Raw genomic sequence first — 57,671 nt, 5'->3', positions numbered from 1 at the left:
ATCGATCCGATGGGAAATGTAAATGTCCGCATCAGTACAACTCCTACCGGCCAAGGACATGAAACTGTCGCAAGCCAAATCGTTTCAGAGATACTAGGCATTCCGCATGACAAAATTAACGTTGTAGCTGAACTCGATACGGCCACAAGTGCTTGGTCCATCGCATCTGGGAGTTACTCAAGCCGCTTTGCAGCACTCGGATCAAGTGCCGTTTACTACGCAGCGCAAAAAGTAAAGCGCAAGCTCATTAAAATTGCAGCTCACTTTTTACAGATTGACGAAGATGATTTAACGATTGAAAATGGTCAGATTATTTCAAAAACTGATCCATCCAAATCCATATCCATTAAGCGAGTGGCTGGATCAGCACATTGGAATCCGCTTTCTTTGCCGAAAGGAATGGAGCCAGGTATTTATGAAACAGCCTATTACACAGCTCAGGCAGAGCCGCCGGATGATAATGATCTTATTAACTCGTCGGTTACGTATGGTTTTGTAGCCGATTTGGTCACGGTGGAAATCGATCCAGAAACGGGTGAAATTCATATTCTTGATTATTACACTGTCCATGATGCCGGTAAATTGCTAAATCCGCTCATTGCCAACGGACAAATTTTAGGAGGTCTTGTGCACGGGCTTGGTGGTGCCATGTATGAAGAGCTCGTCTACGATGATAAGGGTCAGTTTTTAACTGGATCATTTATGGATTACTTATGCCCTACAGCAACAGAAATACCAAGAGTGACTATCAAACATATTGAAACGCCTTCGCCGATTACCCCACTTGGTGCGAAAGGGCTTGGAGAAGGAAACACAATGAGTGCGCCTGTTGTCATTGCCAACGCAGTAAACGATGCATTGAAACCTTACGGCGTGATCATTGATTCGTTACCTATAACACCTAATAAAGTATGGAATCTTATTAATCAGTCAACAAAACAGGGGGAATTATTATGAACGGAAGCGGAAAAGTGGCATTGAACGCAGGAATTGAAAAAGCATGGGATGTATTACTTGATCCACAGGCGCTAAAAAACTGCATTATGGGTTGTACGAAGCTGGAGCCTGTTGGAGAGAACAAATATCAAGCAGTATTGTCTATTGGAATCGCTGCTGTTAAAGGAAAATATGAATCAACCATTGAAATTGCTGATATTCAAAAACCAAACCATTATAAGCTCATTGTAAAAGGGGAAGGAGGTCCTGGAAGTGTGAAAGCAACTGGATCAGTGGACCTCATTCCGATTGACGAAAATACAACGGAGTTGCAATATACGTACGACGCTGAAGTTGGTGGAAAAGTGGCGATGGTCGGTCAAAGAATGTTAAACGGCGTTGCTAAATTGATCATTCAGGATTTCTTTAAAAAATTTAATAAAGAACTAGATAAAAGCGAACAATCCGTTTAAGTAGAATGTGGCAGAAAGGAGGGAGGGCATGAAACCAGCAAAATTTGATTATTATTGCCCCAAAACAGTAGATGAAGCACTTTCGCTTTTAGAAGAAATAGGATTTGATGGCAAAATAATTGCTGGCGGTCAAAGCCTCGTGCCGATTATGAACATGAGACTGGCAACACCTGAGTGCTTAATTGACATTAACCAGTTGAAAGATTTGCAATTCATTGAGTTGAATGGTAGCGAAATGAAAATCGGCGCATTAACGAGGCAGGCTGAAATTGAAATGTCAGATGCAGTTCGTAAACATCTTGGTCTTCTGAGCGAAGCTGTTCCTTATATAGGTCATGTTCAGACGAGAAATCGTGGAACATTTGGAGGAAGTCTTGTTCATGCTGATCCATCAGCTGAAATTCCTCTATCATTAATGGCGCTTGGTGGAACACTTCATATTGTTTCTAAGGATGAAGTGCGGGAAGTAAATGTTGAGGACTTTTTTGTCACTTATTTAACGACCGATATTATGCCGAATGAGTTGCTGACGGAAATTCACATTCCAGTGCCAGAAGGAAGAGTGGGATATTCATTTCATGAAATTTCACGGCGCCACGGTGACTTTGCTCTCGTTGCCGCTGCCTGTCAATTGTCCATCGATAGTCAGGATCGCATTTCAAAAGTTAGATTGGTTTTGGGGGGCGTTGATGCAGTTCCATTGTTGATTGCAGAAGCAAACGAGTTGATGGAAGGGGAGTATTTGTCTGACTCGCTTCTAAATAAAATTGCTGATATTGTTGACGGGGTCGTAAATCCTGAATCAGATCTGCACGCAACCGCTGATTACAGAAGACACCTTGCGAAAAAATTGGCAATGCGTACAGTAAAAACAGCCTACGAGCGAGCAAGGGGTGAAAACGATGAGTGTTCATGAAATTGAAGTTACAATAAACGGAAAAAAATATCAAGAACAAGTCGAATCTAGAATGTTACTAAGCGATTTTTTGCGAGAAAAGTGTGGTCTCACTGGCACACATGTAGGCTGTGAACATGGTGTGTGCGGTGCTTGTACTATCCACCTAAACGGTTCGGCTGTCAGGAGCTGTCTTATCTTTGCGGTACAGGTAGATGGACAGGAAATAACAACCGTAGAAGGATTGACAAAAGATGGCGAACTGACGCCGCTGCAAAGAAATTTCATTGAATGTCACGGTCTTCAGTGTGGTTTCTGTACACCGGGTATCTTAATGTCAACAACCGATTATCTGCAAAAAAATCCGAATCCAACCCTTCAAGAAATTAAAGAAATGCTATCTGGACATTTGTGCCGTTGCACAGGCTATGAAGGGATTATAAAAGCTATTCAAAAAACAATTGATGAAAACAATCACAATTATGAAGCCGAAAGGAGATGATGGAATGAATCTTGTCACGATGTTTGATTTCGCTGTCGAACGTTTTCCAAACCGAGTCGCTGTTGTAGAAGGCGACAGAAGGTATACGTATAGACAGTTTCATAAGGAAGTAACGAAAGTAGCAGCATCGCTTCAAAGAATCGGCATTAAGCAACATGATCGCGTAATGATTCTGTTGAAAAACCGTTTCGAAAATACGGTCATTTACTGGGCGCTTCAAAAAATTGGAGCCGTGTACACGCCGATCAATTTCCGGCTGGCCGTGAAAGAAGTCGAGTACTGTGTAAATGATGCGGAGGCGACTGCCGTTGTATACGAAAGTGTTAGCCAAGAATCCGTTTTGAAAGCGAATTTTCAGCAAAAACCAATCCTGATTGGTGTTGGAGAAGTGGAAGGGGCTGACATTTATTATAATGAGCTCGTCGACAGAAGCCCTGAAAGTTTTGAAAAACCGGTGATCAATGACGATGATGTGGCTATAATGCTTTATACATCTGGCACAACAGGAAAGCCAAAGGGCGTTCCGCGGACCCATAAAAACGAATACAGTGCAGCTCTTGCCCATATCATTCAAAACCAATATCAAGATGGGGAAAGCACGTTGGGCACGATGCCACTCTATCATACGATGGGAATGCGCTCCCTTTTATCCATCATGTTTTTAAACGGTAAATACGTTATTTTACCTGATTTCGATGCTAAAGAAGCGCTTGAATTATTGGAACGTGAAGGAATCACATCGCTTTATTTAGTGCCTACATTATACCATGACATTTTAAATCATGAGGAATTTCATAACTATGATTTGTCCAAGTTGAAGAAAATCGGCTATGCTGGTGCGCCAATGACAACCGCCTTAGCGGAGAAGTGTGTTAAGATGCTGAAGCCGGAAGTTTTTGTTAACCATTATGGAAGCACAGAAATTTACACGTTTACGATCAATCCTAATGTTGCGGAAAAACCAGGATGTGCAGGCAAACCGGGATTACATCAAAATATCCGCATCGTTAAAGCCGACCCTAATGGTAATTCAACACCAGAAGATATTGTTGAAAAAGGGGAAATCGGTGAAATCATTGTCAATATTGAATCTCCTGAAAGCTTCAGAGGTTATTGGAATAGACCAGATGCTACAAAAAAAGCGATTAGGGATGGCTGGTATTTTACAGGAGACCTCGGCATGTTAGATGAGGATGGAGATTTATATGTTGTTGGGCGAGTAGACGATATGATCATTTCCGGCGGAGAAAATATTCATCCTATTGAAGTGGAAGATGTTTTGTCAAAGCATCCAAAAGTACATGAAGTGGCGGTCATCGGTGAAGAAGATGAGCGCTGGGGGCAAATTGTAGCCGCTTATGTCGTGCCAAAAGATCCATCTCTCACATACCAGGAACTAGACCATTATTGCAAGAACAATACAACACTTTCCAATTTTAAACGTCCGAGAAAATATGTATTTATTAAAGAAATACCAAAAAGCCCTGTTGGGAAAATTCTCCGTCGCAATATAAGAAATGGAGAATTTGAACTTTATATAAATGAGAAAGTAGTTTATTAAAAAATACTAAATTTCAGAAAGGGGAAACTATGATGGAAGCAGTAAAACAATACGATCACATTCGCGTGGAAAAAAATCCGGAGAAAAAGACGGCTACTATTGTTTTCGACCGTCCAGAAAAAATGAACTATATCAGTATGCTTGCACGCTCTCAATTTTCTCAAATTTTTGATGAGTTAAACAAAGACGACGATGTTCGTGTCATCATCATTAAAGGAGAAGGCACTCAGGCATTTAGTGCAGGAGGAAATATTCCAGAATTTATGGAAGTACATCCGGAAGAACTTTCACATCTTGCTGTAAATGTTGCAGCGCCGGAGCGTTCTCCAAAGCCGGTTATTGCCCAACTACAAGGTTATACATTTGGAGTTGGTCTTGAAATTGCAATGGCTTGTGATTTCCGTATCGCTGCTGATGATACACTATTAGCGCTGCCAGAGATGAATCTTGGTATGATTCCTGGAAGTGGCGGAACACAGAGGGTAGCAAAAATTGCTGGATTAACCCGCGCGAAAGACATGATTATGAGAGCAAGAAGAATACCAGCTGATGAAGCATATCAATGGGGGCTTATCACAAAAGTGGTTCCAAAAGCAGATCTTGAAAATGAAGTCAATGCGCTTGCAGATGAACTTATGAAATTTTCACCACTTGCGCTAAAAGTATGTAAACAAGTACTGAATGCAGCCTATGAAACACCTCTCAGCGCAGGTCTTGAAATTGAAGGAAAAGCATATGGTTTGCTCCGTACAACGGAGGATTTCAGAGAAGGTGTTGCGGCGTTCGTGGAAAAAAGAAAACCGAACTTTAAAGGTAAATAAACCAAAAACTTCAGGGAGCGGAAATCATTCCGCTTCCTAAAGTTGAAATTAAAATTTACTGAAAATTGTTAATTTTATATACAAGAAAGGTGGGTCTGTATGAGTGTAAATACGGAGACAACTGTTCAGCAAGCTGCTTCATTGACAGTATCGATTAGTAGAAAGCAAATGATGATAGCCGTTATGGCGTCCCTGCTGGGATGGTCATTGGATTTGTATGATCTCTTTATTCTGCTCTATGTTGCGCCTGAATTAGGGAAGCTTTTTTTCCCGACAGATAAGCCCACGCTCTCATTGGCTGCTGTGTATGCTTCCTTTGCCGTTACACTGTTTATGCGCCCGCTCGGCTCAGCGCTTTTTGGTACCTATGCCGATCGCAACGGAAGGAAACGGGCAATGGTTGTGGCCGTGTCGGGTGTAGGGATTTCTACCGCACTGTTTGGAGCATTGCCAACGGTAGCTCAAATCGGTGCTGCTGCTGCGATTATATTTATTGTTCTTCGTTTAATCCAAGGTGTATTTGTCGGAGGAGTCGTCGCCTCCTCTCATACGATTGGTACGGAATCCGTACCGGAGAAATGGCGCGGCTTGATGTCCGGTCTTGTCGGTGGGGGCGGTGCTGCTCTTGGTGCATTGCTGGCTTCTATTGTATATTTCGTCTTATCCAACATTTTTTCCGGACCGGAATTCAGCGAGTGGGGCTGGCGTTTTATGTTCTTTACCGGCATATTGAGCTCTGTTCTCGGACTGTTCGTATTCAAAAAGCTTGAAGAGTCTCCTTTATGGATGCAGCACAAGAAGGAGCAAGAAACGAAACCGGAAAACCAGCAGTCTCCGGTGAAAATGGTATTCACTAAATACTTATCGGTTTTATTGATTAATTTAATGATTGTGATCGGCGGTGGATCAGCATATTACCTAACCTGTGGGTATTTGCCTACCTTTTTAAAAGTAATTAATAATATCCCGCAGACGGTATCCTCTATGATTCTTATGGTAAGCAGTATTTCTGCCATGATCGCTTCTGTTGCTCTTGGTCATTTGAGCACCATTATTGGTAGAAAGAAAACGTTCATTTTACTAGGTATCGTGAATCTGATTGTTCTCCCGTACTTGTATACAGAATTGGCAGCCGCTCAAGATCTGACACTGATTACACTCTATGCAATGGGACTGGCGTTTTTAGGTAATGGATCATATGCTCCCGTACTGATCTTTTTGAATGAACGTTTCCCAACGGCTATTCGTTCGACAGGTACCGGACTGTCCTGGAATATGGGTTTTGCCGTAGGTGGAATGATGCCGACTTTCGTAACAATGGCCAGCAACCAAACCTCGGATATTCCATTATCCTTGACGTATTTCTCGATTGCTCTCTTCCTCTTGTATTTGTTGGGAAGCTTCATCATTCCGGAAACAAAAGGAAATTTTAAGTAATCAGTTAAATGAATTACTCCAATAAGTTTAGACAACAGATTTACCTTTCCAAATTTGCAATAGAATGATAACGTTTTCAGGTAGCGGCACAGAACTTTGTAAGGTCAAAAAGCTCCGACACTGCCTTTGTCAAATACTTGCACCAAAATTAGATTTGTATAGCAACCAATCGTTTTTTGTCAATCGCAATGAAATTTGGCGAACCGCCTAGTGCGGACCAGCATGTCAGGCGATGCGAGAGGCTGGGGGCAGTTATCCACCTTCTTCTCTAGTAAGATCTTTAGCAGCGGAAATGTTTCTAGTTCCAGTTTCATTCAAATGAATTCCTTAGACGAATAATAGTAAATTGTAAATCGCTTGCTTCAAGTATTTTATCTGTATAATGCTTGACTGCATAGTTAGGCTTACTTGCATTCGTTTTGATTTTATCAACTTTTTCAGCATGGAAAGATGGTAGTATATTAAACTGCGGCCTTTTCTCGATATTCAACCGGGAAAAGGCCGTTGAGTTTTTCTTGGAAACGACTGTGATTGTAAAAATAAATATACTCTTCAATCGCCTGATAAGACTGTTCGATCGTTTTTAGACACACTAAATACAACTTTTCTGTTTTTGAATGGGAGAAGAAACACTCAACACATGCATGATCATGGCAATTTCTTCTTCGGGAATGGCTTCCTTAATCCTTGACCCATTGTGCAATCAGGGCATCGCTCTTGATTCCAAAATGTTCACGGAGCTGCCGAATAAGACGAGCTCTCTTCCAATTTCAAACAAACGACTTCCTGTTTTAGCTCTTAGGAGTTTGTCTTTTTTCGCTGTCTACTTTTAGGAGATAATACCAAAAAATATTAAGGAAGGGGATATAATAGGTGATTACCGTGATTTTTTGTCATAATACGTTTAGTAGGCATCCTATTTAGTTTTAGGCAAACAAATACCCTTAAAAATATAAGGGCATTTGTTATTAAACAACTTTTCATATGTTCCTGTTTATTTTACTGGTATCCAGATTTCGGAATAAAAATCAGGGCTCAAGGGATTTTCGTCTGTATATACTTCTAATGCTGGTGTGCCTGCATGCTCATAACCACTGGATAGAAGCCATTCTGAAAAAATTTGGTTCCATGCCTTCTGCATAGCATCTGGCATTGGCCCATGAACTTCAAATACAACCCATTTAGATGCGGGCACTTCAAATTTCAATAATCCGTCGGGGGTGTCACCATCATATTCTGTGGCTACCCAATAATCCATTACTTGCTTCGACTGTGTACCGCTATTAGTGACACATACCCCCAGCACACCTTTAATTTGACCATTGTTCAACTTCAATAATAAATCGACTGTTCCATCCTCATTAACTTCATCCCACAGTTTTGGAATACCTACAAGATTCTCCCCATTAACTAATGAAAATTCTCGCTTGATTCCTACTACTTGAAAACTATCTCTTTCAATAACTTTGTATTTCATTGGTTCTGCTCCTTTAAGGATGTTTTTTTTCATCAGGCTCTTTTTTCCTTTAAAAGTAAGTGAGAAAAATCTTACCACGCTCCGAATTATATTCTGTTTTTTTTATGAAATTCCATAAAAAACAAAAGATAATTCTTATTATGTTGCATTCGTCTACGTTTAGCCAATTCTCCAGCAAGTAAGTTTTCTGATCCTCTGCCATCCCAATTCCTAAACATAACAAATCATTTATAGTCATTAGTCTCTACTATACATTTATCTATAGTCATTAATCTCTACCGTACATTTTTACTAGAGAGACAAGAGTACATATTAGCGAAATTAGGTCTATCATCCAAGCCCTTTCTGATAGGGATGAATATAAATGTGGTAAATCCGATTGATAGGGTTAAATGGCTCAGACCCTAAAAAAACAGGGAGGAAGAATCATGAGTTTTGAAATTAAAACGACAATTTTCGTGTTCATCATGACGATGCTCGTCATCTTTTGGAGGCCAAGAGGCTTAAACGAAGCATGGCCGGCGTCGATTGGCGCGGGGATTATTCTACTAACAGGCATTGTATCCCGCAGTGATATTTTGGATATTATCCATAAAATCGCCGGCGCCTCGATTACCATTATCGCAACGATTGTCATGGCCGTCATCTTGGAAAGTTTCGGTTTTTTCCACTGGGCAGCCGCACGGCTTGCCAGTTTGGCCAAGGGTTCGGGCTATCGTCTATATTGGTACATTCAACTTCTATGTTTTTTGATGACCCTTTTATTCAATAACGATGGCAGCATCCTGATTACGACCCCGATTTTAATTTTACTCCTAAAAAACCTCCGGCTGAAACCGCGTGAGCAGATTCCGTATCTCTTAAGTGGAGCGTTGATCGCAACAGCTTCCAGCGCGCCGATTGGGGTAAGCAATATCGTCAATCTAATCGCATTGAATATTGTGGATATGACGCTTTATATGCACACGGCCATGATATTTGTGCCGGCAACGTTAGGGCTGTTGTTTATGTCCTGGCTGATGTACGTAGTGGTAAAGAATAAATTGCCAAAAACATTGCCAAATTTCTTCGATGATATAGAGGGAATCTTTTTTACTAAACATTTCCATCCATTGAAGAACACCATTTCCGTGGAAACGAAACGCAAACGCACCCAATTTATGTTGAAGGTCTTGCTGTTTGTCTTTGTGGTTCGCTGCCTGCTCTTTGTCGCTTCTTATTTCTCTATTCCCATTGAAATCGTTGCGGTGCTTGGATCATTCATCCTGCTGGTGTGGAGATGGTATCATTTGCGCACCAATCCCGTTGACATCTTGAAAAAGACTCCTTGGCACATTCTTATTTTTGCCTTCTCTATGTATGTCATTATTTACGGGCTCCATAACGCGGGGCTGACAGCGATGCTGGTGAAAATATGCGAACCGATTGTAAACCAGGGATTGTTCTACGCGAGCTTTATCATGGGGGGATTAGTGTCCGTTCTATCCAACTTCTTTAATAATCACCCCGCTTTAATGATCGGAACCATCACCTTGACGGAAATGGGATTGGATCCTATTACATTAAAGACGATCTATCTCGCCAACATTATTGGCAGTGACATGGGATCGTTGTTATTGCCGATTGGAACGCTTGCCTCCCTCATTTGGATGCACATCCTAAAACAAAATAAGATAAAAGTAACATGGAAAGATTATTTAAGCGTCTCGTTGATTGTCATACCATTCACAACCGTTGTCACATTGTTTTTACTATTCTATTGGGTGCAAATGGTTTTTGCCTAATGAAAACTAAATACCATATTCACGTTTACTTAAAGAAACTTACCACAACAAAACCCCTTGATATATAAGGGGTTTTTCTCGTTTTGCAGGGTGTTAGTGAATGCAAAACACCTTTAATTAGGAAAAAACTGTATTGTTGAAGTATTTGTTGCCGTAAAAATGAAATATCATAAGGTTTACATTCAGATTAATCTGTAAAAAATGTTAAAGAAGATAATCACCTTTAAATACGAAAGCTCGGAGGGATTTTGTTGATTGAAAATTTAAAGGAGATTCTAGAAATTTTACTTCGATCAAAGGATGCGCTCATTAAGTTTAAGAACATTTTAGAACCTACTATTGAACAAGCAAAAGATGCCCATGAACGTCTTTATTGGCACCATATTTACGAAGAGGAAGAGCATCGTTTGGACCGTTTGAAGGCGCTATTGCCGAAACTGCAAGCGCAAGTGCAAAACGAGTCTTCTCTTTCGAAAGAGAATGGGGATTTTTTACGTTTATTACAAGACATTAGCTTGGAGAAGTTTGGTTTACATAATTTTTTAGAGCATCTTGATTTATCCCTTTTCCACTACAAGGATACAGAATATCAGGGGATTATTGAACAGTTAAGAAATAGGACTGCGGAGGATTATCAAAAAATAAAGTATACATTTGAAGCATTGAACAAGGAGTTGGATGCTCCTATTCACCTTGAATCATCCATACCTACGGATGAAAAAGAAAACCAATTAGAACATTTGAAAATAAAAGAGTATATACAACAAAACACCATTCAACCTGCTATGGTAAAGAAACTATCTTTAACTGTAGGTAGTTTGAAAAATATGGAAGGTGGAGAAAGATCATGGATAAATCGTTAATGTATGCTGATTCTCCGTTGAATGGCGAGGAATGGAGAGAATTAGAACAAACAGTGATCGAAAATGCCCGGAGGCAGCTTGTAGGCAGGAGGTTTATTGAAATATATGGGCCACTAGGTGAAGGAGTTCAGTCTGTTGCAAATGATATATATGAAAATCCTGAAAGTGGAGGAATTAGCTTTCATGGGGCGGGACTAAATCTTTCCGAGCCAACACGCCGAGTGCATTTAACCATTCCGCTTATACATAAGGATTTTATTTTATACTGGCGTGATATTAAACAAGCGAAACAACTTGGCAGTCCCATTGATTTTTCAGCAGCTGCCAATGCTGCGCAACAGTGTGCATTACTAGAGGATGATTTGATTTTTAATGGTTCTATTCAATTTAATCTTCCTGGAATTATGAACGTAAAAGGCAGGATTGCCCATATACGCGGTGATTGGATGAAATCAGGAAATGCTTTCGCTGATGTGGTGGAAGCCCGAAATAAACTGTTGCAACTAGGACATACAGGTCCATATGCTCTGGTGCTTTCACCGGAATTATATGCCCTTATCCATCGGGTTCATGAGGGTACTCATGTACTGGAAGTTGAACATATTAGAGAGTTAATGTCTGCAGGCATTTATCAGACACCGATGATTAAAGGCAGAAGAGGGGCAGTAATTGATGCAGGAAGGCAGAATATAGACTTAACCATTGCGGTGGATTTCCAAACCGTATTTTTAGATGAGGAGAATATGAACTATCTTTTTCGTGTTTATGAGTCTGTTGTGCCAAGAATAAAACGCCCAAGCGCCATCTGTACTTTGGAAGACCCGGAAGGTAAGTAAACAGCAGTTATTGTTTTATTTTGCGATCAATATAAACAGCGCTTGCTGTTTATATTGATCGTTAAGCGATCGATTTGAATTGTTCCTTTATTTTTGAAATCTTTGAGGACAACTCTTGGTCCGCAATATCAAAGCCAATATCATCAATGATCATTTTTACTTCTTTTAAAAAGTGAATTGTATAACTGTCTTGGTGGATATCAAAAAGACGTTTTAAGTATTTGAATTTTTCTTTAATCATGAAATCTTTATAGACTTCATTCTTTAATTCTGCTATTTTTTTATGTTCCGGGGAGGAGATGACGCTCACCTCATTTACATTTACGATCATTTTTTTACCTTCATTCGTTACAAAGCCAATGGAATAATAGTTTGAACCTAAATGGTCAAGATGAACGATGCAGGCATTTGGATATTCTTCCCCTGAGCGGAGACGAAGAAAGGAAGCTTCAATTGTTCCACCCAATTTTCTTTGATTAGTTAAAATCGCATTTATATCTCTTAAACCATTAATTTGAATACCCATAAGGAAGCCCTCCTTTGTAATCTCAATCTTATTGTAAATGAAATTCGTTATCAAATATAGAGGAATTTGTTGTAAAATATAGGGGGTGTTTATATTAAAACGAATTCCGATGAGCCTAAAAAAAGACAGTCAAAACATTTATACAAATTATATAAAAGTATCACCCGTTTTAAATGAATTACTGTTAGATTGTGCAATAAAATGAAAATGACAGAGTTAAAATGCTTGAGAGAATGCCTAATGGACATGATAGATAACCGATAGACTGAAGCATTGGTGATGCATTTAGTTAATGATGGATCCAGGGGGGATTTCCATTTTGTAGATTGCAGATTTTTAGTAAAATATGTAAATTTATACAACCTTTGGCTTATAAATTGAATCATCAAAAAATCAAACTAAAGAATCTGTTTTGGGGGACATGTTTATGGTAAAATTTACAGAAAATTAAGATTTTTATTCCAATTGTTGGTGGAGTTGTACCTGTTTTTGGCCATTTAATTTTTAGGAGGGATTAGTATGGAAAATACTATTCGTTTGATCCCGTTTAAGATGGAAGAAAAGCTTGAGAATGTAAAGGAAATCCCTGAAGGCGTCAATATGGTACAAGCACCTGAGGTTTGGAAAGAAGGTATAAAAGGTAAAGACATTGTGATTGCTGTTATTGATACTGGATGTGATAGAAACCATCCTGATTTAAAAGATAGAATTATTGGAGGCAGAAACTTTACCACAGATGATAACGGTGATGTTGATAATTATTCAGATTATAACGGTCACGGAACACATGTGGCTGGAACGATCGCAGCAACAGAAAATGGTCAAGGTGTAGTCGGCGTTGCACCTGAAGCAAAACTATTAATTTTAAAAGTGTTGGCAAATGATCCAAACAATCCGGGGTCAGCAACTGGTAAATATGAATGGATTGTAAATGCGATTAACTACGCTGTAGATCAAAAAGTAGATATTATCTCCATGTCATTAGGTGGCCCTTCCGATGTGCCGGAATTACATCAAGCAGTGAAAAGGGCTGTTGAAAACAATATTTTAGTTGTATGCGCAGCAGGAAATGAAGGAGATGGAAACGAAAGAACGGAAGAACTTTCTTATCCGGCAGCCTACAATGAAGTTATTTCAGTTGGAGCCGTCAGCCTCGATGGCCAAATATCTCGATTTACCAATTCCAATAAGGAAATTGATGTTGTTGCACCAGGGGAAAAAATTCTTTCCACCATTCCAGGCGGAAAATTCGCTGTTTTTAGTGGTACATCGATGGCAACTCCTCATGTTTCGGGGGCTTTGGCTTTAATCAAGCAATTATCTGAAAAAGAATTTGGACGAAAACTTACAGAACCTGAACTCTATGCTCAATTAATTAAACGTACAATGCCGCTGGGCTTTCCGAAAGCATTGGAAGGAAACGGGCTCGTTTACTTAACGGCACCGAATCTTTTAAGCAGACATTATAAAAAACCGCAAGTCTCAAGCATGTAAAACAGACTTTCAACAACTTTGTATTTCATTGGTTCTGCTTCTTTCAACATGTTTTTCAACAAGCTCCCTTCTCTTTGACAGTAACTGAGAAAAATCTTATCACGATCCGAATTATCTTCTGTTTCTCGATGACTTTCCATAAAAAACACTTATTATCTTTTTTGGTTTGCTGTTAAACAATTTTTTAAATGAACAATGTAACAAAACAAAAACAAACGTTCGTTTCACATCGAAAAATTTTCTAAATTGTGATATAATAAGAGCGCAATAGCACCGAAAACTCAAGGGTGTTCGGCATTTTACCCCTACGGAAAGGGGGGATGTCGATGACAGTATTCGAATCATTGATGTTTGCGATAACTTTCGCAAGTCTGGTCGTTTCGATACTGTCATATAATCAAAAAAAATAATCCACCCTTGGGTTGACGGCGAATGGGTGGATTATTTTTTCCAACTGTCGATCCCCTTTGAGAGGAACGGTCTATTGCATGACCGAGGGTGTTGCCGCACCTTCGGTCTTATTTATGTTATATGTGCTTTCCATATATATTATACATGATCAATATTAGTGTATACAAAATACATATTAACATAAACTATTATTTTATGCTACTTTTCTAGCAATTATTCATTAAATGATCAAAAAAATAACAAACGTTCCCAAAGCCATTGCCATCTTTTACTTTTTGCGAGGCATTCAGCTTGCAGAGCATTCGGCGAATGATCGGAAGTGACAGCCTGCCGAATATTAACTCCACATATGTTTCAGTAAATGAGGTAGATGTGTAAAGTCACAAACAACGGCATTGCGAAAGTACAGAGGTTTGCCGGTCATAGCAATCTTGCCACAACATCGCGGTAAAAAAACGAATAAAATCTGTATGTTTATTTACAAAAATTATACTACGTATGGTTTTTTATAGATGATATGGCAACGTCTTAATGGATAAAAAATCTTCTCATAGTCAAAAAGAGGACAGAATTCATAGTAACAAAGAAGCATTTTGGGTAATTTTTTATTTTTTTCAAAAAATTAATCATATAATAATAAATAAAAGGGGGGAAAATTATGAGTGATACTACACTCGTTACACTACTTTTTGGGCTAATAATGGGGGTAGCTGGAAATGCCTTGTATGAGATGATTAAATACTTGGTCCAGCATCCCCGTACACCCATTAATGATGCTCTTGCTCTGCCACAAGCAAGAGTGCTGAAAGGGTGTATTATTATTAGCCTGATTGTTGGATGTACACATTGGTACAACTGTAATGCATTTGTTCTCTGAAACTGTTGAAACCTGTGAAATTCGGTTTGTAGCTACTCGATAACAGAGTAGCTTTTTTTTATTTATATTCTTTTTAAGAATATTAACATAAGCTACTATTTTATGCTACTCATTTTCATAAAACATTCATCATTGTGGACAAAATTTTTAGCAACTATCCACACATCTTTAATGTATGATGTGATTCAGTGAATGATGAGGGGCAAAAGCATAAAAAATTAAATAAAATTACTCCTTTTAGAAATCCAGTAGCATCAAAATTGCCGCCAACAATTTTTCCCCAGCCAGCTTGTAGCCATGACCACCCAAGAAAGAAGCATAAACATTTTTCCGTAAGAATTTAATTACCACAAAAAACTCCTTTGATAATGATTATCATTATAATAGCTTGTATGTTTTTCGAGAATGGATAAAAGGAAAGGAACTAAAATATAAATAATAACTGGGAATGATTATCTAGTTTTTGTATATAAAAAGGAAATAACCTGCCGTTTTGCTTGATTAAGCAATTTTTTTAAATGTTAAAAACCTGTATTTTTCAGAAAAATTAACGTAAAATAAATAATATTATTTATATTCTAACTATTTATTGACAAATAAAAAATTATTATGTTATTTATAAGCATAACAACAAGTAAATGGAGGGGAAAACATGGAATTTTTGTCTGTTCGAAAAAACGAGGATATTGCCTATGTAACATTACAAAATCCAAAAGAGTTTAACGCTTTATCATTAAAATTGCTCCAAGAATTGGATTCTTTTCTTCAAGAGGTTGCTGAAAAAAGAGAAGTAAAGGTTGTTGTTATTGAAGGATCTACAAAAGCATTTTGTTCTGGTCATAGTTTGCGTGAAATAGAAAATATGAATGTACACGAAGTACTAAAACTCTTCCAGACTTGCCAGCTCCTAATGAGAAGAATTAGAGAAATACCGCAAATTGTTATTTCTAAGGTTGAAGGGGTAGCTGTTGCAGCCGGATGTCAATTGGTGGCTATAAGTGATATGGCTGTCGCAAGTGAAAACGCTAGATTTGGCACGCCTGGCATTAACAGCGGTTTATTTTGCAGTACACCTGCAGTATTTCTAAGCAGGAATATAGGTAGAAAAAAAGCAGCCGAATTGTTGTTTACAGGGAATTTAATTTCTGCTAGAGAAGCTTTGGAGTACGGTTTGGTAAATAAGGTAGTCCCTTCAAGCATGTTAGACGAGGAAACAGAAAAGTTGGCCAAAGATGTTGCTAAACAAAGTTTGAATATTATCGAGTTAGGTAAAAGAATGTTCTATCAACAACTTAATATGGAAGATTTCCAGGCCTTAAATTATGCAACAGAAGTCATTGCTTTGAACAGCAAACATCCTGATGCTGTAGAAGGAATTCGAGCATTCTTTGAAAAAAGAACTCCTGTTTGGAATGACAAATTAAAAACAAAAATTTAACATTTTTCCCGAGAAGTCTCACTTCCTCTAAACAAAGTGAAGGAGGGAGATGAATCGGGAGTTTTTTGACCTTCAAAAAACGAACATATGTTCTATAATCAAACTATCAAACAAAGAAAGATGCTCATGCTTCGCGGCCAAAAAGTGTTCTTCCGTGCATCCAAAGCGGATTTGGACCGATTGTATGCCTGCAATCGCGAATTCGCCCGTGTTTGGAATGAATGCCACCGTTTAGCCAAAGAACACTTCCTCCAGCATGGACGTTGGATCACTAAAAGCGAGCTGCAAAAACAAACGAAAAGAAACTTCCATCTTCACAGCCAATCAATACAAGCCGTCAGTCACCAATACTCCTTCGCAAGACAAGCTGCACACCAAGCATCCAACAAGGACATTCTGCCTGCTATCCCTACAAGAAAAAGAAGCATTTCCCAACAAAATGGGCGAAAGGCGGCTTCAAAGTGTATGAAAACGGAAAAATCGAACTCTCCATGGGCATTCATCATGGAAAACGGGAAAAGCCAATCGTCGTGTATGTGTCGCATCTGCCAAAAGGAACGATCAAAGAAATTGAATGCTGCTTGGATCAAGGTCTTTATTTGGCCATGAAGTATGAAGATGGACAAAAGGCCAAAGCGTATAAGCCGGGCTCCTTCGTCGGAATCGATCCTGGAGAATTCCCCCCATCGGCGCGTTTTGCGAAAACGGGCAAGCCCTCCTCATCACCGGAAGAAAAATACGCTCCCTTCACCGGCTGCGGAATAAAAAACTAGCGGAGATCCAGCGTCGTCAATCGAAATGTCGAAAAGGATCCCGCCGATGGAAAAAGTATGAGCGGGCGAAACAATACGTGTTATCCAAATCCGAAAGACAGCTGCGGGATGCGCTCCATCGAACGGTTAAACAGTTTGTCGGCTGGTGCTTGAAGCCATCCGCCTCCGATGTGTATATTGGAAACGTTGAAGGAGTGTAGCGAAACACAAGAAAGAAAAAGCGGGCAAGCCGCAAACAAGCGCAAAAGCTCTCGAATTGGCCATTCGGGAAAGTGAAGTGGCATCTCGCTTATAAGCTGGCTCCACATGGCATTCGCTTGCAAGTCGTATACGAGCTAGTCTTCTCCTGTCTGCCAAAAGAGAAAAAAACATCTTCCCGCCTGTTTGTGTGCCGGTGTGGGTATGAGGAACATCGTGACGTTCACGGCGCGAAAAATATCTTAAGCAAAGCGCTGCACGGCGCCTTCAAACGCTGGAACGTACAAACAAAGCTGACGTATCTACGGATTGCGTAAGCAAGAAGTAGTAGAAGGGTTGGACCGCCCCATCGGTGTGATGCCGATGTTGCTTACTGGACCCATCAAGAAGACTTCCGATGCATTCATCGAGTAGAAGGAGACCGCCTTCTTCTGCGCAGAAGCTTCTTTGGTGGAGATGGTAAGAAACTCTACCTCTTCATGGAATGAAGGTGGGAGAGGTTCATTCTCCACGGGTATTTTGATGTTATCATAGACACAACGAATGGAGAAGTGTGGAGGAAGAAGGTTTTCAGGGAATCAGCCGCTGTGTCGGCGATGATATTTCACTTGTCATTGGAAGCTTGATTCTAAGTTTGTTTTTTTTAGTTATTTCCAATGATAGCTTGAAAGCAAAATATTGATTTTTCGAAGGAGGTAAATTATCATAAAATTAAAAATAATCATAAAATAATGAATAGAAAGATATTTCGGGACGGATATTAATAGATAAGTGTAGAACGTGCCTTCGAAGTTATGATTGATGCTTTTTCCTTAAATCGATGAATATGCAGTGTCAAAATTCGGAGATTGATGACAGGGGTGATAGACATGGCGGCAATGAATCTCGGATATATGTTAAGCCGTTCAGCAGCAGCCTATGCTGATCATTTGGCCGTTATTCATGGTGACTTGGCGTTGACGTACCGGGAGTTTAACGAGCGTGCCAACCGGGTTGCGAGCTCGCTTCGCCAGTTTGGTTTGGAGCAAGGAGACAGAGTGGCCATCTTTTCACCCAACCGTGCAGAAATCCTGGAGGTGCTTTTTGCGACGTGGAAGGCTGGATTGGTAGCTGTACCGATGAACTTTCGCCTTCACCATGACGAGGTGCGCTATATTTTGAACCATAGCGAAGCCAAGGTTCTTGTATACGCAGGCGTTTTTCAGGATGCAATCGATCGCATTGCTGGGGACCTATCCGCCACCCGCATTGCGGTATGTCTAGATGGTCTGAAAGAGAAGGGACAGCAATCTTTCCAAACCGTTCTCGACTATCGCGATCTTTTGGAACATGGAGACGATGCCGAATGGGTGGATCCGGTTGATGGAGACGATTTGGCGTGGCTCTTTTACACTTCGGGGACCACGGGGCGCCCCAAAGGAGCCATGTTGACGCACCGTATTCTTTTGATGATGACTTTGAACGCCTGTGCGGATATTTATCCCTTTGGGCACGATGACATCGGATTGCATGCAGCACCGCTCACTCATGGTTCCGGTCTGTATGCTCTCCCTCTAATCGCCAAGGGGGGCACGAATGTGATTCTATCCGCACCCCGCTTTGATCCGGAAGCAGTGTTCGCTTCGATTGAGAAACATCAGGTCACCGTGCTTCCGTTCATGGCACCAACCATGGTGAAGCGCCTGATCGAATCGGAAGCGCGCACCAAGTATGACTTGCGAAGTCTGCGGTGCATCATTTACGGCGGTGCTCCTATGTATGTAGAGGATCTAATCGCGGGGCTTAAGGCCTTCGGACCGGTGTTTGCGCAGATTTACGGACAGGGGGAATGCCCTATGACGATTACCGGTCTCAGCCGGGAAGGACACGATCTAAATCGCCCTGAACGCCTCGCTTCTGCCGGCACTGCTCGTTTGGGGGTTCAGGTGCGCATTCAGGATGCGGATGGCAATGAGTTACCTCGTGGGGCTGTCGGCGAGATTGCCGTTCAAAGCGATCTTGTAATGAAAGGGTATTGGCGCAATCCGGAGGCAACCAACGATACGATCGTGAACGGGTGGATGCGTACAGGAGATGTCGGATACATGGATGAAGAGGGGTATCTCTATATCTTGGACCGAACAAAGGACATGATCATCAGCGGTGGAAACAACATCTACCCTCGCGAGGTGGAGGAGGTATTGTTACGTCATCCGGCTGTGCAAGAGGCTTGCGTTTTCGGTGTTCCGGATCGGGAATGGGGAGAGGCGGTAAAGGCTGTTGTGGTGTTGAGGCAGGGGCATGCAGCTGCCGAAGAGGAGTTGATTGCCTTTTGCCGGAATCATCTAGCCAGTTATAAGAAGCCGCGATCGGTCGATTTCGTCGAAGAACTGCCAAAGAATGCTTACGGAAAAGTGCTCAAGCGTGAACTCCGCGCCAAGTACTGGGAAGGGTATACGCGCACGGTATAGAAATAATTTTGGTTTTATATTGCCAGTAGATATGGAAAGGAGGAAATTCTATGAAAAAGAGCCGCATTCTCTTTGCCAGCCTTGCTGGTTCAGTTATCGAATGGTATGATTTCTATTTATATGGCACGGCCACCGGCTTGGTTTTTTCAACTCTCTTTTTTCCAGCCCACGATCCTGCCGTTTCGCTTCTTCTCGCATTTGTCACCTTTGGTGCTGGTTATGCTGCCCGGCCGATCGGCAGTATCTTGTTCGGCCACATAGGTGATCGACTAGGACGGAAGGCGACGCTCATCTATACTCTTATTGGTATGGGAGGCAGTTCAATGCTTATCGGTCTTCTCCCTACTTATGAACAAGTCGGCCTTCTAGCTCCGATTCTATTGGTAATACTTCGGCTCATTCAAGGAATTTCCTTGGGTGGTGAGTGGGGCGGAGCCATTCTGTTGGCAACAGAATATGCCCCAAAAGGAGTTCGTGGGCTTTACGGTTCGATTCCTCAATTAGGGGTTCCTCTCGGCTTGGTTGCCGGTACCTTCAGTTTTACGCTCATCAGCTACTTAACTACTAATGACCAGTTTATGAGCTGGGGATGGCGGATTCCTTTCCTCTTAAGTGCAGTGCTTATCGGTTTGGCGATCTGGGTCCGGAGCGGTATAGAGGAAACCCCAGTCTTCCAAAAGCAGAAGGAAAGTGGAAATCTTGCGAGGGTGCCCATCGTCGAAACGCTTCGCAACGATGGGAGAAACGTGTTGCGCGCAATCGGGCTGAAAATTGGAGACGGGTTCTTCAACGTCTTTGCCATGTCTTATGTGCTTGCCTTTGCCACTGTTTATTTGGGCTACTCCCGCGATACAGCCTTAACTGCCTTGACGATTGGCTGTGCTACGATGCTCGTTACCATACCGATTGTTGGTTACCTTTCCGATTTTATCGGTCGGAAAACTATCTATATCGGAGGCTTGGCTCTTCTGTTCCTTCTTGCCGTTCCTTATTTTGCACTGATCGGAAAAGGGACAGGCTGGCTGTATTTCATGCAGGCGGTCATGCTAGGAATCATCTGGGCGGCTGTTTTTTCCACACAAGGGACATTATTTTCTGAGCTGTTTCCAACCAAAGTCCGTTATACTGGGTTATCGGTTGGTTATCAGTTTGCCGCGGCCATTGTTGGTTTTGGACCTACGATTTGGACTTCAATGGCGAAAAAATTCGGTCCATCGCCGTGGATATTTGGCGGGTTCATGATGGCTGGGCTTGCTCTCTCCTTGGTACTAAGCGTGTTTGTACCTGATGCAACAAAAACAGTCAACTCGCGTTACGATGAGAGCGTGAATATCGTTGAAAGCTGACGAGCCGCGAAAATCGAACAGATCATTTTGTTCGTTATCTGCATAGGGGGAGGTTGAGGATACAAAATTAATGGCTTAGGAGATAACTTCTTTCACGCAAAAACGCCGTGCTCTCTTAACAAGGAGAAGCGGCGTTTTTGCTTTTTTACATTGTGGATTCGGATGGACATTTGGTATGGATGTCTAAACCTAGACTGAAGGCACGTTATTACAAAGGTGGAGAAAAACAAGGCAGAAGTATTTTCTTTTCTACTGTTTTTCATACGCTATTTGGTAGTATTTTCTTTCAAAATTAGCTAAAATAATTATATAAATATTCAAAAAAATAAAAATTATTTTTGTCAAAGCATAAATATGAATTGGCTAGTGTTCAGAAAAAAAGTACGAGGAAGGAGTCCGGTTTCTATTTCTATTGGATATAGTTGGAAGCATAGCGCTTGCAAGCGCTTTGACCCATACATAAGTCAATAGTTAACAAGAAAATTTTATAATTAAAAACTAGGAAATAAAGGGGAGTTTCAAATGACCAACCAACCATCTAACGTGCGTGTAGCTGTTGTGCAAGCCGCTTCCGTGATTATGGATCGAGAAGCAAGTACAGAAAAAGCGATTTCGCTAACGCAACAAGCTGCAGAAAAAGGCGCAAATATCATCGTATTTCCAGAAGCTTTTATTCCAGCTTATCCAAGAGGGCTTACTTTTGGAACGACTGTCGGAAGTCGTTCACCAGAAGGACGAAAAGACTGGCTTCGTTACTGGGAAAACTCGGTAGCCGTACCAAGCGAAACAACAGAACTATTAGGAGAAGCAGCCCGTAAGGCGGGAGCCTATCTCGTTATCGGTGTAGTGGAAAGAGACAATGAGTTTAGTAGAGGCACTCTTTACTGCAGTGTTTTATTTTTTGGACCAGACGGCACTTTGCTTGGAAAACATCGAAAGCTAAAACCTACAGCCTCTGAACGAATCATTTGGGGGGAGGGGGATGGAAGCACGTTGCCTGTTTTCGATACCCCATACGGAAGGATAGGGGCGTTGATTTGTTGGGAGAACTATATGCCATTAGCGAGAGTAGCGATGTACGCCAAAGGGGTTCAAATTTATATTGCTCCAACGGCAGATGCTAGAGAGCTCTGGCAGTCTACGATTCGTCATATTGCAGCGGAAGGAAGATGTTTTGTACTGTCCTGCAATCAGTATGTCACAAAGGATATGTACCCGACTGATTTAGCCTGCTATGAAGAATTGGCCTCATCTCCTCACGAGATGTGCGTTGGAGGAAGCGCCATTGTAGGTCCATTAGGAAACTATATTAAGGAGCCTGTCTATGGCAAAGAAGACATTCTTATAGCCGATTTGGATTTGCGTGACATCGCCTACAGTCAATTTGATTTTGATGTAGTAGGGCATTACTCCAGGCCAGATGTATTTCAGCTTTTAGTGAATGAAGAGAAGAAAGATAGTGTAAAATGGGTATAATCTTACTTTCGCAACTGTAATTTTTGGTGAAGTGGTAGTCTATTCGTGAGGAATGAACCTCCTTGTGGAATGGCATGGTGACACATCTATTCTAACCAAGGAATTAGGTTCGTGTCTCTTTTTTATTTGTCTGTAGAGAATCTGCTTTAGTACAGTTTCTTATTAATTGCTGGTTCTACTCACGCGCGTTCTCTAGCGTGGATTCAATGAAGCAATTAACAGTTCGGAAGAAATCTAAATATGGAATTTTTCATCTTTGTGACATGATTCAACAATATTTAAATAGAAAATGTTGATAGAATAATACATGAAGAAAGGATTGAAATCTATGGAAGCCGTATTAGTTTCATCATTAGAAGAGGTATTAGAAAATGTAAAACAGTTTAATAAAGATTTGCAAAATGAAACAGATATTGTTCAACAACTAACACAATTCAAACATTGGTATTACATTTCTGATTTGCAAGCTTTCGGTCCAAGCAAATATATAGGATATAAAGATATGAATACCGTCAAATATGCAAGAGGAAAAGGAAAAACAGGAATAGATACGGAAAAAGTGTTGAAGCAATGGTTTGTGAAGCTTCCAAAAGAATCTATTCGCAGCCAAGAATTGATGAGCGAGCTGGAAAAATTGCTTGAGCGATATGGAAAGAAAGTCCGCAGTAATGCGGTTATCCATGTATTAAAAAGAGAAGGGGGGATGAAGTAAAAATGAAAATCGCACTAATTAGTTGTACGAAAAAAAAGAGAAGTTATCCTTGTGCGGCAAAGGAAATGTATGAACCATCTTCTTTATTTACCAAAGCGGTAGCATTTGTCGAGAAAAAAGGATATGACGATTGGTTTATTCTTTCCGCTAAATATGGATTGCTTCCAAAAGACATGGTCATTGATCCGTATAATGTGACGCTCAATCAAATGAAAGCGCCAGAAATAATAGCGTGGTCAGAGAAAGTATTTCAACAACTAAAAGCGATCCATCCAACAGAAGTCGATTTTTTCGCCGGCAAAAAATATCGGCATTATCTCATTCCAATGCTTGAAAGTCAAGGAATAAGATGCCGGATACCGTTGCAAGGCATGAAAATCGGCGAACAACTCGAGTTTTATAATAAAGCGCTAAATGAAATTCATTCGTAGATAAGCGGATCGTTTCTTTTGTGTTCGTTTTTCCTTTCCTAAAGAGGCTCATTGTCGAAATACAACGATTATGGGGTAAAACTAATTGGATATATTTCAGTTAAAGATACCAACAACCATAAAAAATTGCCATACTACGATGAGAAGAAATAAAATAGCAAACAGCTTGTTCAGCAATAATGACATACGAGATAAAATTTGTTGAATATAATAACAAAAACCAAGCATAAATAATCCACAATACTTATAAAAATAATCTAATACACTTTTTGGTTTAGCTTTGACAGCTGCATCATAATAAAAAAAGACAAGACGTTGGAAAGGGACAGATATTAATGCGAACATTATATTAGATGCTAGCCAAAATTGTACATAAGTACTAGGGTAAGGAATGTTGGCTGGGAGAAAAATTAAAGAAACTAGGGTAAAAATGATAAATGCAATAGCCATCCCCACCCATTCATTTCTTTCCCGTTTTTTTGTTATAGCCTGAATGATGCGATGTATGCTCAGTGTTGGTAGGTTAGGGACAAAGCAAGAGGGAAGAAACAGTAAAATAAAGAAAAGTTCAAAACCAGAGAAAAACGTGGAAAAGGTTACAAATGCATTATTTGTCCACTGATTTTTGTTGATTAGAAATAGAAATATAATGAATAAGAGAAAAAGGTGACTTTGCAAAAAGAAGCGAATGCCTCTTTTCAACGAAAATATTTCCGTTTCTTTATTTACTGGTGAGTTTGATTGTTGTTTGGCTTGAGAATGTGGAAGTCCATTTCTCATGGTATATATCTCCTTTTTGTTATCAATTATCATCTATTTGACAGTTATGACTAGCTTTCTGTCCTTAATTGAAAAAGTCTACAATAAATTTTTTTGCATTTGAAAATGAATTAGATATTGCTTTGTTTGCACTATCCCAAAACTCTTCAATATCTTCAACACGCTCTTCAACCCATCGACCAGCTGTTTCTCCCCAGTCTTTTACAGTATCTTCAACAAACAACGAGCCAACAAAGCCGACCGTTGCGCCGATAGCACCGCTGATAAAAGTTCCTACACCAGGAGCGACCATTGATCCTATCAGTGCCCCAGTAGACGTTAATGCTGCGACACCTGCGTCAAGCCCTAATCCTGCTATAAACCTTCCAGTCTTTTCGAACATAGACTTGTTTTGATTCGTGTCACTAAAAAATTCGCCACTGTTTGTAATAACTGAGAAAAAGACAGCTATATACGGAATTTTAAATTGTGTGGCTGTTTTGCTAACGTCTATTTGAACTTTATATTGCTTTATTAAATTTTTATCAAAGGCCAGTATTTTATGATGTTGTTCTACAATTTTCCCAAAACTGATTTTATTTGTTTTTGAATGCAAACCGATAAGCTCACGTAAAACACCGCTTGGAGTATTGTGATATTTTGCTAAAGCTCTTTTAATGATATTGTTAGAGTTTTTATCTCCTTTTTCTAATAATTGGTAGATTCTTTCTGCAAGCTTTGATTCGTATTTTTTATTTGCTCCTTTTACCCAAGTTGGTGATGCTTTAATAATAAAATTTCCTTTTCCATCTTTTGATAAAGTTAATAAACCGGTACGGAGAACGTGAACTGCAAGTAATCCTTTTGCAACACTAAGCCCGCCGTTGAATTTGCCAAGGGAATCCAGTCAGTCAGCGACGGCGCCCACAAAAGTGGAATCTCCCTCTTGTACAGACAGTTCAATCGCCTCATCAATCATTTTTTTGAACGTATCTGTTTCGGAAATGTAATTTTCGATTTCTTTTATTTGTTCTTTACTTAAGAAAACGCCGCCTTTTGTCCATTCGTGCAGTTTCTGGGTGAATTGACGAATTTGAGCGAGCTGCTCTTGCATCGATGTTAGACTGTGAGAGATGTTTTCATCAAGTTGTGCTAGCTCATGGACGGTTATATGAGTATGGTTTTTTGCTGATATGATTGAGTTCTGAAAAGACAAAATTTGAACGGGAATGCCATGAACCAAATCTGCCACGTCTAAAAAATATTGATTGATGCTATTGACTGTTTCTTCAGTGAAGTTTTCTAACTGATTAAGGCTTGTTTTTACTTCTGTTTCGATAAATTCTTCGCTTATAAAACCACTATTTGTTTCAAAATGTTCGATGATAACTAAAATATTTTTTAGTATTTCTAAATACTGATAAAGAAATTGATGCAGCAGGAGAATGGCAGGGATATGCAAAGTAGCAAAGTGTTCTTTAATCGCTTCACCGCCTTCCCCCTTTAAAGCATCGTCTAAATGGATGATTTTGTTCACAGCATCGCGAACAGCAAGAATTTGTTCTTTTTCTTGCTGTTTTTGACGGATCAATTGATTGGTTTCATGTAAAACTTCCGATACTTTTAATACCTTCATCATCTTGACTCCCCGTTATATGGTCATCTTTTTGGCAATATTTCGGTCTGTCTCCGCAAGGTTCTCAATATGTCTCCGAACATCGCTCTCAATGTGTAAAAGCGTATTTTTATAATCGGTGACGATTTGATAGTAGAGGTCTTCAATTGCTTTTATTTTTGTGATGAAATCAAGAGAGGAAACCGGAAATGACGGATGTGAATGGTTGGTGTTTAATTCGCCGATTTTACGTTTTAACTCGTCTAATGACGCTTCTACTTCCTTTAAATGGACTTTAATTTCTGTCATTGTGATCCCACCTGCTTACTGAGTCTTTAAATGAAGAGTCTTTAAATGAATGAGCTGGCTTCGTTTTGAAGAAATAGAGTTGGAAATGCTTGTATTCATCGCTTCTAGTTCCGATATCTTTTTGGAAATATCATTTAGAAGGTCTTCGGTTTGCTGAATAATGCCTGTGTACGCGTAATTGATGCCATTTCTTATATCTAAAAACATTTCGGCATATTTGCCCTGCCATGTATAGGGAGTGAGTTCGGGGTCAAATACAAGTGTTTTGTGATCAACCAATTCATTAAGTTCATTGGATATGCCGCTTTCGGCTTTTTTTAACCGTGCAATTTTTTCGTGATTATGTCGCAATTGGTTTTCAAGATTAGAAATATCATTATACAATTGGTGAATGATGTATTCTTTTTCCTCCATATTCATTCATCTTCCTTCAAAATAAATACTGTTTATAGAAAATATGGAATCCCATTATATATTTTACACAGCGTTTGTTTTCCAAGAAATACGAAACAGGGAAATTAAGGATTTGGAATCATTTTCTTCATAAAAATATGATAAAAAATACCCATTTGATTTTTGAAAAAGTTATTCAATCATCCTGTGTTTGAAAAAGAAACGCTTCTAAATGAGTTCGTGTGCCCGGTATAAGTGCAGTCTGTAGGAGGATGGTCCTGAGTTGTAAAGAAGGAAGCAGCTGTTAATATGGTGCAAGAGTGTCCGTGGCAACGCGGAATCGGGAGGAAGCGGGCGCAAACTTCCGGTTTGAGAGACACCATAGAACGGTACGTACGGTGGTGTGAGACGGCCAGGAGCAGCCTAAGGACGTTGTATCATAAAAGGTTTTTAAGCTGTCTTATATGATTACAAGATTTTATCTAACAAATGACCAAAGTTGAGTTATAATTTAGATAAAAAATAAAAGCAAGGAGCACGAATATGAACAAACGTCTTCTATCCGTATCTGCACTTGTTTTTTTCCTGTTTCTTGCCATATGGGCCGCGGTGGCGTCGGGAGCGACCAATGCGATGGATGAGCGGCTGCTGCAAATGTTTGATTCATGGGACTGGTTGGATGGCTTTACGATATTAGGCTATGGCTATTTCATCGGCATTGCGAGCATCCTGCTAGTGTTGTTTTTATGGTTTTGCAAGCGCGATTATTACGGCATGGTGCTTGTGTTGGTCGCTGTCGGCGGCGGTTACGGGATGAACACGTTCATTAAGGACCTTGTCGGGCGGGCGCGGCCGCCATTTGCGCAAGGGGTGCACGGGTTTAGCTTTCCGAGCGGCCACGCCGTGGTCGGCAGCATTTATTTGTTGTTAATCGCGTATTTTCTAAGCAAAGAAGTAAAGAAAGCATCCCAGCGGTGGATGATTTTTTTCATTTTTGGTCTTCTTGCGTTATTGATAGGGCTTAGCCGCTTAAGCCTTCAAGTTCACTACCCGTCTGACGTTTTGGCAGGGTTTTTGTTGGGAATTGCTTATCTCTCCGCTTGTATTTCCGTTTATCAATTTTTTTATAGTAGAATGGCCTCTTGGGAACAAAGCGAGAAGACTTCAAAACCAGCGAATAAATAATGGAACGAGGGCGAATCAATAGACTCGCCCTCGTCTGTTTCAAAGCGGAAAAGCAATGATTTATCGGAATGTTTCTAATAGTTTTCTTTTCTCATTAATGACAATAACAGGATTCTTTTTTGAATCAAGTGTTTGGATGATTTTTAGCAAATTTTTTTCGGACATGGCGACACATCCAAGTGTATATCCAGAAGGACGCGACCAAATATGTAAGAAGATGGCGCTTCCTTTTCCTTTAACAATAGGGTTGTCATTATATCGTATGACAACGGCATATTTATAAAGTGGATGATTTAATCGTTCAAACGATTTCCAACGTGTTTTTGGATTTCCTAGGTAATGAATCCATTTATTATAATCTTTTGATGATGGATCATCAATCCAATAATCGTACTTTGTTGTTTGCCGGTATGGGATTTTGATGCCAGATGGTTTTTTTGCACTGCCAAACGCGGTGCCAAGAGGATAGATGCCAACTGGAGTTTTGCCGTCTCCTTCTTTCTTGTTCTCTGTAATGCCGTTTTTTCCGACAATCACATCGATATTGGAAAATACTTTTTTCCATTTTCCATTTTCTTTTTGATAGAAAACAAGCTTTCCGTTTCGTGCTTTTGCGTAATCTGTTGTGACGATGATTACTTGTTCATTCTTTTTTAGTTTGTTGAGCTTTTCTAGCAATTTTTTTTCATCAAATGGTGAAGCTGCAAATGATTCAAATGGGAAAATGCCGATGAACATTAAACATAGCAATAAAAGGGAAATTTTCCTCATTTTTGTCCTCCTTTAAAAACATGTCTTCCCTTATGGAGGGACGGTCTTTTTTATGTCTTATAGTATGTTACTCTATGTATCATTGATTTTCAATAAGCTGTTTATAGCAATGGGGACGATCCAACTGTATTTCGCCCCTCCAATATCAGGTTCATCTCCGCTAAGCAGGAAAAGCCGATTCCTGTAGGCGGCAGTCAAGTGACGGTGCAAGCGGCGGCCTTTATAAACAAAGGCAATGGTCAAAATTATGGCGGTTTGTCATCGGCATCAGCGATAGTGAACGGAACGTATCATAGACAGGGATACGCTGTTCTTAAAACCAAAAAATAGGATAATCAATATGTTTTGGACTGCGTGTCTAATCTATTTCGCATAAACATCCATTCCTGATTTTGATAGGGAAAGGATGTTTATGTTTTGCTAGAAAGAACAATTAGTTATCACCAACATACCGCCGCAAAACACGGTCAACCGCACTGCCATACGTTTCTCCGAATAAGTTCAAATGCACAAGCAAATAGAAAAGCTGATATAATTGTTTTCGTTCGTGATAATCGGAAGAAAGCGGCATGAGTTCGTTATATGCCTCATAAAAGCGGCTAGGGAATCCGCCGAATAGTTCGGTAAAGGCGATTTCAAATTCATAGTGTCCGTAAAATACAGCGGGATCAATCAAATACGGAACGCCGTTTGCGCCAACGATCCAGTTTCCGCCCCAAAGATCGCCGTGCAGTAAAGATGGGGAGCACGTTTCAGGAAGCCATCGTTCAAGAGAAGCAAGGAGCTTCTCCAGCTTGTTTCTTCTGCGCGCTGGCATTCGCCCCTTTTGTTCGGCAAGTTCGATTTGCGGAAGCAGGCGGCATTCCCGGTAATAGTCGACCCAGTTTTCATACCATCCGTTTTTTTGGGGCAATAGCCCAATATAGTTGTCTTCCACAAACCCAAACGAAGGACCGTAACATTGATGAAGACGTGCGACGGCATAGCCGAGTTGTTCCGCGGTCTTGCTTGTTTCTTCTCCTTCAACCCATTCAAGAATAAGAAAGCCATAGTCATTTGTTTCTTTGACGCCATAAACAGAAGGAACGTTGATGGCATTCGCCTTGCGAAGCGTCTCAAGCCCCGTCGCTTCGCATTGGAAAAAGCGAGGCGGAAGGGAATGGCGGATTTTCACAAAGTACGGCTGCCGCTCGCTTTGGACGAAAAACGCCTCGTTAATATCGCCGCCGTATACCCGTTTGTATTGCAAGATGGCCGATGAATCGCCGATGTGTTGAAGCGCTTCTGCGATGATCGTTTCCGTTTTCATGAATCATTCCCCACTTTCCACTCACGGTCAATGTCGCGAAGGACGTCGCCGATTTTCCGCTCATGAATGACGATATCCGCAATATCATCGAATTCCGTCGGCTCCCAGTTTACAATAACGACTTTCGCACCGTTTCGTTTGGCAACAAGCGGCAGCTGATTAGCGGGCGATACTTGAAGCGAAGAACCGAGGACGATCAATAAATCGGCTTTTTGCGCTGCCTGCCATGCTTGTTCAATGGCGTCTTCCGGAAGCATTTCTCCAAATAGGACAACGGAAGGACGCAAAAAACCGCCGCAGTCGCACTCGAATTGGTTATGCAAATATACTTCGCTGTCTAATGTGTTTCCACATCGCTGACAGTGGACCGTCCGAAGCGAGCCGTGCAGTTCAATGACGCGCTGGCTTCCTGCTTGCTGGTGAAAGCCATCTACATTTTGCGTAATGATTTGTTTAATCAGCCCACTCCGTTCCCAGTCGGCTAAAATGGCGTGCCCTTCGTGCGGTTTGCACGATCGGAGGGTGCGGATGCGGTATTGGTAAAATTCGATAAATGCTTCGCGATGATGTTCAAGAGCGTAGGTGCTTGCTAATTGTTGCGGATTAAAGCGATTCCATAAACCCGTCTTAGCCGAACGGAAGTCAGGGAGTCCGCTTTCCGTAGACATGCCCGCTCCTGTCAAGACTACGGCGTAACGGGATGACGATAACCATGAAGCAATCATGTTATTCCTCTCCTTTACAGAAAACTCGTTATTTCTATTTTACATGATGAGGCCGATTTTCCCTATTATCCTATTTGACAAGCATTTTTCTTTTGATTTTTTCCATCTTACGGTATGATAAAAGTGTAAGTAAAAAATAGATAAGGAGGCATGATCATGAGCAAAAAAGTATTGATTGTAACCGGAGATGCGGTAGAAGCGCTAGAAGTATATTACCCATATTATCGTTTATTAGAAGAAGGATATGATGTAACGATTGCCGCGCCGAAGAAAAAGAAATTACAGACGGTTGTGCATGACTTTACTGGCTGGGATACATATGAAGAAAAACAAGCATACCTTATTGAGGCGCACGCGGCATTTGCCGATATCGACCCAACGCAATATGACGGAATCGTTATTCCAGGTGGACGCGCGCCAGAATATATTCGTCTTGACGCCGATCTTCAACGCATTGTTAGACATTTCTTTGAAGCGAATAAACCGATCGCTGCGATTTGCCATGCGTCCCTTATTTTCGAAACGATGCCAGATTTGTTGAAAGGACGCAGCTTAACTGCATACATCGCTTGCAAACCAGGTGTGGAAGCACTTGGGGCAACGTATGTATCTGACAGCACAACACATGTCGACCAAAACCTCGTTTCTGCACATGCTTGGCCGGACTTGCCTGTCTTCATGCGTGAATTTATTCGTTTGCTTCAAAAATAATGATCAAATCCCCTCAAGGCAGCTTGAGGGGATTAATGTTTATATGGCCGCGTCTTTCGCCTGGGCTGCTTCTGCTTTTCGGACGTTTGTTGCCAAGTATACCCCAATCAACACAAATGCACCGCCAATCAGTTGTGACGCGGAAATTTTTCCCCCTAATAAAAATGTGAACAACGCTGTAAATACGGCGATTAAGTTCAAATAAATGCCTGCGTAGCTTGGTCCAACCTTTTTGACAGCCATGTTCCAAAATAAGAACGAAAAAACGGATGGAAACAAACAAATATAGCTGATGCCAATCCATCCTTTCCCGCTTAACTCAGCGAGCGGAATCGGCTGCAAGAAAAGAAACGGAAACAACAAAATAATGCTGAAAAATACGGAACAAGTAGTCGCAGTAATCGGGGGAACGGCTAATTTTTTTCCGATAATCGAATAAAGCGCCCACACTACACCAGCGATGAGCATCATCAAATCGCCTCGGTTATAGCTCGTTTGGAAAATCCACTGCAGATGTCCGTTTGTTAAAATAAACAATACGCCGACTAGCGAAATGACAAAACCGATCACATTGATAAATGTCATACGTTCTTTTAAAAGAAAATACGACATAATCACGATAATGGCCGGGTTCAATGCGTTGACAATCGCCGCATTCATCGGTGAGGTATATTCCAATGCTCCGTAAAGAAGCAGGTTATAGCCAATAATGCCAAGAATACCGGCGATGCTTAATGGCAGCCAAAATTGCTTCATGATTTCTCCATAGCGCGGTCGTTCCAAAAAATAGGAGATGGGAAGAAGAAATAAAAACGCAACGCTCCAGCGGATGAATGTAAGCCATAGAGGGCTAATTTCTGCGATGACATATTTTCCAAATAGATAATTACCTGCCCAAAATAAGTTGGCTAACACTAAAAAGATTTTCTCTCTCATTCATTTCTCTCCTGTCTCGTCTTTTGATATTCCTTATTTTACTACATTTACTTCATGACGTGTTTGATATCCTGCATGTTGCTTCTTTTTTGAATGTTGTTTTATCTTTTCTGCATTTAGTGAATGGGAGTTTTCTCGGTATGATGTGTGTAATATGAGATTTTTTATGCAATGTGATAATATGATAAATACCATTAGCACCTTAGTATTAGTAAAGGAAGTGATAACGGTGACATTAACGATAAAAGTATATTCAGATTATGTATGTCCATTCTGTTTTTTAGCGGAAAAACCGCTACAAGAAGCAGCTGCGGGAAAAGACGTGCAAATTGAGTGGATGCCGTTCGAATTGCGTCCATACCCAAATGAAACGCTTCGTCCGGAAGGAGACTATCTACAAAAAACATGGAAACAGTATGTATATCCTATGGCGAAACAGATGGGAATTCCGATCGTACTTCCGAGAGTATCTCCACAGCCGTACACTCACCTTGCTTTCGAAGGATATCAGCATGCAAAAGAAAAGGGAAAAGCAAATGAATACAATCACCGTATGTTTACCGCCTTTTTCCAAGAAGAGCAGGACATTGGCGATATCGATGTGTTAACAAAGCTGGCAGGAGAAGTAGGACTCGATGAAAAAGAGTTTCGCCAAGCTCTTGAGACGCGCAAATACAAAGAAGCGCACCAACGCGCACTCAAGCATGCGTATGAAGAAGCGAACATCACCGCTGTTCCGACGTTTGTCATTGGGGATACGGTTCTTACCGGTGTCTGTTCGAAAGAAACGTTAGAAAAAATTATTGAAGAAGAAATGAAAAAACAATCATTTCGTGATTTTGGAGAAGGAATGGCTTGTGGAATAGACGGATGTTAATGTCAATGATGGATGTGTATCGTTTTTTTTTTTCGATAAGATAAGGGTTGTCTTTTTCCCTATATTGATATAACATGTGAACCGTGGGAATTTTTTTATATGGATAAAAATGTAAAAGAAAGGTAGAGTGTAATGGCATTACCAAGTGGCGCAACGATGAACATCACGATTCGTCTTCAATATGAAAAAGATCATGTCTCATTCAGCGATATCGCCGCTGCGATCGGAAAAGCAGGGGGAGATATCGTCGGGATTGATGTTATTTCATCTAGCAAAGTACATACCGTGCGTGATATCACCGTCAGTGCGTTAGATACAAAACAATGCGATTTAATTATTGCAGCGCTGAAAAAAATTCAGGGCGTTAAAATTATTCACGTATCAGATCGTACGTTTTGGATGCATATCGGTGGAAAAATCGAAACGAACTCGAAAATTCCGATAAAGACGCGTGATGACTTATCACGGGTTTATACGCCAGGGGTAGCGCGAGTATGTAAAGCCATTGCGGAAGACCCAAAAAAAGCATATTCCTTAACGATTAAGCGCAATACGGTGGCGGTCATTTCCGATGGTACAGCGGTGCTTGGGCTTGGCGATATCGGACCTTACGCGGCGATGCCAGTGATGGAAGGAAAAGCGATGTTGTTTAAGCAATTTGCGGGCGTCGATGCCTTCCCAATCTGCTTAGATACAAAAGATACAGAAGAAATTATTCAAATTGTGAAAGCGATTGCGCCAGCGTTTGGCGGCATTAACTTGGAAGATATTTCGGCGCCGCATTGCTTTGAAATAGAAAGACGGTTAAAAGAAGAGCTGGACATCCCTGTATTTCATGATGACCAACACGGAACAGCAGTGGTGCTGCTTGCGGGGCTATTAAATGCATTAAAAATTGTCGGCAAAAAACTAGAGGACATTAAAGTTGTCGTAACGGGAATCGGCGCCGCTGGAATTGCTTGTACGAAAATTTTGCTGGCAGCCGGTGTGCGCAATATTATCGGTGTAGACCGTCATGGTGCCATTCATCGCGACGAGAAGTACGATAACCCGTATTGGCAAGAATATGCGCAAATCACCAATCCAGATAACGAAAAAGGCAGTTTATCCGAGGTTATCGCGGGTGCGGACGTATTTATCGGCGTTTCCGCTCCAGGCATTTTAAAAGTCGATGATGTGAAAAAAATGGCGAAAGATCCAATCGTCTTTGCGATGGCCAACCCAGTGCCAGAAATCGATCCAGAACTGGCGGAGCCATACGTTCGCGTGATGGCGACAGGCCGTTCCGATTATCCGAACCAAATTAACAACGTTCTTTGCTTCCCAGGCATGTTCCGCGGTGCGCTCGATTGCCGCGCAAAAGAAATTAACGAAGAAATGAAACTCGCCGCGGCGAAAGCGATCGCTTCCGTCGTAACCGACGACGAGTTAAGCGAAACATATATTATTCCGAGCGTGTTTAATAACAAAGTGGTAGAACGAGTGAGACAAGCCGTTATTGAAGCGGCATATCGCACTGGCGTGGCGCGGAAAGATAACATTCCTTTAGGGGGATATACGGGAGAACAGAAATAAGGCTGTCGTTTGGACGGCTTTATTTCAGGATGTTGACGAAATGAAATGGGTTTCAGACATTTGTCTGAAACCCATTTTTTATAAAACCAGTGTATTTTGAAACGTAAATACATGCTTTCTCTCATTTTTTCACAAACTGACCGCAAGAAACTGATGGTTGTTCGCTTCAACCATGTGAGAAAAATATTTTCAAGGGGGAACCGTCTTCTTTGTGTTGCTTCTCATCCATTAGCTAGTAATGACTGAGTGGTTACTTATTTCGAAGGAACTTGACACGTTTATCATGGAAGAATGATAGATAAGAAAAAAGTCCCTATCGTCATCTGAAAAAACAGGAATATATCATGATTTATCCTTATTTTCCTTGTGCTACCATTTAAATAACGTATAAATGGAGGGAGAGGAAATCAAGTGTCGTCTTTATTGGAATCGATCGAAAAAGAAGTGAAACGAAGCGCCTATGAGGCGATGATCGATTGCCTGAAATCCTATCAGGTGCAGGGCAAGAAAGCGATCGAGGAATTTCAACATGACACTCGTGCATTTTATCGTGCAAATGACAAGTTGGTGTTATGTCAAGAAAATGGACACGTTAAACAGAGAGAAATAGCTGAGCTAAGCAGCTGCTTTTCTCTGATTATCGTAATATGCTGCTTCAAATTCACATGGTGATCGGGGGGTATTTACATTTGTTTGAAAAAAGAAACCCGCTAAACGGATGCCGTTTAGCGGGTTTGCATTTTTTGATCGTTGTCAATACTGTTTCGGTGAACAACGCGTTTTGAGGATGTAGGTGTTCACATCAACCTGCTTTTTTCGCCACTTTATCTTTTTGTTTGGTTGTAAGATTCCAATAAATAGGAATTCCGGATAATGTGATTAACACAGAAAGAAAAGCATCAAGCGGTTGATGGATGACGGTGCTTCCAATAATGTAAATCGCTCCTATAATCGCAACAATAGGCGTTACAGGATATAAAGGCACTTTATATAACGAATGATCGGACTTTTGATTTTTCCGCAACAAAAATACGGCGTAAAACGCTAAGCTGTAAAATGTGAAAACACTAAAAATGGCGATATCGGTCAAGCGATCAGGGCTGGTCATTAACATCATCGCCACAGCGATCGCTACTTGCAAAACGGTTGCTTGAACAGGAGTGTGAAACGTTGGGTGAACGCGTGATAAGAAACGAGCGCCAGGAAACAGTCCGTTTTCTGCCATCGCAAACGGCATGCGTGGGAATGTCAAAATTTTTCCATTTAAACAACCGAAAATGGAAATTAAAATGCCGATCGCAATTATTTTTCCGCCTACATCGCCAAATAGTAACGTTGCGGCTTCTTTTGCGGCGTTCGGGCCAAGCTCGACAATTTTACTAGCAGGAAGTACGTGAAGGATCGCGATATTAACGCCTAAGTAGCAGAGCATGACAATGACAATTCCAGTAATAATGGCTTTTGGCAATGTTTTCGCTGGATTTTTCATTTCGCCCGCCACAAACCCGACGTTCATCCAGCCGTCGTACGCCCAAAGCGTCGCTAATACGGCAGCGCCCATGCTGATTGCTTGGCTGCTTTCGCTTTCCATTCCGAACACAGGCACATCTCCTTGAATCATTCCAAACACGATAATAAGGAAGATCGGAAGCAGTTTTGCTAATGTTAACAAGCTTTGAACAGCTCCGCCATATTGTGTTCCTAGTATGTTAATAAGCGCAAGAAAAAGAACCGCTAAAATTCCGATCCATGTTTCCGTCTGTTTCGAAAAACCAAACACCCCTGCAAATAACGAACCGAAGTATAATCCGAGCGCTCCGATCACCGCTGGGCCATAGATGATCGTTTGCACCCATCCGCATAAAAAGCCCCAAAACTTTCCGTACACCTCTTCTACATAAGTATATAGCCCTCCGGTTTTCGGAATTTTTACGCTCACTTCTGCGATCGTTAACCCGCTCGCTAATGTAATGATGCCACCGATGACCCATGCCCATAGGGCCATTGTCGAATCACCAGCGGCGGCGATGACAACGCCTGGTTTCATAAAAATGCCGGAACCGATGACCGTGCCGATGACTAAAGATGTTGCAACGATAAAGCCAATGCTTTTTCTTAATTCAGCCTGCTCCATTTTGTTCACCTCAAAAAGACAAATGTTTTTTCTATAAGTACAGGAACATTATAGCATAAGAGTAAGTAAATTATTATTTTTTGAAAATTTAAATATTATAGAGAATTAATTTCATTTCTTGACATCTTGACATGAACGAGTTTTTTGTACACGATGAAACATGTCATAATTTTCATGGTATAAGTATAGGAAAAATTTACAACGAATGATGTAGGGAGTCGCAGGGAAATGAATTGGATACGGTCACGTATTTTTTGGAAAATTTATATCATTAATTTAGTCGTTATTTTTGCTTTGCTAGCTTTAATGTTTATGATTGCTCGGATGTCTTTGCCTCAAATCACAAAAGAGCAATATCGCCACATGACGGATAAAACCGTTTTGCGAATGAAAGAACAAATTGTTCAAATTGCTGAGGATTTAAATAAGTTTGAGCAATACGTGCAAGACGATCCGCATTTTCGGGTTAATGATGCCAAGCAATGGTCAAAAGGGCTTGAACATATTATTAAAATTTCTCCTTACATTGATAGTGCTACAATATTAGATTCGAACGGATATGTGAAAGGGTTTTATCCTAAGGACTTGAGGCATCTATTAAACTATAACTTAAGTAAGCGTGAATACTTCCAACAAGCGCTGCGAACGAAAAAAGCTTACTTCAGCGATGTCGTCTCCGCTGATACAGGACGTTATTTACTCGTCATTTCTGTTCCTGTTTTAAATGAACAGAATGAAGTGGAGAGAGTCGTCAACTTATCGATGCGAATTGAACAAAATAATCTATTTCGATCCATTGTTCGAAGTTTTCAAATTGGTGAACATGGCTATACGTTCATCGTCGATCGCAATGGGAACATTATTTCTCATCCATCGAAAAAGAGAATCGGCGATAATGTTGCTGAAAATGCCGTTGTACAAAAATTGCTTCGAGGACAATCAGGCTATGAAGAAGTCGTCAATACAGAGGGAGTGGCGATGCTTGCTTCCTATGCGTATATTCCGATTTTACAATGGGGTGTTGTTGCGCAAGTGCCTGTTTCGGAGATTTATAAACCTTATGCGTTGTTTGAAAAGGCACTTTGGTTTGCTTCTATTGCTGCATTTTTCATTTTATCGCTTTTAACAGCGCTCTATGCCCATCAAATTGTTCATCCGATTCGCCGGTTGTGTGATGTGGCAGAAGCAGTCGCAAAAGGAAAAAAACATGTTCGCGCAGACGAAACTGATCGAACGGAAATTGGTATACTCGCAAAGCGCTTCAATTACATGATTGATTCTATTCAACAGTCGGAAGAACTGTTGCGAAAATCGGAAAAACTAGCGGTTGTCGGTGAATTGGCGGCGGGGGTTGCCCATGAAATCCGCAATCCATTAACATCACTGAAAGGGTTTATTCAGCTTTTAAAAGAGGGAGAACGCAATCAGACGTATTTCGATATAATTGAAGCGGAATTAGAGCGATTAAACGAAATTGTCGATGAGTTTTTATTGCTTGGCAAGCCGCATCCAACAAAAAAAGTATACAGCCGCGTATCGGAAATGTTACAACATGTGATGAAGCTTCTCGAAGGACAAGCGCTATTGCATCATGTGACGGTTCAATATTTCGTTGATGAACAACTTCCGCTGCTTTATTGTGACGAAAATCAATTGAAACAAGTGTTCATCAACATCATCAAAAACGCCATTGAAGCGATGCCAAATGGCGGAATATTACGGATCGAAGCGAAACAACGACTAGATTCGATTCTCATTTGCATCACAGACGAAGGCTGCGGCATTCCGAAAGAGCGAATGGCCAAGCTTGGTGAACCGTTCTACAGTACCAAAGAAAAAGGGACAGGATTAGGGTTAATGGTGAGTTTTAAAATCGTGGAAGCGCATGGTGGCAAAATGAAGATCCATAGCGAAGAAGGAAAAGGAACGACCGTGTGTTTGATTTTTCCGATTTCCTCAAAGCAGGAGGACTGAGTGAAAGGATCAGTCCTTTTTCTCTTTTTAAATTATCATTTTAAATTATCATTCACGCAACAAAAATTTGATGTGGGCATAAGGCGAACAGTACCTGGCACTGTTCAACAATTTTAATATAGAGGGATTCTGCTCCAAGGGTCGAATAAATAATAGTAGAAAAAATCTTTGGTGGATACTTTGCATGGATATTCAAATTGTGACAATGTCATCTTTAAAAATAATTGGAATGGGTTGGACAGGACCATATTCGCAAGGATATGAGATTCCAAAACTATTTGATCAATTTGCGGCACGAGAGAAAGAAATAGTTAATCAAAAAGATATTGATTATTCCTTATACGACGTTTGCGCTGCCGCTGTCGATCTGGCTGTTAGTGATCTTTTTCCGCAAAATCCCGTTTGATTTGGAAGAGGCGGCGAAGATAGACGACAGGGCGACGCAAATGCAAACGTATTTTAAAGTCATTTTGCCGCTCGCTGTGCCGGGGTGTTTACAACGTCCATTCTCGTCTTCATTGCGGGGTGGAATGAATTTTTATTTGTCTTGACGATCAATACGGCGGAAAACTATAAAACCGTCCCGGTCAGCATTGCCATGTTCCGAGGACAGTATACGATTCCTTGGGGTGAAATTTCAGAGGCGACGGTTGCCGTTACGATTCCGCTTGTCATCATGGTGCTCCTGTTCCAGCGCCGCATTGTGTCCGGGCTGACGTCTGGTTCGGTGAAAGAATAATGGAAAAGCAAAAAGGATGCCGTTGTGCGTGCATCCTTTTTTGATTAGGCGTGGGGGCATTGATTCGAAACACAAAACGGCGAACGTACTGTTCTATCGGCGGCTCATTGTTCATATGCTAATGACAGGCGTCGGAAAAGAGAGTGTTTTCAAGGAAAAGGTTTATCCTAAATATACAGAAAATTGTTAAAATTAATTTCACTGCGTACTTCAAAGGGGGTGGGAGTGGATTGATTTTATTGACGCCAAGTGAGGAGGTGACCCAAGTTGCGTTTTGACCGTCCTTTTGAAGAGTATGCCGTAGGTGAGCGCCATCGTTCGCGCGGGCGGACGATCACCGAGACGGACATTGTGCAGTTTGCCGGCGTTTCGGGTGATTTTTATCCGTTGCATATGGACCGGGAATACGCGCAGCGGACGCAGTTTGGCGAACGCATCGCCCACGGGATGCTGACGCTGTCGGCGGCGACCGGGCTGTGGGTGATGGAGCCAGGCATGATTCTCGCTTTTTACGGCATTGACTCGCTCCGTTTTGTCCGCCCGGTGAAAATCGGCGATACGATTTACGTCGAATCAGAAGTGAAGCAGCTGACGGAACGGGGCGAAACGGCAGGGCTGGTCACGGTGCATCAACGCATTGTCAATCAACATGGGGAAACGGTCGTCAACGCGATTGTGCACGTGCTTGTCGCCCGTGAAGGCAATGGATGAACGGATTCCGCCATAATGGGAATTGTCGTCAAGGATGTGATCCATAGCGGACGGCAGTTTTTTCAGGAGGAAGCCGCACTTTTTTTGAGAGCGTTTTCATTAGAAGCGGGCAGCAGAGCCGCTCCCGATGAAAAACAAAGCATTATCATTCATTTTTCCGCTTAGTGATGATGGTCAAAAAGAGAAGGAGGAGTGCTCATGGCGATATCGATGCTCGATCCGGCCGAATTAAAGCGCCAAAAAAGGCGGGCTGCGATATCCAGTGTGGTCGGCACGACGATTGAATGGTATGATTTCTTTCTTTATGGGACGATGGCCGCTCTCATTTTTCCGCAATTATTTTTCCCGCAAAGCGATCCGTATGTGGCGCTCATGCAGTCGTTTACGACGTTTGCGTTAGGGTTTATCGCTAGACCGGTCGGCGCGGCCATTTTCGGCCATTTCGGCGACCGGATCGGCCGCAAGGCGACATTGGTCGCCACGCTGCTTTTAATGGGATTGGCGACGGCGTTCATCGGCTTTATGCCGACATACGAGCAAATCGGCCTATGGGCGCCGGCGCTGGTGACGGTGCTCCGCCTCATTCAAGGCATTGGGGTCGGAGGAGAGTGGGGCGGCGCCATTTTAATTTCGATGGAGTGGGAAGAAGGGAAACGGCGCGGTTTTATGGCTTCGCTGCCGCAAATGGGCGTGCCGTTCGGGCTGTTGTCTTCTTCGCTCGTGACGACGCTCATGCTGGCGGTTGGTGGCGACAGCTTTCATGCGTGGGGATGGCGCGTTCCGTTTCTGATTAGTTTTCTTCTGGTCGCTGTCGGATTGTATATCCGGCTGAAAGTATTTGAGTCGCCACTGTTCCAAGAAGCATTGGCGAAAGAAGGAACAAGCAAGATGCCGGTCGGCGAAGTGCTCGCCAAACATCCGCGCGAAATTGTATGGTCAGCGCTCGCGCGGGTGATCGAAAACGGATCATTCTATATTTTTGTCACGTTTATTGTCAGCTACGGCACGACATTTTTGCAGATGGAAAAAAGCATTTTCGTTAACACGACAATTATTGCGGCGATCATCAATGCGCTTTCCATTGTATATTTCGGCCATTTGTCCGACCGGTGGGGGCGCCGCCGCATTTACATGACAGGCATCATTTTGCTCATGCTGTGGGCGTTCCCGTATTACTGGCTCGTGAATACGAAAAGCGTTGCGCTCATTTTCTTGGCGACGATCGTTGCCATGCTGTTCCACGGCATGCTGTACGGCCCGCAGGCGGCGATGATCGCGGAAAACTTCCCGACGCGCCTCCGCTACAGCGGTGCCTCGCTCGGCTATCAGCTGGCGTCCATTATCGCCGGCGGGCCGGCGCCGCTCATCAGCACGTGGCTCTTGCATACGTACGGCAGCGCGACCTCGATTTCGTTCTATATCGTCGTCATGGGGTTGATTTCGCTGGCCGGCGTGAAAATGCTTCAAGACCGCGCCCACCAGGCGATCGATTGAGCGGGCACGCTTCCGAATTGGCAAGGCGCCCCTGCGTTCGTGCAGGGGCGTTTACCCATTGCCGCGCACAAACCGTTTCGCATTGCATCAACAGCGAAGGATGTCCCAAAAGTGTTCGCATAGCGTTCGCCTTTGGAACACTTTTTTGAGCAAAAAAGAAGAAAACCGTTCCTCTTTGGGTATCATAGAGTCACCACAACCCTACCAAGAAAGAACGGTTTTCTTATGTACGTTTATTACATAACCGAGATCAACTCATTTTGCCAATGAATCTTGAAATTTTTATTCCCAAACCTCATCTTTGCCGGATCGTGGATCTGGCCGTGGAAAAAAATCGATCCGGCTCTGTTTGCTTCCCTTTATCCCGGCGGCGGGCCTCCTGCCTATCACCCGAAAATGATGTTGAAAGTCATCCTGTATGCCTATGCCAATCGGATCTACTCCTCTCGCCAAATCGCCAAGCAGTTGAAAAAGTTTTTCGAAAACGGATAGGGATGCGACCTTTATGCAGATAAAGGATGACCACATGAAAAACGACCAGCTAAAACTAGGATACAATGTACAAATGGGAACGGAAAATCAATTTATCGTTGGATTTAGCGGGCATCAACGGGCGGGGGATGCCAGATGTTTCATTCCGCATTTGGAGCAATTGTCCGCCTATGGACGCCCAATGCCCAAACGAGCCATTGCGGATTCCTCCTATGGGAGTGAGGAGAACTACACGTACTGCGAGAAAAAGAAGATGGTCGCACTGATCAAGTACAACACGTTGGACCGGGAACAAACGAAAGCGTGGGCGAAGGAGATCGGCCGAATCGAGAACATGACGTATGATGAGGAACTGGATGAGTGGATTTGCGCCAAAGGGGAACGGTTGGTGTTTGTGTATGAACGGAAGGAAACGACCGACAACGGGTACGTTACCGTCAAAACGGACGTATCGTTGTACGGCTTGTGCCTAATGCCTGTTTCAAGCGGCATGCGCCAAAGGCAAAGACACGAAAACCATCCACGTTTCCTTGAAAAATCAACAACAACGGCAAGAGATCCGTAAACGGCTGTCCACGGAGGAAGGGGCAGCGACGTACCGAAAACGAGCCGGTGTTTGGGCAAATCAAGCACAACCAGCAATTCCAGCGCTTTTTGTTAAGAGGGCTCCCAAAAATTACCGTAGAATGGAGGCTTATTTGTGCTGCCCACAATTTGAGAAAGTGGGCGGCAACCACCGATCCAACAAAGAAAAAAAGCATAAAATTCAGAAATAAGGAGAAATTCTCGTTTCAAAAAAGGAATAAATAACCAAATAGTAAAGAAAAGAAACAGAGGCTGTCCCCAAAAGGTCGGTTTAACGACCTTTTGAGACAGCCTCTTTTATTGTTCATCAGTCCATGTTTTGCACAAATCTGCTCACAACATTTGGGCTTATCTTTTGTCGAAAATTCAATATAATGAACAGTAAGAGGAGTCTAGATTCCATCTTAATGAGTATGATTGTTTGCACAATGGAAGTGAAGGAGCGCTCCAACATGATACTCAATGCCCGTTGTGTCCAAATTTTGAATATGTTGCTTAGTTCTTCCACACATGTCACTGCAGACAAGCTGGCTCAGTCCTTGCAAGTTTCAAAGCGAACGGTTTACTACGATATCCAAAAAATAAATGACTGGCTGCGAAGCCAAGGTTTTTCGCCGCTAAAAAATGTGCGCGATCTCGGTTTTTATTTGGACGATCAGATCAAAAAGCAAATGACGAAAAAATTGCAAACGCTACAACCGATTCGACATTACGAGTATTCCTCAGAAGAAAGAAAAGCATGGATTGGATTATTGATTTTTAGTCGTAATCACTCGATCTTTTTGCGTGACTTTTTAGAAAAGCTTCAAGTGAGCCGAAGTACCTTATTAAACGATATCAAGGAACTTAAATCAGAATGGCAACCGTTTCAATTGCAATTAGCATTTCATCGCAAACAGGGATACTTCATCAAAGGCGAAGAAACGCAAAAACGGAAAGCCATCGTCTATCATGTCGCACAGCTTTTGGCAACGGTTGGCTATGAACGACTATATTCTGAACTGTTTAGAGGGCACACGTCATCGATCAGCGACATTATTCGCCAATCGGAAGCTTTTTCTTCCATTCGTTATACGAATGACGTTATTCACACATTAACCATCTATCTTTCTATTTTTATAAAACGATGGATTCGTGCTAAATACATTCAAATGGATGAGCAGGAAAAAGAAGTGCTGCGGTCGACTCGGGAATACAAAACGACTAATTATATAATTGTTCAAATTGAAAACGCTTTCCAACTCAATATTCCTAAAGATGAAATTTGTTATCTCACAACCTACCTTTTAGGTTTAAGAGTCACAGACGATAAGCAAATCGATCAAAGCAATGAAATCGCCATTTTAAAACAAATGGTCAAAAAACATGGTCGATGATTTTCAAACGTACGCTTGTGTGCAATTCAAACATCGTGAAGAGTTGGAAAAAAATTTATTGATTCATATGAAACCAGCTTATTACCGCTTAAAATATGGTCTTCATTTGCAAAATGAATTAACCTAATCTGTCAAAGCAAATTATCATGATATCTTTACTCTAACGAAAAAAGTTGTTCATCATGTGGAGAACGTCGTCGGTCAATCCGTAAGCGATGATGAAATTGCTTATATCGCAATGCATTTCGGTGGATGGCTTGACAGAGAGGGGGTATCTGTCCATAGCCATCAAGTTAAGAATTTGATCTTTTTTCAGCGCCAAAAACATGGTATCCTTTCTAACGAAAATCATCGTTGGAAAGGATTATTTTTTGATGGCAAAAAAGATGAAGGCATGGATAAAAACGATTCGTCAACTCTTCTCCTCTGAAGAACTGACCCGTCTGGCACGGAAAGTCGGATTCATTCAGCGGCAGCGTTCATTAACAGCGGAAGCCTTTCTGACGCTATGTGCTTGGGGAGACGGATCGCTCGCCTGTCAGTCGCTTCAGCGGTTGTGTGCCGATTTGGCGCTCTGGCATGATTGCTCTCTCTCGAATGAAGGACTGAATCAGCGGTTTACGCCTTGTGCCGTGGCGTTTTTAAAAGAGGTCTTTTTTACTCTCCTGATGCATCAACGTCCGGCACTCTCTTCCATCACCGAGACGTATCGCGCTTGTTTCACCCGTCTGCGGATCTTAGACTCTACCAGTTTTTTACTTCCGGCCGACTATGGTGAGGACTATCAAGGTTCGGTTTCATCTGGCGCCAAAATCCAATTTGAGTATGAGCTGTTATCGGGCACCTGTCTTCAGCTGTGCGTCCAACAGGCCAATGATTCCGATGCCCGCTTTGCTTATCATACCCAGCACACGATTTTACCGAATGACCTTTGCATTCGGGATCTGGGGTTTTTTTCACTCGCCACGCTGGCGAAGATCGATGCTCGAGGTGCTTATTATATTACCCGGTTGCGTTCCGATATCAAAGTCTATATTAAACAGGACGGGGAGTGGCACGAATGGGATTGGGAATCGATAGGAAATCGATTGGGCGAGGGGGAAGCCGTGGAAGTGGAACACGTGTATATCGGACACCAACGCCTGTATGTTCCGCGTCTGATTTTTCGCCGTCTCACAGCGGAAGAATGGGAAAAACGGCTGGCGTACGTGCGGAAAAAGGAAAAAAAGAAAGAGAAGGCGCTGTCACGCCAAACCCTTGAACAAAAGAAATATCACATCTTACTGACCAATTTACCACAAGAATCGTTTGATGCGCAACAAGTTTATGAGCTGTATTCGCTGCGCTGGCAAATGGAGCTGTTATTTAAGGGCTGGAAATCCTTATTTGACCTTGACCGTGTCAAAAAGATGAAGAAGGAACGATTCGAATGCCACTTATATGGGACATTGATTGCCATTTTAGTCACGCAGACTCTTCTGTTCCAAGCCCGAAGGTATTGGCATCAACGGGAGGGAATCGAGATCAGTGAATGGAAAGCGCTTAATATCCTCCAATCGTATTGGCATTGGTTTCTTTTGCATCCCCAAGCGATGGAAACCGTCCTTCCATCTCTCCTGTCTCTGTTAAGGAAACACGCGAGGAAAGACCGAAGGAAAGGAGAGGAAACGGTATCGGATCTTTTAAAGAAATTGGGGATATGGTAGTGTGGGTTATGGATATAAATGCCAAATAACCCTCTTCTTGAGGGTTATTTGGCATGCCCAGCATTTGGTTTTCTCTTCATCCTTTGATTGATTTTTCGAACATGCGTATCATCCTAAAAAATTTTATACCGCTAACTTGACGGGTATGGGAAGGAGTGGAGCCTCCTCCATCCCCCGTTTCGGAGTCAGGCCCAACCGTTCTTTCACCACTCTCCATATGGTGGGCAACGTATACTGAAAATAGGGGAGAAGAAATGAAGGCAACACGGCCACCGTCCTCCTGCACTCCGGGCAGCGATACCGAGCGATCCAAATGCGATAAGACTGATGCGACGTCACGGCATTTCGTTCGTAGTACCCATGGCGATAAAGAGGTCGTTTTGCCTGGCAATGAGGGCACCGCTTAAGAAGGGGAAAGTCGTTTTGTTTTCCCCGCTGGGCATATGTCTGGACATCGACCTGAAAGTCATGAAACCGAATCACGTCCTCGTCCCCCCTCTGGAAATCACCCATGTCCCATTCCGAAATAATTCACAAAAAATTTAGCACATTCTTTCGGAAAGGGGGAGAGGGATATTCCGAAGGAATGTGCAAAAAAGAGTCTTTTTTGTGCGGAAATAAAATGATAATTTACAGCTAAAGGGTAGTTCATAATCAGCTAACTCAAGAACCTATTTCGATTCTCTTTCGATCTACTCAAAGTGGTGCCATTCGATAAATTCTGTATAACCTAACTAATTGGAGAACAGTTATACTTTTGGGATTGGTGCGCTGCTAACATTCGAATTACTACTTCCTGAATTTGTGAATAAATGTATGTTCATGCTTTGAAAACACTTGAATCGTTAAATGCATAAATGTAAAACATTCGGCGAAATGAAGTTTTATCTTTCCGCTAGTGATGCATATTGAATCATAGGTACCTATTCTTTTTTCGGTTTTTTGGTAGTGATATAATCAAATTGAAAGAACAAGTTGAGGTGATGGAGATGGAATGGCAGGAAGTGCGTTCACTGTATCCGAACCAATTTGTGAAATTACAAGTATTGAAGTCTCGTTTACAGGGGGATCAGGAGATCATTGAAGAGGTGGCTGTCATTGGAACGGTTTCGGATGAGGACGCAACTCGTGAGTTACTGCAATCAAAAGGGGATCAGCTTGTTTATCACACTAGTCACAAGGAGATTGTCTTAAAAGTTCGTGGAACGATTGGCCTGAGAGGGAAATTTTGTTATGCAGATTGAATATCGCGATGGGTTATTGTTTACGTCGATAGAAATTGTTTGTCGAGGAAGGTCCAAGTTGATTGATAATATGGTCATTGATACTGGTGCTGCCAAAACACTGATTTCTCAAAATGCAGTAGAGGATATTGATTTGCGAGTAGAGATGGGCGATCATATTGTTACTTATTATGGAATCGGTGGAAAAGAGCACGCATTTACGAAGAAATTGGACTCTATTAAATTAGGTTCTTTTCAACTCAGAGAGTATGAGGTTGATTTTAGTGGGATGGATTATGAAGGGATTAATGGTTTGTTAGGATTAGATATATTGCTAGACGCTGGACTTGTCCTAGACCTAGCCAAATTAGAAATGTATCGTTCCGGTCAAAAATAAAGAATAGTGTCCGTGCGTTGTGATCCGAAAGGAATCCGTGCCACTGTGCATTACCCGAAATACGTCGAAGTGCGGTAGATATCAGTAAAGAGAGCCTTTGACAAAATCATCCGGCTTTCTTTTGATTTATATTCGGAAAATTCTGCTTAAAATTTTTGTTTTTCCTCCTTTAATATATAAAAACCCGTCCCTACATATAGGGACGGGTTTGTGCCCGCGCTACCACCCTTATTCCGCATATGTAAAAATCATGCGGCTCTCCATCACGTACAATCATACGCATTCCATTATAACGGTGGACAACCCGTCAAAGCTTACTATGTTTCAGCTTTGCATCTCAGAGATGATCTTCGGATAAGGCCTGGACATCGGCTTTCACCAAACGCCGACTCTCTGTAGAACAGGACTCCTATCTTACTCTTCTCGTCATTGATTTTTATTATTTGAGGATAATTTAGTAGAGGAAAACTGAAATGTCAATATTTTTAGAGTTTATGCTCTTTTTGCAAAAAAAGATCTCTGATCTTCGTGTGGGCACAGGAATATTCCTGCTTATTAACTATGATGTGTCCGTGAAAAACTATATTAAAGCTCCAAGAGAATCAAGGAGATTTTCCAAGAGTGCTTGAAACGAGAATTCCTTTAGTTTCAAAAGCGGCGGATGTTACATATTTTGATGCGAACGGAGCCAACACGCTCGGACAAAAATAGGGTTCGTCAGTCTCGAGTTTGCTTGAATCATTTAAGAATGTAACGGAGGAGTTTCTATCTGTCATCGCTTAACTTACGACAGAAGTGTTTGAGATTCTATTTTTTTTGGTGTTTTTATGACATAATTCGACAGAATTTTTGGTACCGTCAAGAATTTTGTGTAATGTAATGGGGTAGGGTTTCTCTGAATTCAATTTTAGACATAGGTAGGGTTATTAAAAATCATTTCAATATTCATAAATAAATCCAATTTATCTCTATTTGGATTTGAATTCTACAACCCAAGTGTCAAATGAAATTAGTATACTATACCAAAGTGTTTCGAAGCACAACGATGACAAGTGCTTTTATCAAATCGATGTTGCTTTGCTACCCTTTTTCCGCAAAACTGGCATTTTCGATATTGCCTTTTTCTAGAGTTGATGGTCTTCATCAATAACTCAAGTATTTTCTCTTTCATTTCTTCTTCCTCAAGACTTCTTAAACTATCGAGCGGAGTGGAGTATTTTGGATAAATAGAAGGATAAGGAGCGGGCATGTACCCATCCCATTGAGTCGCTTCAAACCCGAATTCCATTTCCTCTGTTGTTTTACGCACATAAACTTCGATTTCTGGGGCATATTCAGGATTGTCGAGTTTGAAATAAAGGATTGTCTTATAAACTGGATCTGAGTCAAACTGGAAAAAGCTGAATTGTTCATTAATCCATTTCAATACCTTATCTTTATCTTTTGTATTATGTTTCATGTTTTACTCCCCTAGTCAATTCTCTATTGGATTTTATGCCTGAGTAGCCGTTCGGTCGCCCAAACAGAAAGCGAATTACGATGGTGTTCTTCTTATTGACTCCGGATGTTTTATTCTATTTTCTTAATGGCGCCAGCGACATCATAGTCCAAAGGGTCTAATTCTGTTGGTTTTCCGAGCACGAGCTTTGCCAGTTCAGAACCTAAGTAAGGACCAGCTGTCAGCCCGGATGCGCCTAATCCGTTGGCCACATAGATGCCTTTAAAACCTGGAAGCGCACCAAAGACCGGAAGAAACCCAGGAGTGTATGGACGAAAACCAACTCTTGTTTCAAGATGAGTACAATTTGCCAGCCCTGGAGCTACGGTTAAAGCTTTGTCTAATACTTCGTGCAATCCACCAGCCGTTATTCTGCAATCGAAGCCGACGTCATCTTCATGAGTGGCTCCGATGACAATACGGCCATCTTCAAAGGCAAGGAGATATTGATTATTTGGTGGCATGACAACGGGCCAATTGTCTGTATCCTGTTCTGGTCTTTCAAGGTGAACGATTTGTGCTTTTTGCGGCACTACTAAAAATTCAATGCCTAACGGTAGAAGCAGCTCTTTTGACCACGCACCAGCCGTTGCGATGACGGCATCTCCTACATATTGTCTTCCTTCTACTTCGACACCGATTACTTGTGCACCTTTATGGATAAGTTTTGCGTTTCCTCTGATATAAGCAGCCCCAAGTTTTTGCGCTGCCCGAACTAAGGAGTTGCGAAGTGCTCTTCCATTGACGCGAGCGGCGCCACTGACATGAATGGAGCTATACTCCTCTGCTAATGGTGGAAATAGTGCTTTTGTTTCCTCCGGAGACAATCTCGTAATTTCGCCGATTTCTGGTGCGTCCTCACGACGTTGTAATACTCTTTCCTTGATCTTTTGAAGCTTCTCTTCATCTGTATGAAGACAGATTGCTCCTACACGCTCATATCCCGTTTCCGTTTCACCATAGAATTTCAGTTCTTCGATTAAAGCAGGATAAAATCTCGCTCCGCCTTTCGCTAAACGATACCAACGCTTATTTCGACGCTGGGAAACCCATGGACAAACAATTCCAGCCGCAGCATCTGTTGCTTGGCCTTTGTCACCTCTATCTATTAATGTTACCTTTGCTCCTTCTTTGGCCAAGTGATAAGCGGTAGACGCTCCTAAAATTCCTCCTCCAACGACGATGTATGATTTCATAAAAAACACCTTTTCTATTTTTTCTTTTTCCATCATTAGAATAGCACATGATGAAGCGTTTGCGAAAAGAAGTAAGAGTTCATTTCTAAGGGGATCGTTCCCGGGTTAATTCTGCACTTTTTCACCGAAGCAGCAGGAGTATTCAGCAACGCCACAGGCGGCAGACGAGGCGCCCGTTTTTTGGGCATTTGCCAACGGAATTTTAATCTCTTTCTTACCAGCGCTCTTGCTCCCAGTCCTTGGCTCGTTTGGGTTTGAAGGGACGACGTTCGGAGATTCGGATTTTGAGATTTTGTTGGGATATTTAATTAAACTATTTTTGTAAACAGCTTCGTGTGCTTGATGCAAGAAGCTGGTTTCATGAACGCTTTGCCCGCGAACGCATTCCCGCTTTGATGGAGGTGTTGGAGTGGGTTCAAGATTTAGATAAAGAAATTATGAAAGAACAGTGTCTGGTGCTGTTTGCAAGTAATTCATATGCTATAATACAAAGAAATACAAACGTGCCAAAAGGGTGGCGTTTCGATTTGTCGATAAATGGAAATCTTTTTTTCACGCTCGAGGGAAGCAAGTTTTATTTTAATAGAGGGACTCTTCTACAAGGGTCGAATAAAAATAAATAGGAGAGAAACATGAGTAGAAGTCGAACCCTTTGATGATTTACCACTAAACGGTTATTCTCGGTTAACGAACATGAAAATAGTGATGAACAAAAGGAGAATGAAAACATGGCATTTTTGCAAAAGATAGAACCGTATGTCGTCAGTGGCGATCCGATCGTTCAGCAATTCGTTTTGCAAGCGCTCGAGGAATATCCACACGTTCCGAACGAGTGGACGGAGCGGCTAATCGAAAAGGCGGTGCGTTCGCATGGGAAACATAGAGCAATATTATGGGATTTGCGGAATCATTCGTTAAGCGAAAGGGCTTTGCTGCTGCTGATCGAAGGATTGAAGGGGGAAAAGGCCTGGGAAGCCCGTTCGTATTTCAACTTGTTGGACAATGTCGAGCCCGCATTGGCGGTCAAATATAAAGCAGAATTAAAGCCATATATTTCTAATGGGACATGGGAACTGTATGAGCTTCTGTTGCATGGAACAAAGGAAGAGGTATGGCGCGAATATGAGCGCATGCTGGCTTTGTTGGAGGAGAATGTTTCCTATAACGATTTGCAGTTTCGAAGAACGAAAAAAATTGCTGCCGCGCTTGTCCGGAATGGCTGGATGACCGAGGCGGAGATTGATGATATTTTGCAAGCAGAAAAAGAAGAATGGTTTTCGTTTGCTGGCGTTTTTGCCGTGTACGCCGCCGGACGATTGAAGCTAGAAAAGCACATTCCGCTGCTGGCTAGTTTGTTAGTCAAGGATGATGATATTCTTTTGGAAGAAGTTGTTCCGGCGTTAATTGGGTTTCAGTCGGATGCCGTTGTCAAGGCGGTTGCGCCGTATGTAGAGAAACAAGAATCCGTTATTTTTGCGATTTCTGTGCTTGCCAATACCAAATCCACGCTTGCCGTTGACGTGCTGAAAAACGCCTACAGACGGGAAATGGATGACGATATAAAGTCATTGCTGTTTGAAGCGCTTTGCCAACAGCTTTCCGAAGAAGCGCTGCCGGAAATTAACGAATATATGGGAAAAAGACGGAATGCTGCTATGATTGATACAGAGCTTATAGCATACGGTTTTTATCGGGTGATGGGGATCGAGCACCCGAATCTCGAGAAATGGGGACAAATAGCTCTCGAAAAAGAAAAGAGATATGAACAACTGCAACATCAACTCCCCCTGAAAGTCCCTTATCGCAACGTAAATAAAATCGGACGCAATGATCCGTGCCCGTGCGGGAGCGGGAAGAAATATAAGAAATGCTGCGGGGCATAGGGGAGAGAGGACGTTAACTTAAAAGGTTTGTTTTATCTCAAGTGGATCGCCCACAAATACGTTCAACCATCGAATGGTATTATGTCAAGAAAATAGACACGTGAAATCGAGGAAAATTTAAAAATCCTACTACCACATTTCTTTTGGTGGCCTCTTGAGAAGGAGAACGGTTTGGTAAACCCTTCCCTTCTCAAGAGGAAAGATGCCCCTTATATCGTGACTTGTGGAGAGATGCATTGCGGCTTTTGTCCTTGCTAATGAGCCGAATCAAGTGTGGGCGGCGGATATCACGTGTATTTGGACGAAAGAAGGATGGCTGTATTTAGCTTTGATCATGGATTTGTTTTCCCGTAATTGTGTCTATAATCTACACTAACATCAGTTAATTCAAAAGAAACCAAACCTCGAGATTGTCAAACTTAAAAGATCTCCAGTTCAACCAATTAATGAACTAGAGATCTAATTCAACCTAAGTACAAGGAGACAGGTTATCTAATGTTACGGTGAACCGTAACATAAGTAAGTGAGGTTGTTAACTTGTTAACAACAATAACCAATGTTAAGGATAAATAACAAAAATATTGTTATTTATCAGAATATTTATAATTAATTTGATATTTCGTTTTTAGAAGGAATATAAATGTAACATGGCCAATTAGTATGTTAGTTGTACAAAAAAGTTGATTATAGTATATATAAATCTGTAAACAATAATGATATACTATTAATTAAATAATGATATACTTATAATCAGATAGTGATATACTATAGATATGATTGTGCAGAAAAGATGTGTGGCGAGGACCCCGGATAGCTTTGACTTAGGCAGGTGCGCCTGCATCTTTTCTGTAAAATATTGGGGGTAAGGATGAGAAAAATGAGTAACAGACAAACTAGTACAGACGTTATCTTAATTGGTGCAGGAATCATGAGTGCGACTTTAGGGACACTGTTGAAAGAATTAGCACCGGAATGGGAAATTAAAGTGTTTGAGAAGCTCGACAAACCAGGAGAAGAAAGCTCTAATGAATGGAATAATGCGGGAACGGGGCATGCCGCACTATGCGAGCTTAACTACACACCTGAGAAACCGGATGGATCTATTGATATTAGCAAAGCTATAAGAATTAATGAACAGTTCCAAATTTCCAGACAGTTTTGGGCTTACCTTGTAAAAAACAATCTGTTACAAAATCCGCAGGAATTCATTAGACCGTTGCCCCACATAAGTTTAGTTCAAGGGGAAAATAATGTGAGATTTTTAAAGAAACGTTTTGAAGCGCTATCAAATAACCCATTATTCCAGGGAATGGAATTTTCTGATGATCCGGAAAAACTGAAAGAATGGATGCCGCTTATAATGGAAGGCCGTACATCGAATGAACCGATCGCGGCAACCAAGATCGACTCAGGTACGGATGTTAACTTTGGCGCTTTAACGCGCATGTTGTTTGACCACTTAAAGAGGAAAGATGTCGAAATAAACTACAATCATAGTGTTAAGGATATTCAACGTACCAGCGACGGCCTGTGGGAATTGAAAGTGAAGGATCTCAATAGCGGTTCTGTTGAAATCCATAAGGCTAAATTCGTATTTATTGGAGCTGGCGGGGGAAGTCTGCATTTGCTTCAAAAATCTGGTATTCCAGAAGGCAAACATATTGGTGGATTCCCTGTAAGCGGATTATTTATGGTATGTAATAATCCAAAAGTTGTGGAGAAACATCATGCAAAAGTTTACGGTAAAGCTAAAATCGGTGCTCCTCCAATGTCTGTTCCGCACCTTGATACACGGTATATCGACAACAAAAAAATGTTGCTCTTTGGACCGTTTGCAGGTTTCTCGCCTAAATTCTTAAAAAATGGTTCAAATATGGATTTGTTTGCTTCCGTAAAACTGCACAATCTCGGAACTTTGTTGGCGTCAGCTTTTAAAAACTTTTCTTTGGAAAAATACTTGATCCAGCAGCTTATGTTAACGAAAGAAAAGCGCATGGAAGAGTTGCGCGAGTTTGTCCCGACGGCTAAATCAGAGGATTGGGATATAGTCGTCGCGGGCCAACGTGTGCAAATTATCAAAGATACTGAAGCTGGCGGTAAAGGAACGATTCAATTTGGCACGGAAGTTGTTAGTGCCGCAGACGGCTCGATCGCTGCATTGCTCGGCGCTTCTCCTGGTGCTTCTACTGCCGTACACGTAATGCTTGAGGTGATTAAAAAATGCTTCCCACAGCATATGAAAGAGTGGGAACCGAAAATTAAAGAAATGATTCCTTCTTATGGTGTGTCACTAGTGGAAAACCCAGATCTTTTCCAAGAACTTCATGCTTCAACAGCAGAGACGCTCGGTCTAAACGAAAAAGAACCGGTCTCTGATGTAAGCGAAAAAGAACTGGTTTATAGTTAATTCTTTGGATGCAGAAACAAAGATATTGAATGAAAAAGTTTAAACAACACTTTTCATCAATGGACAATTATTTTTATGATAAAGAGATTGAAAAGTCAATGATTATAAAACAGAGGTAATATATAAAAATTACAGAATAATAGAATATGATTGAAAATAAAACATAGAACCTTTGATCCATCTTTGGATTAAAGGTTCTTTTTTTCGAATTCGCAGTTAGAGAAGCTGCGGTGAACCGTGTTACAAAAAATAGGAGCAAAAAATGCTTCATGTTCTACTCCCTAGGTCAATTTATCTTTGTTTATATAACTGTACTTGATACAAATAAACAAAAAAGCGAGACATAAACCAGACACCTTGGCTGGATATTTGCCGCCAAACCATTCCCACAAGGAGGCCCATGCCTCATGATAGGCTGCCACATGGGGACAACAATCGCTTGTGGATGATGAACAGTTGCTTTTTCGGCGTTCCAATATGTGTTTCGGCGGCATCAGAAGTCGTCAGGTATCAGTAAAATTACGCTCGTCATCGGAATGATGCAAAGGTTCCTTTTCTTTTTTATTTTTTATGTTATAAGACGGCTCCTTGCGGAAATCAGGACAAGGAGTGCTTCAGAAGCAGCTCCTTGCATGAAGGAAAGAGCGGTTTTTCAAGGATTTCCCACAGAATCCGTCTTATGTTTGTTGGGTGTAAACAAGGCGCTTATGTTTTTCTAATAAACTACGAAACTTTTACATCAACCTGTTCTGGTGCATCCTGTTTCTTGCTGAATTTGCTTAAAACGATTCCTAAACCTGTACCGACAAGTGACGGCACGATCCATTCTAACCCAACGGATGAAAGAGGAAGAATATCTCTTATGGTTTGAAGTGGACCCAAGTCCAAACCAAATGCGTTTAATCCGCCAATCACGGCAAATACGCCAGTAAATAACATGGCGCTTCTGTATACTTTTTTCGAATTCTTAAAGAAACGGTTAAAAAAGGTAAGGGTGATTAATACCATTGTCAATGGATACGCCGTGACAAGGAACGGCACTGATACTTTAAGTATTTGGTTTAATCCTAAGTTTGAAAGAGTGAAGCCTACTAGAGTAACGGCGAATACTACTGATTTATAACTTGCTTTTGGAATGAGATTTGAAAAATATTGGCCGCAGGCTGCTGTTAATCCCACCACTGTTGTGAAACAAGCTAACGTAAAAATGAACCCAAGCAAAGCTGTGCCGCTTTGTCCCAATAAAAGCGTTGAAGCAGAGGACAGGATATCCGCGCCGTTTTCAAACGGCCCGTTTGCAGCCATTTTTCCTCCAATCAATCCAAGACTGACGTATACTAGCGCGAGCAATACCCCTGCAATCATACCGGCTTTCAAAGTATATTCTGTTAATTTCTTACTGTCTTGCACTCCTCTTTGTTGAATGGAGGTGAGAATGACAATTCCAAAGGCCAATGCGGCTAAGGCATCCATTGTGTTATATCCTTCAATGAACCCTTTAAAAAATGCTCCGGTTTGATAGGCTTCTGATGGCGATTGAAGCGGTGCATCCAGCTTAACAAACCCAACTGCACACAAGATAACCATCGATAAAAGCAAGATCGGAGTGATCCAACGTCCCATGTATTTTTCCATTTTGGAAGGGTTTAAGCTTATCACATAGACAAGGGAAAAGAAAATAACCGTATATAAAAATAAGGACAAAGATGAGTTCTTCCACGATTCGCTAAGGAAAGGTGTAACGCTCATTTCATACGCAACAGTTGCATTTCTCGGAATGGCCAGAAATGGTCCGATACATAGATAAATAATAACCATAAAGGCTATGCTGAATACCGGATGAACACGATCCCCGATGGTTTGAACACCGCCCTTTACGAGAGAAACAGCAAACAGCACTATAAATGGCAGGCCAACGCCGGTAATAATAAATCCTGACATGGCCAGCCAGTAGGAAGTACCGGATTCAGCACCTAAGAATGGCGGGAAGATTAGGTTTCCTGCGCCAAAAAACATCGAAAACAACATCAATCCAATCGATAAGGTGTCTAATTTTTTCAAAGTAATCTCTCCTTTATTGTTTAGAATATATAAAAACCCGTCCCTACATATAGGGACGGGTTTGCGCCCGCGTTACCACCCTTATTCCGCATATGTAAAAAGTATGCGGCTCTCAATCACGTACAATCATACGCATTCCATTGTAACGGTGGACAACCCGTCAAAGCTTACTATTGTTTCAGCTTTGCATCTCAGAGATGATCTTCGGATAAGGCCTGAACATCGGCTTTCACCAAACGCCGACTCTCTGTAGATCAGGACTCCTATCTTACTCTTCTCGTCATTGATTTTTATTATTTGAAGATAATTTAGCAGAGAAAAACTGAAATGTCAATATTTTTAGAGTTTATGCTCTTTTTGTAAAGAAAGATCCTTGATCTTCGTGTGGGCACAGGAATATTCCTGCTTATAAATATCATGTGTCTATGAAAAACTAATAATTTTATAAATAATAAAATTATTCATACTAGAAAGCATTTTTCATTACACTCAACTTTTATTTTTTTATAATTTGATTAATTCTGATAGATTTACTTGACTAAAGGGGGCATGGCTAAGACTTCTACCTTGTTTAAAGTTTTCGATAAAGGAAAGTGGGAATCTGCGTCAAAGCCAATATCTCTATACGAAAGAGGGGATATACTATATGGCAAAGATAGTTATGCATATGCAGAAGAAGAATTTAAACACTCACGATAAGGTGGAGGTATACGGCTTGATCAAGAAGGAAAATGTTTATCTTGATGGTGTCGAGGTCCATCGTGTCACTTTTGAAAAGGAGGCGAAATGGTCCAAAGGTCTGAAGCCGTATGCTGCGACGGAGAGTTGTCTACTCCCTCACGTCGCCTACGTGCAGTCGGACCGTCTAAAGGTCGTCATGGATGACGGATCTGAGGAGGAGTTCTGTTCAGGA

53 protein-coding genes, 7 pseudogenes and 2 other annotated features (2 of these 62 cut by a window edge) are annotated in these 57,671 nt (G+C 41.5%); of the genes and pseudogenes, 43 read left to right on the top strand and 17 right to left on the bottom strand.

What is annotated here, in order from left to right; all coding sequences use genetic code 11:
- The 7 genes from QSJ37_RS04465 to QSJ37_RS04435 all read left to right on the top strand — a co-directional run.
- Positions 1-957, top strand: the final stretch of a protein-coding gene (locus QSJ37_RS04465; RefSeq protein WP_285754053.1) for a xanthine dehydrogenase family protein molybdopterin-binding subunit. 1,461 nt of this gene lie to the left of the window's left edge; the window shows 957 of its 2,418 coding nt (coding positions 1,462-2,418); its start codon lies off the left edge, out of view; it ends in the stop codon at positions 955-957.
- Positions 954-1,409 carry an SRPBCC family protein gene (locus QSJ37_RS04460; protein WP_205423857.1) on the top strand — a complete coding sequence of 152 codons (456 nt, stop codon included), beginning with the start codon at positions 954-956 and terminating at the stop codon, positions 1,407-1,409. The genes QSJ37_RS04465 and QSJ37_RS04460 overlap by 4 nt, the downstream gene beginning before the upstream one ends.
- A gap of 28 nt (positions 1,410-1,437) precedes the next feature.
- Positions 1,438-2,325: an FAD binding domain-containing protein gene (locus QSJ37_RS04455; RefSeq protein WP_285754051.1), complete on the top strand. Its 888-nt coding sequence runs from the start codon at positions 1,438-1,440 to the stop codon at positions 2,323-2,325.
- Positions 2,312-2,806, top strand: coding sequence for a (2Fe-2S)-binding protein (locus tag QSJ37_RS04450; protein WP_285754049.1), 495 nt, complete (start codon positions 2,312-2,314; stop codon positions 2,804-2,806). Before QSJ37_RS04455 ends, QSJ37_RS04450 begins: the two co-directional genes overlap by 14 nt.
- Before the next feature lie 4 nt (positions 2,807-2,810).
- Entirely contained in the window at positions 2,811-4,367 is a 1,557-nt protein-coding gene (locus QSJ37_RS04445) for a class I adenylate-forming enzyme family protein (RefSeq protein ID WP_285754048.1), read from the top strand.
- Positions 4,368-4,396: 29 nt separating this feature from the next.
- Positions 4,397-5,188 (top strand): enoyl-CoA hydratase/isomerase family protein, encoded by a 792-nt coding sequence (locus QSJ37_RS04440; RefSeq protein WP_285754046.1) that lies wholly within the window; start codon positions 4,397-4,399, stop codon positions 5,186-5,188.
- A gap of 99 nt (positions 5,189-5,287) precedes the next feature.
- Positions 5,288-6,625 (top strand): MFS transporter, encoded by a 1,338-nt coding sequence (locus tag QSJ37_RS04435; protein ID WP_285754044.1) that lies wholly within the window; start codon positions 5,288-5,290, stop codon positions 6,623-6,625.
- A gap of 461 nt (positions 6,626-7,086) precedes the next feature.
- On the opposite strand, the pseudogene QSJ37_RS04425 reads toward QSJ37_RS04435, so the two are convergent.
- Positions 7,087-7,305: pseudogene (locus QSJ37_RS04425) on the bottom strand (IS3 family transposase); the annotation flags it as partial.
- Positions 7,306-7,619: 314 nt separating this feature from the next.
- Positions 7,620-8,135 (bottom strand): GyrI-like domain-containing protein, encoded by a 516-nt coding sequence (locus QSJ37_RS04415; protein ID WP_285754043.1) that lies wholly within the window; start codon positions 8,133-8,135, stop codon positions 7,620-7,622.
- 395 nt (positions 8,136-8,530) lie between these two features.
- Between QSJ37_RS04415 and QSJ37_RS04410 the strand changes: the two genes are divergently transcribed.
- The 3 genes from QSJ37_RS04410 (at position 8,531) to QSJ37_RS04400 (ending at position 11,585) form a co-directional block, all read left to right on the top strand.
- Complete coding sequence (locus QSJ37_RS04410; RefSeq protein WP_285754041.1) at positions 8,531-9,886, top strand: arsenic transporter; 1,356 nt, start codon at positions 8,531-8,533, stop codon at positions 9,884-9,886.
- 251 nt (positions 9,887-10,137) lie between these two features.
- The gene (locus tag QSJ37_RS04405) at positions 10,138-10,749 is read left to right on the top strand and encodes an IMEF encapsulin system ferritin-like cargo protein (protein ID WP_285754039.1); all 612 of its coding nucleotides are present in this window, start codon (positions 10,138-10,140) and stop codon (positions 10,747-10,749) included.
- Positions 10,734-11,585, top strand: a complete 852-nt coding sequence (locus QSJ37_RS04400; protein ID WP_285754037.1) for a family 1 encapsulin nanocompartment shell protein — start codon at positions 10,734-10,736, stop codon at positions 11,583-11,585. Before QSJ37_RS04405 ends, QSJ37_RS04400 begins: the two co-directional genes overlap by 16 nt.
- A 61-nt stretch (positions 11,586-11,646) precedes the next feature.
- Here the strand turns inward: QSJ37_RS04400 and QSJ37_RS04395 are convergent, their stop codons facing one another.
- Positions 11,647-12,111 (bottom strand): hypothetical protein, encoded by a 465-nt coding sequence (locus QSJ37_RS04395; RefSeq protein ID WP_285754035.1) that lies wholly within the window; start codon positions 12,109-12,111, stop codon positions 11,647-11,649.
- Between the two features lie 519 nt (positions 12,112-12,630).
- On the opposite strand from QSJ37_RS04395, the gene QSJ37_RS04390 reads away from it, so the two are divergent.
- From QSJ37_RS04390 to QSJ37_RS04335, 11 genes are all read left to right on the top strand, one after another.
- Positions 12,631-13,605 carry a S8 family peptidase gene (locus tag QSJ37_RS04390; RefSeq protein WP_285754033.1) on the top strand — a complete coding sequence of 325 codons (975 nt, stop codon included), beginning with the start codon at positions 12,631-12,633 and terminating at the stop codon, positions 13,603-13,605.
- 1,069 nt (positions 13,606-14,674) lie between these two features.
- Complete coding sequence (locus tag QSJ37_RS04385; RefSeq protein ID WP_285754031.1) at positions 14,675-14,893, top strand: hypothetical protein; 219 nt, start codon at positions 14,675-14,677, stop codon at positions 14,891-14,893.
- A gap of 652 nt (positions 14,894-15,545) precedes the next feature.
- Positions 15,546-16,331 carry an enoyl-CoA hydratase-related protein gene (locus tag QSJ37_RS04375; protein WP_285754029.1) on the top strand — a complete coding sequence of 262 codons (786 nt, stop codon included), beginning with the start codon at positions 15,546-15,548 and terminating at the stop codon, positions 16,329-16,331.
- A 461-nt stretch (positions 16,332-16,792) separates the two neighbouring features.
- Positions 16,793-17,104 carry a hypothetical protein gene (locus QSJ37_RS04370; protein WP_285754027.1) on the top strand — a complete coding sequence of 104 codons (312 nt, stop codon included), beginning with the start codon at positions 16,793-16,795 and terminating at the stop codon, positions 17,102-17,104.
- Positions 17,008-17,304 (top strand): transposase, encoded by a 297-nt coding sequence (locus QSJ37_RS04365; RefSeq protein WP_352177028.1) that lies wholly within the window; start codon positions 17,008-17,010, stop codon positions 17,302-17,304. Before QSJ37_RS04370 ends, QSJ37_RS04365 begins: the two co-directional genes overlap by 97 nt.
- Positions 17,305-17,376: 72 nt before the next feature.
- Complete coding sequence (locus QSJ37_RS04360) at positions 17,377-17,619, top strand: zinc ribbon domain-containing protein (protein WP_285754025.1); 243 nt, start codon at positions 17,377-17,379, stop codon at positions 17,617-17,619.
- Between the two features lie 552 nt (positions 17,620-18,171).
- The gene (locus QSJ37_RS04355; RefSeq protein WP_285754023.1) at positions 18,172-19,752 is read left to right on the top strand and encodes an acyl-CoA synthetase; all 1,581 of its coding nucleotides are present in this window, start codon (positions 18,172-18,174) and stop codon (positions 19,750-19,752) included.
- Between the two features lie 50 nt (positions 19,753-19,802).
- Positions 19,803-21,098: an MFS transporter gene (locus QSJ37_RS04350; RefSeq protein WP_285754021.1), complete on the top strand. Its 1,296-nt coding sequence runs from the start codon at positions 19,803-19,805 to the stop codon at positions 21,096-21,098.
- Between the two features lie 522 nt (positions 21,099-21,620).
- Positions 21,621-22,574: a carbon-nitrogen hydrolase family protein gene (locus QSJ37_RS04345; protein ID WP_081189802.1), complete on the top strand. Its 954-nt coding sequence runs from the start codon at positions 21,621-21,623 to the stop codon at positions 22,572-22,574.
- A gap of 328 nt (positions 22,575-22,902) precedes the next feature.
- Complete coding sequence (locus QSJ37_RS04340; RefSeq protein WP_285754019.1) at positions 22,903-23,286, top strand: hypothetical protein; 384 nt, start codon at positions 22,903-22,905, stop codon at positions 23,284-23,286.
- A 2-nt stretch (positions 23,287-23,288) separates the two neighbouring features.
- On the top strand, positions 23,289-23,717 hold the full coding sequence (locus tag QSJ37_RS04335; protein WP_285754017.1) for a DUF6884 domain-containing protein: 429 nt from the start codon (positions 23,289-23,291) through the stop codon (positions 23,715-23,717).
- A 96-nt stretch (positions 23,718-23,813) separates the two neighbouring features.
- Here the strand turns inward: QSJ37_RS04335 and QSJ37_RS04330 are convergent, their stop codons facing one another.
- From QSJ37_RS04330 to QSJ37_RS04310, 5 genes are all read right to left on the bottom strand, one after another.
- Positions 23,814-24,497, bottom strand: coding sequence for a hypothetical protein (locus QSJ37_RS04330; RefSeq protein WP_285754015.1), 684 nt, complete (start codon positions 24,495-24,497; stop codon positions 23,814-23,816).
- Between the two features lie 64 nt (positions 24,498-24,561).
- Positions 24,562-25,092 carry a hypothetical protein gene (locus QSJ37_RS04325; RefSeq protein ID WP_285754013.1) on the bottom strand — a complete coding sequence of 177 codons (531 nt, stop codon included), beginning with the start codon at positions 25,090-25,092 and terminating at the stop codon, positions 24,562-24,564.
- Positions 25,093-25,383: 291 nt separating this feature from the next.
- The gene (locus QSJ37_RS04320; protein WP_285754011.1) at positions 25,384-26,115 is read right to left on the bottom strand and encodes an LXG domain-containing protein; all 732 of its coding nucleotides are present in this window, start codon (positions 26,113-26,115) and stop codon (positions 25,384-25,386) included.
- 12 nt (positions 26,116-26,127) lie between these two features.
- Complete coding sequence (locus tag QSJ37_RS04315; protein ID WP_125010072.1) at positions 26,128-26,400, bottom strand: YwqI/YxiC family protein; 273 nt, start codon at positions 26,398-26,400, stop codon at positions 26,128-26,130.
- 15 nt (positions 26,401-26,415) lie between these two features.
- Positions 26,416-26,814 carry a YwqH-like family protein gene (locus QSJ37_RS04310; RefSeq protein WP_285754007.1) on the bottom strand — a complete coding sequence of 133 codons (399 nt, stop codon included), beginning with the start codon at positions 26,812-26,814 and terminating at the stop codon, positions 26,416-26,418.
- A 522-nt stretch (positions 26,815-27,336) separates the two neighbouring features.
- Between QSJ37_RS04310 and QSJ37_RS04305 the strand changes: the two genes are divergently transcribed.
- A complete protein-coding gene (locus QSJ37_RS04305; RefSeq protein WP_285754005.1) occupies positions 27,337-27,978 on the top strand; it encodes a phosphatase PAP2 family protein in 642 nt (213 codons plus the stop codon).
- Between the two features lie 60 nt (positions 27,979-28,038).
- On the opposite strand, the gene QSJ37_RS04300 is transcribed toward QSJ37_RS04305, so the two are convergent.
- From QSJ37_RS04300 to QSJ37_RS04290, 3 genes are all read right to left on the bottom strand, one after another.
- Positions 28,039-28,749 (bottom strand): L,D-transpeptidase family protein, encoded by a 711-nt coding sequence (locus tag QSJ37_RS04300; RefSeq protein WP_285754004.1) that lies wholly within the window; start codon positions 28,747-28,749, stop codon positions 28,039-28,041.
- A 433-nt stretch (positions 28,750-29,182) separates the two neighbouring features.
- Entirely contained in the window at positions 29,183-30,058 is an 876-nt protein-coding gene (locus QSJ37_RS04295; RefSeq protein WP_285754002.1) for a fructosamine kinase family protein, read from the bottom strand.
- Positions 30,055-30,783: an NAD-dependent deacylase gene (locus tag QSJ37_RS04290; RefSeq protein ID WP_285754000.1), complete on the bottom strand. Its 729-nt coding sequence runs from the start codon at positions 30,781-30,783 to the stop codon at positions 30,055-30,057. Before QSJ37_RS04290 ends, QSJ37_RS04295 begins: the two co-directional genes overlap by 4 nt.
- 156 nt (positions 30,784-30,939) lie before the next feature.
- On the opposite strand from QSJ37_RS04290, the gene QSJ37_RS04285 reads away from it, so the two are divergent.
- Positions 30,940-31,494 (top strand): DJ-1/PfpI family protein, encoded by a 555-nt coding sequence (locus QSJ37_RS04285; protein WP_015863676.1) that lies wholly within the window; start codon positions 30,940-30,942, stop codon positions 31,492-31,494.
- Positions 31,495-31,533: 39 nt separating this feature from the next.
- On the opposite strand, the gene QSJ37_RS04280 is transcribed toward QSJ37_RS04285, so the two are convergent.
- Positions 31,534-32,430: a DMT family transporter gene (locus tag QSJ37_RS04280; protein ID WP_285753997.1), complete on the bottom strand. Its 897-nt coding sequence runs from the start codon at positions 32,428-32,430 to the stop codon at positions 31,534-31,536.
- Positions 32,431-32,659: 229 nt separating this feature from the next.
- Between QSJ37_RS04280 and QSJ37_RS04275 the strand changes: the two genes are divergently transcribed.
- Positions 32,660-33,307: a DsbA family oxidoreductase gene (locus tag QSJ37_RS04275; protein WP_285753995.1), complete on the top strand. Its 648-nt coding sequence runs from the start codon at positions 32,660-32,662 to the stop codon at positions 33,305-33,307.
- 132 nt (positions 33,308-33,439) lie between these two features.
- Positions 33,440-34,882 (top strand): NAD-dependent malic enzyme, encoded by a 1,443-nt coding sequence (locus QSJ37_RS04270; protein ID WP_285753993.1) that lies wholly within the window; start codon positions 33,440-33,442, stop codon positions 34,880-34,882.
- An 802-nt stretch (positions 34,883-35,684) separates the two neighbouring features.
- Here QSJ37_RS04270 and QSJ37_RS04260 read toward each other — a convergent pair.
- The gene (locus QSJ37_RS04260; RefSeq protein WP_285753991.1) at positions 35,685-37,016 is read right to left on the bottom strand and encodes an APC family permease; all 1,332 of its coding nucleotides are present in this window, start codon (positions 37,014-37,016) and stop codon (positions 35,685-35,687) included.
- A gap of 228 nt (positions 37,017-37,244) precedes the next feature.
- On the opposite strand from QSJ37_RS04260, the gene QSJ37_RS04255 reads away from it, so the two are divergent.
- The 11 genes and pseudogenes from QSJ37_RS04255 (at position 37,245) to QSJ37_RS04210 (ending at position 46,093) form a co-directional block, all read left to right on the top strand.
- Positions 37,245-38,990 (top strand): cache domain-containing protein, encoded by a 1,746-nt coding sequence (locus QSJ37_RS04255; protein ID WP_285753989.1) that lies wholly within the window; start codon positions 37,245-37,247, stop codon positions 38,988-38,990.
- Between the two features lie 184 nt (positions 38,991-39,174).
- Positions 39,175-39,396: a hypothetical protein gene (locus QSJ37_RS04250; RefSeq protein WP_153016841.1), complete on the top strand. Its 222-nt coding sequence runs from the start codon at positions 39,175-39,177 to the stop codon at positions 39,394-39,396.
- Positions 39,317-39,729, top strand: a pseudogene (locus tag QSJ37_RS04245) (carbohydrate ABC transporter permease); the annotation flags it as partial. The gene QSJ37_RS04250 and the pseudogene QSJ37_RS04245, both read left to right, overlap by 80 nt.
- A gap of 267 nt (positions 39,730-39,996) precedes the next feature.
- The gene (locus QSJ37_RS04240) at positions 39,997-40,440 is read left to right on the top strand and encodes a MaoC/PaaZ C-terminal domain-containing protein (protein WP_285753985.1); all 444 of its coding nucleotides are present in this window, start codon (positions 39,997-39,999) and stop codon (positions 40,438-40,440) included.
- 15 nt (positions 40,441-40,455) lie between these two features.
- Positions 40,456-40,605, top strand: coding sequence for a hypothetical protein (locus QSJ37_RS04235; RefSeq protein WP_285753983.1), 150 nt, complete (start codon positions 40,456-40,458; stop codon positions 40,603-40,605).
- A 33-nt stretch (positions 40,606-40,638) separates the two neighbouring features.
- Positions 40,639-41,934: an MFS transporter gene (locus QSJ37_RS04230; protein WP_285753981.1), complete on the top strand. Its 1,296-nt coding sequence runs from the start codon at positions 40,639-40,641 to the stop codon at positions 41,932-41,934.
- Between the two features lie 273 nt (positions 41,935-42,207).
- A complete protein-coding gene (locus QSJ37_RS18040) occupies positions 42,208-42,426 on the top strand; it encodes a transposase (protein WP_483313578.1) in 219 nt (72 codons plus the stop codon).
- A pseudogene (locus tag QSJ37_RS04225) lies at positions 42,407-43,236 on the top strand (transposase); the annotation flags it as partial. The gene QSJ37_RS18040 and the pseudogene QSJ37_RS04225, both read left to right, overlap by 20 nt.
- A gap of 227 nt (positions 43,237-43,463) precedes the next feature.
- A complete protein-coding gene (locus QSJ37_RS04220) occupies positions 43,464-44,387 on the top strand; it encodes a BglG family transcription antiterminator (protein ID WP_285753979.1) in 924 nt (307 codons plus the stop codon).
- Positions 44,377-44,817 (top strand): annotated as a pseudogene (locus QSJ37_RS04215) (PRD domain-containing protein). Before QSJ37_RS04220 ends, QSJ37_RS04215 begins: the two are co-directional and overlap by 11 nt.
- The gene (locus QSJ37_RS04210) at positions 44,762-46,093 is read left to right on the top strand and encodes an IS4 family transposase (protein WP_285753977.1); all 1,332 of its coding nucleotides are present in this window, start codon (positions 44,762-44,764) and stop codon (positions 46,091-46,093) included. The pseudogene QSJ37_RS04215 and the gene QSJ37_RS04210 overlap by 56 nt, the downstream one beginning before the upstream one ends.
- 147 nt (positions 46,094-46,240) lie before the next feature.
- Here QSJ37_RS04210 and QSJ37_RS04205 read toward each other — a convergent pair.
- Positions 46,241-46,576, bottom strand: a pseudogene (locus QSJ37_RS04205) (DUF6431 domain-containing protein); the annotation flags it as partial.
- A 506-nt stretch (positions 46,577-47,082) separates the two neighbouring features.
- On the opposite strand from QSJ37_RS04205, the gene QSJ37_RS04200 reads away from it, so the two are divergent.
- On the top strand, positions 47,083-47,337 hold the full coding sequence (locus tag QSJ37_RS04200) for a hypothetical protein (protein WP_015863711.1): 255 nt from the start codon (positions 47,083-47,085) through the stop codon (positions 47,335-47,337).
- Positions 47,327-47,713 (top strand): retropepsin-like aspartic protease, encoded by a 387-nt coding sequence (locus QSJ37_RS04195; protein ID WP_285753970.1) that lies wholly within the window; start codon positions 47,327-47,329, stop codon positions 47,711-47,713. The genes QSJ37_RS04200 and QSJ37_RS04195 overlap by 11 nt, the downstream gene beginning before the upstream one ends.
- Positions 47,714-47,908: 195 nt before the next feature.
- Positions 47,909-48,152, bottom strand: a binding site (T-box leader).
- Positions 48,153-48,722: 570 nt separating this feature from the next.
- Here QSJ37_RS04195 and QSJ37_RS04190 read toward each other — a convergent pair.
- Positions 48,723-49,172, bottom strand: coding sequence for a hypothetical protein (locus QSJ37_RS04190; RefSeq protein ID WP_285753968.1), 450 nt, complete (start codon positions 49,170-49,172; stop codon positions 48,723-48,725).
- A gap of 110 nt (positions 49,173-49,282) precedes the next feature.
- A complete protein-coding gene (locus QSJ37_RS04185) occupies positions 49,283-50,407 on the bottom strand; it encodes an NAD(P)/FAD-dependent oxidoreductase (protein WP_285753966.1) in 1,125 nt (374 codons plus the stop codon).
- Between the two features lie 87 nt (positions 50,408-50,494).
- Here QSJ37_RS04185 and QSJ37_RS04180 point away from each other — a divergent pair.
- From QSJ37_RS04180 to QSJ37_RS04170, 4 genes and pseudogenes are all read left to right on the top strand, one after another.
- Positions 50,495-50,732, top strand: a pseudogene (locus QSJ37_RS04180) (PTS transporter subunit IIC); the annotation flags it as partial.
- A 403-nt stretch (positions 50,733-51,135) separates the two neighbouring features.
- Entirely contained in the window at positions 51,136-52,290 is a 1,155-nt protein-coding gene (locus QSJ37_RS04175; protein ID WP_285753964.1) for an SEC-C metal-binding domain-containing protein, read from the top strand.
- A gap of 262 nt (positions 52,291-52,552) precedes the next feature.
- Positions 52,553-52,651, top strand: a pseudogene (locus tag QSJ37_RS17930) (DDE-type integrase/transposase/recombinase); the annotation flags it as partial.
- Positions 52,652-53,119: 468 nt separating this feature from the next.
- Positions 53,120-54,697: a malate:quinone oxidoreductase gene (locus tag QSJ37_RS04170; protein WP_285753962.1), complete on the top strand. Its 1,578-nt coding sequence runs from the start codon at positions 53,120-53,122 to the stop codon at positions 54,695-54,697.
- Between the two features lie 723 nt (positions 54,698-55,420).
- Here the strand turns inward: QSJ37_RS04170 and brnQ are convergent.
- Positions 55,421-56,758 carry a branched-chain amino acid transport system II carrier protein gene (brnQ, locus tag QSJ37_RS04165; protein ID WP_285753960.1) on the bottom strand — a complete coding sequence of 446 codons (1,338 nt, stop codon included), beginning with the start codon at positions 56,756-56,758 and terminating at the stop codon, positions 55,421-55,423.
- Between the two features lie 48 nt (positions 56,759-56,806).
- Positions 56,807-57,051, bottom strand: a binding site (T-box leader).
- A gap of 353 nt (positions 57,052-57,404) precedes the next feature.
- Between brnQ and QSJ37_RS04160 the strand changes: the two genes are divergently transcribed.
- On the top strand, positions 57,405-57,671 hold the 5' portion of the coding sequence (locus QSJ37_RS04160) for a cupin domain-containing protein (RefSeq protein WP_285753958.1). The gene runs 45 nt beyond the window's last position; the window shows 267 of its 312 coding nt (coding positions 1-267); the start codon lies at positions 57,405-57,407; its stop codon lies off the right edge, out of view.

Origin of the sequence: Parageobacillus sp. G301, assembly GCF_030268025.1 — a bacterium.
Lineage (GTDB): Bacteria > Bacillota > Bacilli > Bacillales > Anoxybacillaceae > Parageobacillus_B > Parageobacillus_B toebii.
The sequence above is the reverse complement of the archived record's forward strand: the minus strand, read 5'-3'. Positions and strand labels throughout refer to the sequence as shown.

Coding starts and splice junctions, on each gene's coding strand:
- QSJ37_RS04460 (WP_205423857.1), top strand. CDS start 954: ATGAACGGAAGCGGAAAAGTGGCATTGAACGCAGGAATTGAAAAAGCA.
- QSJ37_RS04455 (WP_285754051.1), top strand. CDS start 1,438: ATGAAACCAGCAAAATTTGATTATTATTGCCCCAAAACAGTAGATGAA.
- QSJ37_RS04450 (WP_285754049.1), top strand. CDS start 2,312: ATGAGTGTTCATGAAATTGAAGTTACAATAAACGGAAAAAAATATCAA.
- QSJ37_RS04445 (WP_285754048.1), top strand. CDS start 2,811: ATGAATCTTGTCACGATGTTTGATTTCGCTGTCGAACGTTTTCCAAAC.
- QSJ37_RS04440 (WP_285754046.1), top strand. CDS start 4,397: ATGATGGAAGCAGTAAAACAATACGATCACATTCGCGTGGAAAAAAAT.
- QSJ37_RS04435 (WP_285754044.1), top strand. CDS start 5,288: ATGAGTGTAAATACGGAGACAACTGTTCAGCAAGCTGCTTCATTGACA.
- QSJ37_RS04415 (WP_285754043.1), bottom strand. CDS start 8,135: ATGAAAAAAAACATCCTTAAAGGAGCAGAACCAATGAAATACAAAGTT.
- QSJ37_RS04410 (WP_285754041.1), top strand. CDS start 8,531: ATGAGTTTTGAAATTAAAACGACAATTTTCGTGTTCATCATGACGATG.
- QSJ37_RS04400 (WP_285754037.1), top strand. CDS start 10,734: ATGGATAAATCGTTAATGTATGCTGATTCTCCGTTGAATGGCGAGGAA.
- QSJ37_RS04395 (WP_285754035.1), bottom strand. CDS start 12,111: ATGGGTATTCAAATTAATGGTTTAAGAGATATAAATGCGATTTTAACT.
- QSJ37_RS04390 (WP_285754033.1), top strand. CDS start 12,631: ATGGAAAATACTATTCGTTTGATCCCGTTTAAGATGGAAGAAAAGCTT.
- QSJ37_RS04385 (WP_285754031.1), top strand. CDS start 14,675: ATGAGTGATACTACACTCGTTACACTACTTTTTGGGCTAATAATGGGG.
- QSJ37_RS04375 (WP_285754029.1), top strand. CDS start 15,546: ATGGAATTTTTGTCTGTTCGAAAAAACGAGGATATTGCCTATGTAACA.
- QSJ37_RS04355 (WP_285754023.1), top strand. CDS start 18,172: ATGGCGGCAATGAATCTCGGATATATGTTAAGCCGTTCAGCAGCAGCC.
- QSJ37_RS04350 (WP_285754021.1), top strand. CDS start 19,803: ATGAAAAAGAGCCGCATTCTCTTTGCCAGCCTTGCTGGTTCAGTTATC.
- QSJ37_RS04345 (WP_081189802.1), top strand. CDS start 21,621: ATGACCAACCAACCATCTAACGTGCGTGTAGCTGTTGTGCAAGCCGCT.
- QSJ37_RS04340 (WP_285754019.1), top strand. CDS start 22,903: ATGGAAGCCGTATTAGTTTCATCATTAGAAGAGGTATTAGAAAATGTA.
- QSJ37_RS04335 (WP_285754017.1), top strand. CDS start 23,289: ATGAAAATCGCACTAATTAGTTGTACGAAAAAAAAGAGAAGTTATCCT.
- QSJ37_RS04330 (WP_285754015.1), bottom strand. CDS start 24,497: ATGAGAAATGGACTTCCACATTCTCAAGCCAAACAACAATCAAACTCA.
- QSJ37_RS04320 (WP_285754011.1), bottom strand. CDS start 26,115: ATGATGAAGGTATTAAAAGTATCGGAAGTTTTACATGAAACCAATCAA.
- QSJ37_RS04315 (WP_125010072.1), bottom strand. CDS start 26,400: ATGACAGAAATTAAAGTCCATTTAAAGGAAGTAGAAGCGTCATTAGAC.
- QSJ37_RS04310 (WP_285754007.1), bottom strand. CDS start 26,814: ATGGAGGAAAAAGAATACATCATTCACCAATTGTATAATGATATTTCT.
- QSJ37_RS04305 (WP_285754005.1), top strand. CDS start 27,337: ATGAACAAACGTCTTCTATCCGTATCTGCACTTGTTTTTTTCCTGTTT.
- QSJ37_RS04300 (WP_285754004.1), bottom strand. CDS start 28,749: ATGAGGAAAATTTCCCTTTTATTGCTATGTTTAATGTTCATCGGCATT.
- QSJ37_RS04295 (WP_285754002.1), bottom strand. CDS start 30,058: ATGAAAACGGAAACGATCATCGCAGAAGCGCTTCAACACATCGGCGAT.
- QSJ37_RS04290 (WP_285754000.1), bottom strand. CDS start 30,783: ATGATTGCTTCATGGTTATCGTCATCCCGTTACGCCGTAGTCTTGACA.
- QSJ37_RS04285 (WP_015863676.1), top strand. CDS start 30,940: ATGAGCAAAAAAGTATTGATTGTAACCGGAGATGCGGTAGAAGCGCTA.
- QSJ37_RS04280 (WP_285753997.1), bottom strand. CDS start 32,430: ATGAGAGAGAAAATCTTTTTAGTGTTAGCCAACTTATTTTGGGCAGGT.
- QSJ37_RS04270 (WP_285753993.1), top strand. CDS start 33,440: ATGGCATTACCAAGTGGCGCAACGATGAACATCACGATTCGTCTTCAA.
- QSJ37_RS04260 (WP_285753991.1), bottom strand. CDS start 37,016: ATGGAGCAGGCTGAATTAAGAAAAAGCATTGGCTTTATCGTTGCAACA.
- QSJ37_RS04255 (WP_285753989.1), top strand. CDS start 37,245: ATGAATTGGATACGGTCACGTATTTTTTGGAAAATTTATATCATTAAT.
- QSJ37_RS04250 (WP_153016841.1), top strand. CDS start 39,175: ATGGATATTCAAATTGTGACAATGTCATCTTTAAAAATAATTGGAATG.
- QSJ37_RS04235 (WP_285753983.1), top strand. CDS start 40,456: ATGGGAATTGTCGTCAAGGATGTGATCCATAGCGGACGGCAGTTTTTT.
- QSJ37_RS04230 (WP_285753981.1), top strand. CDS start 40,639: ATGGCGATATCGATGCTCGATCCGGCCGAATTAAAGCGCCAAAAAAGG.
- QSJ37_RS04220 (WP_285753979.1), top strand. CDS start 43,464: ATGATACTCAATGCCCGTTGTGTCCAAATTTTGAATATGTTGCTTAGT.
- QSJ37_RS04210 (WP_285753977.1), top strand. CDS start 44,762: ATGGCAAAAAAGATGAAGGCATGGATAAAAACGATTCGTCAACTCTTC.
- QSJ37_RS04200 (WP_015863711.1), top strand. CDS start 47,083: ATGGAATGGCAGGAAGTGCGTTCACTGTATCCGAACCAATTTGTGAAA.
- QSJ37_RS04195 (WP_285753970.1), top strand. CDS start 47,327: ATGCAGATTGAATATCGCGATGGGTTATTGTTTACGTCGATAGAAATT.
- QSJ37_RS04190 (WP_285753968.1), bottom strand. CDS start 49,172: ATGAAACATAATACAAAAGATAAAGATAAGGTATTGAAATGGATTAAT.
- QSJ37_RS04185 (WP_285753966.1), bottom strand. CDS start 50,407: ATGAAATCATACATCGTCGTTGGAGGAGGAATTTTAGGAGCGTCTACC.
- QSJ37_RS04175 (WP_285753964.1), top strand. CDS start 51,136: ATGGCATTTTTGCAAAAGATAGAACCGTATGTCGTCAGTGGCGATCCG.